The sequence below is a fragment of the Pseudonocardia sp. genome, assembly GCF_025965585.1.
In the GTDB taxonomy this organism is placed as follows: domain Bacteria; phylum Actinomycetota; class Actinomycetes; order Mycobacteriales; family Pseudonocardiaceae; genus Pseudonocardia.
This window is the reverse complement of the sequence record NZ_JAOPWR010000330.1, coordinates 1-45,391: the sequence shown is the minus strand read 5'-3', so window position 1 is coordinate 45,391 and position 45,391 is coordinate 1. Positions and strand designations below refer to the sequence as shown.

The following is a 45,391-nucleotide window of genomic DNA, read 5'->3' as shown; positions in this document are numbered from 1 at the left end:
GGCCGGGGACCGGCGCCGGCTCCTCCTGCTCGTTGTCCTTGGCCGTGGCGGCCCAGGCCGTGACGAACAGGATGAAGCGGGAGGTGAAGAACGCGAACACCATCAGGCCGATGAACGGCCCGATGATCTGGCCGGTGGGCGACTCCGTGACCGACGTCAGGTAGACCGTCATGATCTGCTTGAGCACCTCGAAGCCGATGGCGCCGAGCACGGCGGCCTTCGCCGCACTCCGCAAGGTGGCGTGTTGGCGGGGCAGCCGGGCGATCACCCAGACGAAGATGAACCAGTTCGCCACGAGCCCGAGCACGACACCCAGCACGCCGAGCAGGAACACCGCCCAGCCCTGCTCGGACAGCCCGACGAGCTCCAGGATCGTCCCGGCGAACCCGGACGCGAGCCCGGTGATCGCGAACGAACCGACCATCGCGAGCCCGAGGCCGACGAGAGTGAGCAGGTCGAACAGAGTCTTCTTCAGGATCGGTGGGGCCGACGGCGGCTGCCCCCACTGCTCGGACAGCGCCTCGCGCAGGTTCGACATCCAGCCGATCCCGGTGTAGAGCGCGCCGACCAGGCCGATGATCCCTATCGAGTTGCGCGAGGCGATGGCGTTGTCGACGATCTGGATGATGAGGGGGGCGAGACCGCCCGGCGCGTTCTTGCCGATACCGGCCTTGAGCTGGTCGAGCAGGTCGGGTTGCAGGAACAGGACGTACCCCAGCGCAGCGACCGCCACGAGGATCAGCGGGAACAGTGCCAGGACGCTGAAGTACGTGATCGCGGCGGCGTAGTGGTCCCCGTGCCGCTCGGTGTAGCGCTGCCCGGCGCGGACGAGGTGGTCGAGCCACTCGTGGCGGTCGCGCAGCTGCTGGAACTTCGACGGCGCCGCGGGCTTCTGCGCCGCCTTCTCACGGACGGCGTCGGCGTCCCTGTCCACGGCGGTAGCAAGGGAAGCCACGCTCGTCACCTCATATCGTCGGCGGAAGGAACCCGATCTTGTCGTGGACGGCGGCCAAAGTCGCGCTGGAGACCTCACGCGCCCGGGTGGCGCCCTTGGCGAGCACCCGGTCGAGCTCGGCCGGGTCGTCCAGATAGGTCCGTACCCGTTCCGCGAGCGGAGTAGTGAACTCCGCGACCACCTCGGCGAGGTCCTTCTTGAGATCGCCGTAGCCCTTGCCCGCGTAGTCGGCCTCGAGCTCGGAGATCTTGCGGTCGGTCAGTGCGGCGTAGATCGTCAGCAGGTTGGAGATGCCCGGCTTGGTCTCGAGGTCGAAGCGGATCTCCCGCTCGGTGTCGGTGACGGCCGAGCGGATCTTCTTCGCGCTCACCTTGGGGTCGTCCAGCAGGTTGACGATGCCGCCCGGGCTGGAGCTGGACTTGCTCATCTTCGCCGTCGGGTCCTGCAGGTCCTGGATCTTCGCCGTGCCCGCGAGGATGTAGGGCTCCGGCACCGTCAACGTCCGCCCGAACCGGGAGTTGAAGCGCTGGGCCAGGTCGCGCGTCAGCTCGACGTGCTGGCGCTGGTCCTCGCCGACGGGGACGCGGTCGGCGTTGTAGAGCAGGATGTCGGCGGCCTGCAGGATCGGGTACGTGAACAGCCCGACGGTGGCGCGGTCGGCCGTCTGCTTGGCGGACTTGTCCTTGAACTGCGTCATCCGGCTGGCCTCGCCGAAGCCGGTGAGACACCCCAGCACCCACTCCAGCTGCGCGTGCTCGGGCACGTGCGACTGCACGAACACGGTGCAGCGGTCGGGGTCGAGGCCCAGGGCGAGCAGCTGCGCGACGCCGTTGCGGGTGCGGTCGGCGAGCGTCTTCGGGTCGTGCTCGACGGTGATCGCGTGCAGGTCGGGCACGAAGTAGAACGCGTCGTGGTCGTCCTGCAGAGCCACCCACTGCCGCACGGCACCGAGGTAGTTGCCGAGGTGGAACGAGTCCGCGGTCGGCTGGATGCCGGAGAGCACCCGGGGGCGGCGGTCGGTGGGTGGGGTGGCCATGTGTCGATTCTCCCAGCCGTGCCCAGGCGATTGTCGCCGGGCGGCCATAGGCTCACCCGTTGTGGAACCCCCCGAAGTGATCACGGTCGACGCCGGGCCGGTGGGCCTGGGCGCCCGGTCGTGGCAGGGCGGTGCCGGGCGACCGGTGCTGCTGGTGCACGGACTGTCGTCCAACGCGCGCCTCTGGGACGGCGTCGGCGCCCACCTCGCCGCCGCCGGGCACCCCGTGGTGGCCGTGGACCTGCGCGGGCACGGCACGTCCGCCCCCGTCTCCGACACCGACGACGAGGACGATCTCGACGCCCCCGCCGTCGACGCCACCCAGGCCGCGGCGCGTGACCTGGCCAACATCTGCGCGGGCCTCGGTTGGGACGCCCCGGTGGTGGCCGGCCAGTCGTGGGGCGGCAACGTCGTGCTTCAGCTGGCCGCCGACCGGACCGGGCTCGTGCACGGCCTCGCCCTGGTCGACGGCGGGTGGCTGCACCTGGGCGACCAGTTCCCCACCCTCGACGACGCCTGGACCGTGCTCGCCCCGCCGCGCTTCGACGGCATGACGGCCGACCGGCTGCGGGCGATGCTGACGTCCGGCCACCCCGGCTGGGAGCCCTGGGCCATCGACGCCACGCTGGCCAACCTCTACGAGGACCACGACGGCCTCGTCACCCCGTGGCTGAGCCGCGAGCGGCATCGCGCCATCGTCGGCAGCATGCTGCGCCACCGGCCGCGGACGCTGTACCCGCTGGTGCGCTGCCCGGTGCTGCTGCTGGCCGCGGTCTCGCCCGACGGGCCGGGGCGCAAGGGCGAGCTGCTCGCCGAGGCCGCCGCCGGGCTGGCCCACGCCGAGGTCGTCGAGTTCCGGGGCGGTGACCACGACCTGCACGCGCAGTACCCGCAGCGCGTGGCCGAGCTGATCGAAGGACTGGCGTGAACGGCCGTCTGGTGATCATGGGTTCGGGCGAGACCGCCCCGACGATGGTCGAGGTGCACCGGGCGACGCTGCGCGCGGCCGGTGACGGCCCGTCGTTGCTGCTGGACACGCCCTACGGCTTCCAGGAGAACGCCGACGACATCACCGAGAAGGCCCTCGCCTACTTCACCCGCAACGTCGGGCGGACCGTCACGCCGCTCCCCTGGCGCAGCCGCGTCGAGGGCACCGACCTCGACCGCGCGCTCGCGGCCGTCCGCGGTGCCCGGTCGGTGTTCGCCGGCCCGGGCAGCCCGACGTACGCGCTGCGCGTGTGGGCCGGCACCGGCTTCGACGACGCGGTGGCCGCGCTGGCGGCGGCGGGCGGCACTGTGACGTTCGCGAGCGCGGCCGCGCTGACGATCGGCGTCGCGACGGTGCCGGTGTACGAGATCTACAAGAGCGGTGCCGACCCCGTGTGGGCCGAGGGCACCGACCTGCTGGAACGCCTGACGGGCCTGCGGGCCGCGCTGATCCCGCACTACGACAACACCGAGGGCGGCACGCACTCCACGCGCTTCTGCTACCTCGGCGAGCGCCGGCTGCGCTTCCTGGAGGGGACGCTGCCCGAGGGCGCGCACGTCATCGGTGTGGACGAGCACACGGCGCTGGTGTTCGACCTGGAGGCCGGCACCGCCCAGGTGTTCGGCAACGGCACGGTGACGGTGCGCCACGACGGCGAGTCGCGCGTGCTGACGTCCGGCACGACGGTGCCGACCGCGTCCCTGGCCGCCCGCGACCCCGGGGCCACCAGCACGCCGGTCGCCCGGATCGAGGCCCCGGACGCGGCGATCGGGCAGGAGAGCCCGGCGTCGTCCCTGCGCGACGCCGCCGACCGCGCACGCGCCGCGTTCGTGAAGGCCCTCGACGACCGCGACGCCGACGCCGCGGCCGCCGCCGTCCTCGAGCTGGAGCAGGCCATCGCCGACTGGACGGCCGACACGCTGCAGTCCGACGACGGCGACCACGCCCGCCGCACCCTGCGCGGCATGGTGCTGGAGCTGGCCGCCGCGGCCGGCGAGGGCCTCGGCGACCCGGCCGAGAGGATCGCGCCGCTGGTGGAGGCGCTGATCGAGCGCCGCGCCGCCGCCCGCGCCGCCAAGGACTTCGCCACCTCCGACCTGCTGCGTGACAAGCTGGCCGCGGCGGGCGTCGAGGTGCGGGACGGCGCCGACGGGGCGGAGTGGTCGCTGAAGGCGGGCGCCTGATCGACGTTCGGGGGTAGCGGGCGCCCGAGGGCCCGTCGTAGCGTCGATCTCCTCATCGAGGAGGCCGCATGCCCGCCGACGTACCACTTCCCGCGGGGGCAAAATCATGACCGTCGACCAGCCGATCGCGCTCGCCGAGCAGATGGGGACCGAGGAGGAGAACCCCTACCTCCTGGGCATCTACGCCCCCGTGCGCGACGAGATCACGGCCGACGACCTCGAGGTGATCGGCGAGATCCCGCGCGACCTCAACGGCGTCTACCTGCGCAACGGCCCCAACCGCCGCTACGACGCGCCCGGGCGCTACCACTGGTTCGACGGCGACGGCATGGTCCACGCGATGTCGTTCGAGAACGGCACGGCCCGCTACCGCAACCGGTACGTCCGCACCCGCGCGTTCGGCCAGGAGGAAGCCGCGGGCGGGGCGCTCTGGACGGGCGTCATGGAGGCCCCGCGCGGCAACCTCACCGGCACCGCCCGTGGCCTGCCGTTCAAGGACAGCGCCAACACCGACCTGATCCACCACGACGGCAAGGTCCTCGCCACCTGGTACCTGTGCGGGCAGCCGATGGGGCTGGATCCGCTGTCGCTGGAGACACTCGGCGCCGAGACGTTCCTCGGCACGCTGCGCGGCGACGTCATGGCGCACCCGAAGGTCGACGAGCGCACCGGCGAGCTGATGTGGTTCGACTACGGCGCCCGCGACCCGCTGCTGCGCTACGGCGTGGTGGGCGCGTCGGGCGGCATCGAGCACGAGGTGGCGATCGACCTGCCCGGCCCGCGGCTGCCGCACGACATGGCGATCACCAGGAACCACTCGATCCTCATGGACCTGCCGCTGATCCAGGACCAGGCCGCGGCGCGCCAGGGCCGCTACAAGATCACGTTCGACCGGGAGACGCCGTCGCGGTTCGGGGTGATCCCGCGCCGCGGGCAGGCATCGGAGATCCGCTGGTTCACCGCGGAGCCGTGCTACATCTACCACGTCGTCAACGCTTGGGAGTCGGCCTCCTCCGATGGGCACGGCACGATCGTGCTGGACGTCTGCCGCGTCACGCGTCCGGAGCCGCAGCCCACCCGCCCCGGGGCGCTCGGCAAGCTGCTGGGCTACCTGCGCCTCGACGCGCGGCTGCACCGCTACGTCTTCGACCTGGACCGCGGCACCACCACCGAGGCGCAGCTCGACGACGTCAACACCGAGTTCCCGTCGATCGACTCCCGCGTCTGCGGAGCGCCGTCGCGGTACGCCTACAACGTGCACATCGCCGACGCCGAGACCGTCAAGTTCGACGGGCTGCTGCGCTACGACCGGGTCACCGGCGAGCGGCAGGACCACCGCTTCGGGCCGGGCCGGTTCGGCAGCGAGGCCCCGTTCGCCCCGCGCGACGGCAGCACCGGCGAGGAGGACGGCTACCTCGTGTCGTTCGTGACCGACGAGCGCGACGGGCGGAGCGAGGTCGAGATCCTCGACGCGTCGGACCTGACGGCAGGCCCGGTGGCGCGGGTGCTCCTGCCCCAGCGGGTGCCGGTCGGCTTCCACGCGACGTGGGTGCGCTCCGACCAGCTCCGGACCGGGTCGTGAGCGCCCGACCATCCGGCTGGGCGTCCCCCGGTCGAGGGTCGCGATCAGCTCGGCCGGGACCGTTCACGGTTGCGAACGGCTGATCTCCAGCCCGCGCAGGAACCGGGGTCCGCACCGACCGGGGCGGGCCCTCGGCCGTGCTCAGCCCTCGTCGTCCTCGACGGTCTCCGGCTCGGCCGCGGACCGGTGGACCTCGACCACGCCGTTCTCCAGGTCGATCGGGCCCAGGCGCCACTTCTGGCCGTCACCGGCCTCGCCGGCCTCGTCCTGGATCTTCCGTCCGGGGAACAGCTCTCCGAGTACTCCCATGACCGCCACGGTACGCGTCACCGTTCCCGTTCGAGATCGTTCACGACCGTTCGGGCCGGGGTCGCACGACACGCACGCGAACTCCGATCGGACGTATCAGGGGTGGCCGTCCACGTCTCATCAGGACGAGCAGGCCCCGGCCGGTACCGGCGGTATCGTCGATGCGGGACGGTTCTGCCGACCCCGAAAGTTGCATCGTCTCGTTCGCGTGCACGCGGCACTCACACCATTCGATCCACACTGGACCGTGTGGGGCCAGGGCGTTCCTACTGGCGTCGAAAGGATGACGGTCGATTTGTCGCGCAATTGTGGAAAGAACCCCGAGTGCGCCAGTCGAGTTAAGCCACGGTAAAGCTCTGGCGAACCGCCTATACCTCCCGTTAACCTTCCGTTCAGGTCTCATCCACGGGGATGCCGGGAGCGGGCAAATGAATCTCTGTTTCATCGTCGAGGACTGCTACCGGCTTGACACCATGCCCCTTGCTGTTGCGCGCCGACTGGCCGAATGGGGCCACGATGTCGATGTGTTCGAACCGGCGAATGCTCTCTCCCGGGTGTCGGAGTTGTTCCGGGAGAACCGCCATGATGCGTGGGTCCTCAAGTCGGTGTCGGACGGGCCCGGGCTGAGCCTGCTGGAGGCCGCAGCGGCCTCCGGGGTGAGAACCATCAACGACGCCCGTGCGGTACGTCCGGTGCGGGACAAGGCCATCGCGGCCGCCATCGCGCGACGCCACTCCCTGCCGTTTCCACTGACCTACTTCGCAGCCGTCCCGGAGCTGCTCCGGACCGTGCCGGCCGAGCACTATCCGCTGGTGGTCAAGCCGGCCAACGGCAGCTCCGGCCGAGGGGTGCGGCTGGTCAACAGCCCGGCCGAGCTGGCCGCGCGCCTGGGCGCGGGCGGGGAGGGTTGGCTGCTCGCCCAGTCCTACGTGGCGAATCCCGGGGTGGACATCAAGGTCTACGACACCGGTGGCGAGTTGCACGCCACCGTCCAACGCTCGCCGCTGCATCCCGACGTCCTGGTCGACACGCAGACCGTGGCCCTGCCCGACGAGCTGGCCGAGTTGGTCACCGACGTGGGGAAGGCCTTCAACCTCGATCTGTACGGGGTCGACGTGGTGGAGGGCCCGGAGGGCTGGGTCGTCGTGGACGTCAACGACTTCCCGAGCTTCACCAGCGTGCCCGATGCCGCGGCGCGGGTGGCCCGAACGGTGTTGCGACTGGCCGCCGAAGGACGGTCCGAGCCCGTCGGATCCCTGCTTGCCGGCGGTCCTGTGGACCTGTCGATTCCTGCGCCGCGCTGGGCGGAGACGGTCGCGGTCGACGTCTGCTCCGGGGCAGTGCGGCAATGAGGATCGGCCTGCTGACGGCGGAGCCGGATCATCCGCTGCTCCGCGGCTTCGCCGACGTGGTGGGTGTGCGGCACCGGGTCGAGGTCGTCCGCCCCGATGCGGGGCCGGACCTCGAGGATGCGATCCGACGCGGCCCGGCGGAGGTGTACCTGCTGAAAGGGCACTCCGCCGATGCCCTGCGGCTCGCCGGCGTCGCTGAGAGCGCCGGTGCGCAGGTGGTGAATTCGGCCACCGCCACACGCTTCTGCCAGGATCGTGTCCGAATGGCCGAACGGGCCCGGGATCGGGGGTTGCCATTTCCCCATTCCTACTCGTTCGCGCGGCTGTCCGGACTGCTCGCCTATCTGGAGAACGCCGCCGCACTACGATTCCCGTTGGTCGTCAAGAGCAGGCTCAGCAGTCGCGGGGACCTCGTGGCGAGAGTGGGCGGCCTCACGGAGTTGCGGGTTCTCGCCGAGCAATGGGCGCGAGAACCCGTCGTCGTGCAGAAAGTTGTGCCCAGTGACGGCTGGGACCACAAGGTCTGGGTTGTGGGCAGCGAGATCTTCGTGGGCCTGCGCCGTACGCCGCTCGAGCACGCGGCGACCCGGGCGACCCTCCGGCTCGATCCCGCCGATCTTCCGCCGGAATGGCTCGACCTCGTGCGCGATGTCGGCAAGCTCTACGACCTGCAGGTCTACGGGGTGGACATCGTGGCCACAGCACGTGGCCCGGTGATCGTCGACGTCAACGCGTTCCCGGGATGCCGGGGGGTGCGGGGGGCACCCGAAACGCTCGCGGCTCTCGTCGATGGGCTGGTTCCGTCCCCGGCGCCGGCGCTGGTCCCCGTTCCTGCCCGCCGCCGCGACCTTCCCGACCGGCGGCGAGAGCCGAGATCGCATCCACGGATCGGCCCCGCGCTGCTCCACCACGCGGTACGTCACGTGCTCGGCCGCATCGACGCGGGATCGTCGGGAGTGCAGACACCGCCGTCCGCTGACCCGCACCCGCGTGTGGTGCGGCTACGGCGCAAGCGCGGTGACGGCGTGGTCGCCGTCTACCGCACGTCCTCGGCGAGCGGGCCGGCGGGCGACCTGCTGACCGTCACGCTCGCCGAGCAGGACATGATCGGGCAGCGGCCGTGGGACCGCATGTCCGTGCGGACCTTCCCCGCCGACGCGAACCTGCCCGGGCTGGCCGCTGCGCTGGAACCCGCCGGTTCCGGGCTCGACGGGGAGCTCGCTGCGGCCGTCCGCGCGGTCCTCGGTGACACGGACGCCCGTCTGGTCTCGATCGACGCGACCGCTGTCCGCTACAAGCCGGGATCGCGCTGCGTCGTGCGGTACCGGGTGAGGACGTCGCCGGGCCCGGCCGCATCGGGTGACCGGGAGCTCGCGATGTTCGGGAAGCTCTACCGGCGGGGCGACGACGCCGCGGTGGCGCATCACCGCGCGATGCAGCTGTGGGACGCGGGCGCGCCGATCCCACGGCCGATCGCGCTGGTCGCGGTGCCGGCCATGGTGCTCAGCGAGGCCGCCGGCGGCGGCGGAGCCGTCACCGCGGTCGCTGGTACGGCCGCGCTGCGCCCCGGCCGGTGCGACGCCGACGTCACCGGATCAGCCGCGGCGCTGGCGGCGCTGCACACCTGCGGGTTCCGGGACGGGCTGCGGGAGCGATGCGGCTCCGACCACACCGCCCGGTCCCAGGCATGGGCTGCTGCGCTCGTCGAACACGTACCCGATCTGGCGGGCGAGGTGATGCCCCGGGCGCAAGCCGTGGCGACGGCGTTGGAGCACGCGGGCGGCCATCGCCCGATGCCGTCGCACGGAGCGTTCAAACCCAGCCAGCTCGTGTTCTGCGGCCGGGGCGTTCCCGTGATCACCGACCTCGACGGGCTCAGCCTCGCCGATCCGGCCTTCGACATCGGGTACTTCCTCGCCTACCTGCGTCCGTCCGGCTACTGGCGAGGTCGCCACGGGCGGCGGAGCTGGTACGAGCACAACCGGGAGGTGTTCCTCGACGCCTACGTCCGGGCCGCCGCGGGTGGTGGCGTCGGCGTAGGGTACGCGTTGCTCGCGCGGGCCGGCGTATACGAGGCGGCCGGCCTGCTCAAGATCGCGTCCCGGCGCGCGCGGAGGCTGCAGAGCCCGCGTCCTGCCGAGGTCGAGGCCGTGCTGGCCGACATCGACTCCTGCCTTCGCCGGTTCGCGCGCGGGGGGCCGACGGCACGATGATCCGATTTCTCTACCGCAACCTCGAGGGCCAACGGTGGCTGGTCGCCGTCGCGATCACGCTGACCTTCGTGTCCGTCGCCTGCGACGTCCTGATGGCCTTCCCGCTCAAGTTCGTCCTCGACAAGATCGTCGACCACCGCGATCCGGAGGGGTTCCTCGTCGGATCACTGGTCAGCGGCTTCGACCGGCTCACCGGCGCGGACCCGTCTGCGACCGGCGGCCCGAGCCAGCTGGGGGTCGTCCTGTTCGCGGGGGCGTTGGCACTGACACTGGGCGGGACGGGAGCCCTCGCGTCGTTCGTCGAGCTGCGCATCGCGACGCGGATCGGTCAGGAGACGGGGGCGCGGCTGCGCCGCCGGATCTTCCTGCACCTCGAGCACCTGACGCTGAGCTGGCACGGCCGCAAGCGCATCGGCGACCTCGTCCAGCGCATCACCGGGAACGTGACCGACATCGAGAAGCTGGTGACCGACGGCCTCGTCGACCTGCTCTCGGGCATCCTGCTGCTACTGGGGATCCTGGCCGTGATGCTGTCGATCAACTGGCAGTTCACGGTGCTGTCGATGTTCGTCGCCCCGCCGATGTTCGCAGTCGTCCTGCTGTACACGCGGTGGATCAAGAAGGCGTCCAAGGAGACCGCCCGCGCGGCCGGCCGGGTCGCCCAGGTGGGCACCGAGAGCATCAACGCCATGGCCGAGATCAAGGCGTACACGGTCGAGACCTGGATGGCCTTCCTGTTGCAGCGCCAGTCGGAGAACCAGCGCCGGGCGGGCCTGCGCGCCGGCCGCCGTCAGGCCGAGTTCAGCCCTCTCGTCCTCATCCTCGTGACGATCAGCAACGTCGTGATCATCACGGTCGGCGCCCTCGTCGCCGGCGGGCAGGGCGAGTCCTACTCGGTGCTGTTCCTGACCATCCCCACCGGCAGCCTCACGATCGGCTCGCTCACCGTCTTCCTGGCCTACTCGAAACTGCTCTACCAGCCGATGCGCGACCTGTCGAAGCTCATGCTGCTCGGCTCGACCGCGGCCAGCGCCGCCGAACGGATCCAGGAGATCCTCGACGAACCCCGGGAGACGGTGCACCCCCTGGTCACCGGCGGCCCGTCCCCCGAGCCCCGCGGGGACCTCGTCATCGAGCACGTCGTGTTCGGGCACGGCACCGAACCCGTGCTGCGCGGCGTCGACCTGGAGATCAAGGTCGGCACCCGCCTGGCGCTGGTCGGTCTGTCCGGTGCGGGGAAGACCACCCTCGCCCGGTTGCTGCCGCGCTTCTACGAGCCGTGGTCGGGCCGGATCACCCTCGGTGGCGCGGACATCCGCAGCCATCCACTCGACGAGCTGCGCCGCAACATCGCGCTGGTCCAGCAGGACTCCATCCTGCTCGAGGGCACGATCCGGGACAACATCGCGCTGGGCCGGTTGAACGCCACCGACGGCGAGGTCCGGGCGGCCGCCGAGCAGGCCTCGCTGCACGACACCATCGCCCGGCTCCCGGCCGGTTACTACACCAAGGTCTCCGAGCAGGGTCGCAACCTCTCCACCGGGCAACGCCAGCGGATCGCCATCGCGCGGGCCTTCCTGCGTGACGCCCCGATCCTCATCCTCGACGAGCCGACCGCGAGCCTCGACGCCGAGGCCGAGGCCGAGGTCATGAGCGCGATCGCACGGCTCACCGCCGGCCGTACGGTCATCCTCATCTCGCACCGGCTCAGCACCCTCGACGACGTCGACGCCATCGCCGTGCTCGGGCAGGGCCGGATCACCGAGTGCGGGACCTACGCGCAGCTCTCGAGCGCGGGGGGCCCGTTCGCGCGGCTCCTCGCCCGGCAGAACAGCCATCACGTCGCGCACGGCGCGGGCGCAGCCGGGGCTCCATCACGACGACTCCGGCCCGAAGATCACGTTCGAGTCGGATCAGCTCAAGGTTGAGGCCCGGCTGAGCTGCACGAACGGCATCCCCACGGCCGAGATCAAGCGGGAGCAGGACAACCAGGTCGTGGCTAGGCCGAGGTGAGCGGGAGCAGCCGTGGCACCGCACCCGCCACCGGCTCCAGACGCGAGACCGCTTCCTTGTAGGTGGTGCTGCGCTGCCGCACCGGCCGCCCGGCCTTGGCCGCGATCTCCGTCAGCTCGGTGACCGTGCGGGCCGAGCCGTTCTCCGAGCCCGCCATCCGGCTGATGGTCTCCTCCATCAGCGTGCCGCCCATGTCGTCTGCTCCGCCCTGCAGGATCCTCGCGGAGAGGTCGTCGCCGAGCTTCACCCACGAGCACTGGATGTGGTCGATGCGCCCGTGCAGCGCGAGCCGGGCGAACGCGTGCACGGCCCGGTTGTCGCGCTCCGTTGGACCCGGGCGGGCGATGCCGGCCAGGTAGATCGGCGCGTTGGTGTGCACGAACGGCAGCGGCACGAACTCGGTGAAGCCGCCCGTCTCGTCCTGCAGCGCGGCGAGGGTGCGCAGGTGGCCGACCCAGTGCCGCGGCTCGTCGACGTGCCCGTACATCATCGTCGACGACGACGGGATGCCCACGCGGTGCGCCGTGCCCACCACGTCCAGCCACTGCGACGCGGGCAGCTTGCCCTTCGTCAGCACCCAGCGGACCTCGTCGTCGAGGATCTCCGCGGCCGTGCCCGGGATCGAGCCCAGCCCGGCGTCGCGCAGTTCGACCAGCCACTCCTCGACCGACACGCCCGCCTTCGCCGCCGCGCTGACGATCTCCATCGGCGAGAACGCGTGCACGTGCATGCCGGGGACGGCGGCCTTCACCGCGCGGGCGAGGTCGGCGTAGAACGTGATCGGCAGCTGGGGGTCGATGCCGCCCTGCATGCAGACCTCGGTGGCGCCGTCCCGCGCGGCCTCGACGGCACGGGCCGCGACCTCGTCGAGCGAGAGCCGGAACGCGTCGGCGTCGCGCTCGCGCTGGGCGAACGCGCAGAACCGGCAGCCGACGTAGCAGACGTTGGAGAAGTTGATGTTGCGGTTGACGACGTAGGTGACCTCGTCGCCCACCACGTCGCGCCGGACGTCGTCGGCGAGGCGCGTCATCTGCTCGAGCGCCTCCCCGTCGGCGGTGATGAGGGCCAGTGCGGCGGCGTGGTTGGCCGGGTCGAGCAGCGCCGACGGGTCCGACGCGGCCAGCGACAGCCCGGCGCGGACGTCGGAGTCGAGCCGCTCGGGCGCCGCCTGCCGGTGGGACGCCAGCTCGGCCTTGAGCTCGTCCCAGTCGCCGTAGACCGACGCGAAGTCGCCGCGCCGGTCGGAGGTGCGGCCGTCGGTGTCGATGGAGGTGTTGAGGTCGATGCGGCCGGAGGACTCGAACCCGCCGTCGGGCTCCTGCCACGGACGCCCCTCGACCACCGCGGACTCGTTCGCCAACCCCGTCTCCGGGTCGGCCAGCGCCGCGACGTGGGCGTGCAGGCGGGTGTCGATCCACGGCGACCCGGCCAGCACGTACTTCGGGTAGGCGGTGAGCCGCTCGCGCAGCACGAACCCGGCCGCCGCCGACCGGGCGGCCAGCTCGTCGGTCGTGGGCCACGGGCGCTCGGGGTTGACGTGGTCGGCCGTGACGGGCGAGACGCCGCCCCAGTCGTCGATGCCGGCGCGCAGCATCAGCGCGAACTCCTCGCCCACGAGGTTGGGCGGGGCCTGCACGCGCATCTTCGGGCCGAGCACGATGCGCGCGACGGCGATGGTGGCGGCGAGGTCGTCGAGGTCGGCGTCGGGGTCGTTCGCCATCGCCGTGTCGGGCTTGGCCCGGAAGTTCTGGACGATCATTTCCTGGATGTGCCCGCTCGCCCGCGCGGCACTCCGGATGGCGAAGATCGCCTCGGCGCGTTCGGTGCGGTTCTCCCCGATCCCGATGAGGATCCCGGTGGTGAACGGCACGCCGACGCGGCCGGCGTCGGTGAGCGTGCGCAGCCGGACGGCGGGCTCCTTGTCGGGGCTGCCGTAGTGCGGGCCGCCGGGCTCGCTCCACAGCCGCGTGGCCGTGGTCTCCAGCATCATCCCCATGCTCGGGGCGACGGGCTTGAGCCGCGTCAGCTCCTCCCACGACAGGACGCCGGGGTTGAGGTGCGCCAGCAGGCCGGTCTCCTCCAGCACCGCGATGGCGCAGGCGCGGACGTAGTCGAGCGTGGAGTCGTAGCCGCGGGCGTCGAGCCACTCGCGGGCCGCGGGCCAGCGGGCCTCGGGACGGTCGCCGAGGGTGAACAGCGCCTCCTTGCACCCGGCCGCGGCGCCCTGGCGCGCGATCTCCAGCACCTCCTCGCGCTCGAGGAACGCGGCGGGCAGCCGGTGCGGCACCGTGGCGAACGTGCAGTAGTGGCAGCGGTCCTGGCACAGCCGCGTGAGCGGGATGAACACCTTGCGCGAGTACGTGACGACGCCGGGGCGGCCCTCGGCCACCAGCCCGGCGTCCCGCACGCGCGACGCGGCCTCGAGCAGCTCGTCGAGCTGTTCACCCCGGGCCGCGAGGAGGACGGCGGCCTCGGCCACGTCGAGCACGGCGCCGTCGCGCGCCCGTCGCAACGCCCGTCGCACGGCGGACGGGGCGGGAGGCGTCTCGGGGGTGGGGAGCAGATCGGGCATGAGATGAAGACTAGGTCGCGCCACGCAGGAGTTCGACAACTCTCGGGAGATCGTCTGACTCCTCACTCCCCCGGCTCACGCCACGTCCGCGGTCTCGCCGCCCGTGACGGCCACCAGTTCGGCGAACGTCGTGGGGTAGACGGCGTGCGGGATGCCCGCTCCGGCCCACACCTCGTCGTAGGACTCCAGCGCCCTGTCCACGAGCGTGCGCACCGGAACGGGATGCCCGACGGGCGCCACACCACCGATGGCCTGGCCGGTGGCCGCCCGCACGAACTCCGCCGTCGCCCGGCGCACCCGCTCGGCTCCGACCAGCGCCGCGACCTTCCCGGTGTCGACACGGTGTGCCCCGGACGTGAGCACGAGGAGCGGCTCCCCGTCGGCGTCGAAGATCAACGAGTTGGCGATCTGCGCGACCTCGATGCCGAGCGCCGCCGCCGCGGCGGCGGCCGTGGAGACCGCATCGGGCAGCACCGTGAGGCGGGCGGTGCGGGCGGGGTCGGCGCCGCCCGCGGTCAGGGCGGCGAGCACGAGTTCGACGTTGCGGTGCACGGACAGCACCTTCCCACGAGGGGTCAGCCCGGGTCGGCCGAGATCCGCGTGCCGGTCAGCCGGCTGCCGTCGGCCGCGCGCAGCACGCAGATCACGTTCCGGCCGGTGAAGCTCGACGTCGAGCCGGACCGGGCCTCGAACGACGTCTGCGACGGGACGAGCCCCACCACCTGGAGCCTCGCCTTGTCCGGGCCTGCGACGAGACCCGAGTCGAACACGAGCGTGCAGGCCGACCGAGCGTAGGTGCTGAGGTCCTCCAGCCCCGGGTAGGGCAGCGCCCGCTGGGTGTCGAACGGGCGCAGGACGTCGAAGACCTCGAGGTCGTGCGGGTAGTCGCAGCTCACGTAGGTCCCCGGCGGGAACGACCGGCCCGGCGCGAGCCGGCCGGGCAGGCAGTGGTCGGAGGTGACGCCGAAGACGGGGAGGTCCCCTCCCTGCCCGTAGGTCATCACGGCCACCACCGCGGTCGACGGGCGCAGCAGCACCGTCCCGAGCACGCCGGCGGCGAGGCCCACGACGAGCGCGACGGCGGGCCAGAGCCATCGGCGCCACCGGGGCACGGCCACCGCGATCGGGGACGTGACGGGCTCACCGCCGTACTGCGGCATCGGCGTGGTCGGCTGGGAGGCGAGCAGCGCCGCGGCCTGCATCCCGCCCAGCCGGGCCTGCGGCGAGCGCTGCAGCAGCCCGGCGATCACGGTGCCGATCGGGCCGCGGGCGCGCACCACCGGGATCTCGGCGTTCAGCACCGCCGCCGTCGTCGCCGCGCTGGTGTCGCGGGCGAAGGGGCCCTCGCCGTAGATCGCGTAGAACAGCGTGGCGCCCAGCGCCCACAGGTCCGACGCCGGTGCCGCCGCCTCGCCCTCCAGCCGCTCGGGCGCCATGTAGCCGGGTGAGCCGGCCACCGAGCCGGTGGTGCTGAGCCGCGGGTCGTCGGCCGCCTGGGCGATGCCGAAGTCGGTGAGCGTGACCCGCCCGCCGGACCCGAGCATGACGTTGCTCGGCTTGACGTCCCGGTGCAGGACGCCGGCCGTGTGGGCGGTGTTGAGCGCGGCGAGCAACTGCTGGGCGACGGCGGTGACCGACCGCTCGTCCAGCGGCCCGTCCTCGGACACCACCTCGGTGAGCGTGCGGGCCTCGATCAGCTCCATGACGATGTGGTCGACGCCGTCGTCGGTGACCACGTCGTGCACGGTGACGATGCCGGGGTCGTCGAGCCGCCCGGCGTTGCGGGCCTCCCGCAGCAGCCGCTCGCGGAACTGCAGGCGGTCCTCGGTGCTCAGCCCCTGCGGCAGGTGCAGCTCCTTGACCGCCACCTGGCGGCCCATCACCCGGTCCTGCGCCCGCCAGACGACGCCCATCCCGCCGCGGCCCAGCTCGCTCAGCACGACATAGCGGCCACCGATGACCCGGGTGGGGCTGACTCGGTTCACGGCCCGTAGACCACGGTCACCGGGGCGTGGTCGGACCAGCGTTCGCCGTGGCTCGGCGCCCGCTCCACCACCGCCGCGTCCGCGCGGGCGGCCAGGCCGGGCGTGGCGACGTGCAGGTCGATGCGCCAGCCGGCGTCGTTGTCGAACGCCCGGCCGCGGTAGGACCACCACGAGTACGGCCCGTCGACTCCCGGGTGCTGCTCGCGCACGACGTCCACCCAGCCGGCAGCGAACAGCTCCGCCATCCACGCGCGCTCGTGCGGCAGGAACCCGGAGCTCTTGACGTTGCCCCGCCAGTTCTTGATGTCGGCCTCGGCGGGGGCGATGTTCCAGTCCCCGCAGACGAGCACCTCACGGTCCTCCGCAGCCGCCTTCGCCCGGCGTTCGTGCAGGTAGGGGGCGAAGAGCGCGAGGAAGCGGTCCTTCTCGTCCTGCTTGGGCGTGCCGACGGTGCCGTTGGGCAGGTAGAGCGACGCGACGGTCAGACCGGGTAGGTCGACCTCGATGTAGCGGCCCGACCCCTCGAACTCCGCCTCGCCGATGCCGACGCGCACGGCCTCGGGCTCCGCCCGGGTCAGGACGGCCACGCCGTTGCGGCCCCGGCCCGTGCCGCAGGGCGTGTAGCTCACGTGCCAGCCGTCGAGGAGGCCCGCGGGGATCTCCTCGGGCAGCGCGCGTGTCTCCTGCAGGCAGACGATGTCGGCGGCCGTCCCGGCCAGCCACGCGGCGAGGCCCTTCCCGGCGGCCGCGCGGATCCCGTTGACGTTGACCGAGCTGACGGAGGTCACCCGCCAAGGGTTCCTCAGCCGCAGGTGGAGCCCGGCATCGGGGTCACGTACTGATCGAACACCCAGTGGCCGTCCGCGAGCTGACGGAACCCGCCGGTGACGACGCGCGTGCCGTCGACGGTGGCGCCCTGGGCCAGCGTCTGCACCTGCGGCGCCGTCTGGCTCGGGCTCGACCGCACGTTCAGCTCCGCGACGGTGACGCGCAGGGCGCACCCGGTGGACCCCGACGACGGCGTGACCGCCGAGAGTCCGCCGCGGTCGATCACCGCGACCAGCGCGAGGAGCAGGCCGAAGATGACCACCCCGGTCCAGCCCTTGAACAGCGCGACACCGAGCGACGGGGTCGGGATGCCGAACTTGGCCATCGGGCGTTCTCCTGCGGGGCGTGGGTGCTCCAGGGTAGCGGAGCGGACCCGTCCGCCGTGGTGATCACCGGACACCGGGCGCGGCGCGCCGACCACACGGGATAGCGTGACCAGCAGGAGAACCGGACCACGAGTCGACAGGCAGGGCCGAAGCAACGATGAAGGTCATCTACACCTACACCGACGAGGCGCCCGCGCTCGCGACGCACTCGTTCCTCCCCGTCATCGAGGCCTACGCCGGCAAGGCGGGCGTCGATGTCGAGACGCGCGACATCTCGCTCGCCGCGCGCATCCTCGCGCAGTTCGGCCTCGTGCCCGACGCGCTCGCCGAGCTGGGCGACCTCGCGAAGACGCCCGAGGCCAACATCATCAAGCTGCCCAACGTCAGCGCGTCGATCCCGCAGCTGAAGGTCGCGATCGTCGAGCTGCAGAAGGCCGGCTTCGACATCCCGGACTACCCGGAGGACGCAGCCACCGACCCCGAGGCCCGCGCCAAGTACGACGCGGTCAAGGGCAGCGCCGTCAACCCGGTGCTGCGCGAGGGCAACTCCGACCGCCGCGCCCCCGCCTCGGTCAAGGGCTTCGCCCGCAAGCACCCGCACTCGATGGGCGCGTGGTCGGCCGACTCGGCCTCGCACGTCGTCACGATGGACGACGGCGACTTCCGCCACTCCGAGACCTCGGTCACCCTCGCCGACGCCGCCGAGCTCCGGATCGAGCACGTCGCGGCCGACGGCACCGTCACCGTCCTGAAGCCGTCGCTGCCGGTGCTGGCCGGCGAGATCGTCGACGGCTCGGTGATGCGCAAGGCCGCGCTCGACGCGTTCCTCGCCGAGCAGATCGCCGACGCCAAGGCCAAGGGCGTGCTGTTCTCGGTACACCTCAAGGCCACGATGATGAAGGTCTCCGACCCGATCATCTTCGGCCACGTGGTGAAGCAGTTCTTCCCCACCGTGTTCGCCGACCACGGCGCCGACCTCGCCTCCGTCGGCGCCGACCCCAACGACGGCCTCGCCAGCGTGCTCTCCGCGCTCTCGAAGCTGCCCGCCGACAAGCGCGAGGCCATCGAGAAGGCCATCACCACCGGCTACGAGACCGGCCCGGCGCTCGCGATGGTCGACTCGAGCAAGGGCATCACGAACCTGCACGTGCCCAGCGACGTGATCATCGACGCGTCGATGCCGGCTGCGATCCGCTCGTCGGGCCAGATGTGGAACGCCGACGACGCCCAGCAGGACACCAAGTTCGTCATCCCGGACTCGTCCTACGCCGCGCTCTACGCCGAGACCGTCGACTTCTGCCGCGAGAACGGCGCCTTCGACCCCACCACCATGGGCACCACCCCGAACGTCGGGCTCATGGCGCAGAAGGCCGAGGAGTACGGCAGCCACGACAAGACGTTCGAGATCAGCACCCCCGGCAAGGTGCAGGTCGTGAACGCGGCCGACGACACCGTGCTCCTCTCGCACGACGTCGAGGCCGGCGACGTCTGGCGCGCCTGCCAGACCAAGGACGCCCCGATCCGCAACTGGGTCGAGCTCGCCGTCTCCCGCGCCCGCGCCACCGGCGCCCCGGCCGTCTTCTGGCTGGACGAGACCCGCGGCCACGACGCCGAGGTGCTCAAGAAGGTGCGGGCCCAGCTCGCGGAGCTCGACACCGACGGCCTGACGATCGAGATCATGGACGTCGCCGCCGCCACCCGGTACACGCTGGCCCGCGCCAAGGCCGGCGAGGACACCATCTCGGTCACCGGCAACGTGCTGCGCGACTACCTCACCGACCTGTTCCCCATCCTCGAGCTGGGCACCAGCGCGAAGATGCTCTCGATCGTGCCGCTGATGAACGGCGGTGGGCTGTTCGAGACCGGGGCCGGCGGCTCGGCGCCCAAGCACGTGCAGCAGCTCGTCCGGGAGAACCACCTGCGGTGGGACTCCCTCGGCGAGTTCCTCGCGCTGGCCGTCTCGCTGGAGTTCCTGGCCGACAAGACCGACAACCCGCGCGCGGGCCTGCTCGGCAAGGCCCTGGACGACGCCACCGGCAAGCTGCTGGAGAACGGCAGGTCGCCCTCGCGCAAGGTCGGCGAGATCGACAACCGCGGCAGCCACTTCTACCTGGCGCTCTACTGGGCCCAGGCGCTGGCCGCGCAGACCGACGACGCCGAGCTGGCGAAGATGTTCACCGCGCTGGCGGAGCGGCTGGCAGCCGACGAGGACACCATCGTCGGCGAGCTGAACGGCGTGCAGGGCGAGCCCGTGGATCTGGGCGGCTACTACCACGTCGACAAGGCGATGACCGACGAGGTCATGCGCCCGAGCGCCACTTTCACCGCGGCGCTCGCCGAGTTCTGATCGAGTGGGGTTCTGACCCACAGCTGATCGTCCAGCAGCTATCGGCGCCTCCGAGGACCGAGTACCTGCTGGACGATCAGCTCGACGGGGTGGAACCCGTTGCGGGCCGCCGTGGCGTGGCCAGCGTGCTCTCGCCCTGTCCCCAGCCGGTCAGGGCCGGGTTCCGGCGCTACGCCACCTACCGGGCCACCTACCGGCAGCGGCACTCACCGGGCTCGTCACCGACATCGTCTTCGGGCTGCTGCGGGCGGCCGTGCTCGTCGCCGTGCCGGACGAGCGCGGCACGGTGGGCGGCTACGACGTGGCCGTCGCCGTCACCTGCGTCCGGCTCGGGCAGGGCCCGCTCGCCGTCGTGATGCTGCATCACAGCGGCCGACCTGATCACCGAGGTGGGCAAGTGCGTGCCGGTGCGCGACGTCGGCGTCGACGAGCCGTCGATCGAGGACCTGGTGCGGACGCTCTACGCGTCCTGGCTAGCCCGCCGAGAGCGACCCTCGGGTGATCGTGACCGCCAGCACGACCATGACCACGCCGAACCCGCTGTAGCAGAGCACGTCGACCGCGCGGCTGCGGATGGCCAGCAGGCCGACGCGGTCGACCGGGATGAGCATCCGCAGCACGGCCGCCACCAGCAGAGCCGCGCCGAGCAGCACCGCGCCCTTGCGCCAGTGCTGGGTGAGGACCAGCCCCATCCCCGCCAGCGCGACGGCGGCGACGAACGCCGCGGGCAGCGCCGACGGGATGCGGGTGCGGAGGTCGGCCACGCTGCTCAGCTACCGGCGACCGCTCGCTCGGCTGCCTCCACCACATTCGTCAGCAGCATCGCCCGCGTCATCGGGCCGACGCCGCCGGGCATCGGCGCGAGCTTGCCGGCCACCTCGGCCACCTCGGGGGTGACGTCACCGACGAGCCCCAGGTCGGTGCGCGTGACGCCGACGTCGAGGACAGCGGCGCCGGGCCGCACCATGTCCGCGGTGATGAGGCCCTGCACGCCCGCCGCCGCGACGACGACGTCGGCGCGGCGCACCTCCTCGGCGAGGTCGCGCGTGCCGGTGTGGCACAGCGTCACGGTGGCGTTCTCGGAGCGCCGGGTGAGCAGCAGGCCCAGCGGGCGCCCGACCGTCACGCCGCGGCCGACCACGGTGACCCGCGCACCCGCCAGCTCCACGCCGTACCGCCTGCACAGCTCGACGATGCCGCGCGGCGTGCACGGCAGCGGGCCCGGCTCGCCGAGCACCAGCCGTCCGAGGCTCACCGGGTGCAGGCCGTCGGCGTCCTTGGCGGGGTCGATGCGCTCGAGCGCCGCGCCCGCGTCGAGGCCCTTCGGCAGGGGGAGCTGCACGATGAACCCGGTGCAGGCGGGGTCGGCGTTGAGCTCGTCGATGGCCGCCTCGACCTGCGCCTGCGTGGCGTCGGCCGGCAGCTCCTTCTGAATGGAGGTGATGCCGACCTTGGCGCAGTCTCGGTGCTTGCCGCGCACGTAGGAGTGGGAGCCCGGGTCGTCGCCGACGAGGAGCGTGCCCAGGCCCGGCGTGACGCCCGCTGCCTTCAGCTTCTCCACCCGGCCCGTGAGCTCGACCAGGATTTCGTTGAGCGTCGCCTTGCCGTCCATCACCGTCGCGGTCACGACCCCCATCCTCTCAGCCCGCGGCCCGCGGGCGTCAGCCGGTGACGCGGAGGCCGTGGGCGGCGGCGAAGGCCAGCGCCTGCTCGGCGTCGACCGTCGCGCCGGCCAGCCGGGCCTGGACCAGCCCGTCCGGGTCGATGCGGGCACCCCGCAGGTCGGCCCCCTCCAGACGGGCGCCCCTCAGCCGGGCCCCGAGCAGGTCAGCGCCGCGGAGGTCGGTCTCGCGCAGGTCGGCGTCGACGAGGTTCGCCTCGCGCAGGCGCAGGCCGGAGAGGTCGGTCTTGCGGAGGTCGGCGCGTCCCAGGGCGACGAGCGTCAGATCGCAGTCGGTGAGCGTCAGCGGGCGGAGCCTGCAGTCGACGAGGGCGGTCCCGAGCAGCGAGCATCCGCGGAACTGCGCCCCGCCCAGCGTGGCCCTGCGCACCGTGCACGTGCGGAATGCCGAGCCGCGGTGCACGGAGTCCCCGAGATCCGCGCCGCTGAAGTCACACTCGTCGAAAGAGCACGATTCGGTAACGAGGTCACGGAGGTCCGAATCGATAAAGCGACATCGGACGAAACGCCTACGCTGCCACGGATTCTCACCGGTCGGGACATCGGACAGGTCCAGATCGGCGTACTCGGCGTCGTCGTCCATACGGGCAGGGTGCCATCCCTGGTAGAGAACTCACCCGTCCGATGAAACAGGTTCCCCCCGGCTGTGATCGCGCGCACAATGTGCCTCCAACCGGTGTAACCGCCGGCCCTTCCGACCGTCTCGACGAGGAGCCTGTCAATGAGCGTGGAGAGCGACGTCCAGTCCGGGGCGCATGCCGCGGCCGCTGCCGCCCCCGCGGCACCCGCCGCCAATCCTGCCCTTCTCGGGCTTGCGACCTTCCTTCCCGGCGCCATCAGCCTCGGCCTGTGGCTCGTCGGCTACCTGCCGGCGGCCCAGGTGGGTGCCATCGTCCCGGCCGTGGTGTTCTCGTCCGGCCTGTTCCTGCTGGTCTCCACGGTCTGGGCATCGCGGACGCCGGGCATGAGCGCCGTCGCCGCGATCTTCGGCACCTTCTCGGCGTTCTGGCTCAGCCTCGGGGTGGCGATCGCGGCGATCACCAACGGCTGGCTGGGCCTCACGCCCACCAACGCCCTGCTGCCGACCTTCCTCATCTCCTGGCTGATCGTGTTCGTCGCGCTGACGCTGGCGACGCTGCGCCTGCCGCTGGCGTTCACCGCGGGCTTCCTGTTCGTCGACATCGCCGTGGCGCTGGTGCTCGCCAACGTCCTCTCCGCCTCCGCGATCTTCGCAACGCTGGGCGGTATCGCGGTGTTCGTCTTCTGCGCGATCTTCGCCTACATCTGGTTCGACGCGATGGGCCAGGAGCTCGGCGGCAGGGCAATGGCGATGGGCAACCCCGTCCAACGCTGAGCCCGCCCGCCCCACCTCACCCGGAACGCCCCGTCGCCCCCGCGACGGGGCGTTCCGTCGTCGCGTCCCTGATCGCTGTTCCCCGTCAGCGGAAGTCCCGCGAGGCCACCGCGACGGCGAGCCGGAGGCGCTGCAAGCGGTCGGCCACCAGGTTGAGCACCCCCTCCGGGCTGCGCTCCAACCGGCCGCGGACGAGCAGCGCGGAGCTGCCGATCGCGACGGTGCGGTAGCGCGCCCACAGCCCCTCCGAGCAGGTGACGTTGAGCATCCCGCTCTCGTCCTCGAGGTTGATGAACGTGACGCCCTTCGCGGTGGCGGGCCGCTGCCGATGCGTGACGAGGCCCGCCACCAGCACGCGGGGCGGCCGCAGCTCCGGGTCGCTGGGCGCGTCCAGCGCGGCGAGCCGGTCGATCGGGATCGCACCGAGGCCGTCCATCCGCTCGCGCAGGTGCTGCATCGGGTGGCTGTCGGGCGAGACGCCGGTGGCCCACACGTCGGCGACGGTGAGCTCGGCGGCGGTCATGCCGGGCAGCGCCGGCGCGTCCAGGCCGACGGCGGTGCCGGGCAGCTGCTCGGGCCGCACCGACGCCACCACCCCCGCCGCCCACAATGCCGACCGGCGGTCCACCCCGAAGCACCCGAACGCGCCCGCCGTGGCCAGCGCCTCGGCCTGCGGCACGGTGAGCCGGACGCGGCGGGCCAGGTCGGCGAGGTCGCGGAAGGGGCCGTGCCCGTCGCGCTCGGCGTCGATCGCCTCGGCGAGGTCGAGCCCGATGCCGCGCACCTCGGCCGTGCCCAGCCGGATCGCCTGCCCGCCCTCGCTGAGCGGGTCGGGCTGCAGGACCGCCTCGGCGCGGCCGAGGTTGACGTCCGGGCCGCGGGCCAGCACCCCGTGCCGCCGGGCGTCGGCCACCAGCGACTGCGGCGAGTAGAAGCCCATGGGCTGGGAGTTGAGCAGCGCCACGCAGAACGCCGCCGGGTGGTAGAGCTTGAACCACGCGCTGTAGTAGACGAGCGCGGCGAAGCTGATGGAGTGGCTCTCGGGGAAGCCGAAGTTGGCGAACGCCAGCATCTTGGCGAAGATCTTCTCGGCCAGCTCGCCGGTGATGCCGTTGGCCGCCATACCGGTGAAGAGCCGCTCGCGCAGGTTCTCCATCTTCTCCGTGGACCGCTTGGAGCCCATCGCGCGGCGCAGCTCGTCGGCGTCGGCGGGGCTGAACCCGCCCACGTCCACCGCGATCTGCATGAGCTGCTCCTGGAACAGGGGCACGCCGTAGGTCTTGTCCAGCGCGTTCTTCATCAGCGGGTGGTCGTGCTCCCAGTCGGCGCCGTTGCGGCGCTGGATGTAGGGGTGCACCGAGCCACCCTGGATCGGGCCGGGCCGGATCAGCGCGACCTCCACCACGAGGTCGTAGAACTTGCGGGGCTTCAGGCGGGGCAGCGTGGCCATCTGCGCGCGGGACTCCACCTGGAACACGCCCACCGAGTCGGCGCGACAGAGCATGTCGTAGACGCCGTCGTCGCTCTCGCCCAGCTCGTGCAGCTCCACGTGCCGGTCGTGGTGCTCGGCGACCAGGTCGATCATCTGGTGCAGCGCCGTCAGCATCCCGAGCCCGAGCAGGTCGAACTTGACCAGCCCGGCGTAGGCGCAGTCGTCCTTGTCCCACTGCACGACGGTGCGGTTCTCCATCCGCGCCCACTCGACGGGCACCACCTCCGAGACGGGACGGTCGCAGATGACCATGCCGCCGGAGTGGATGCCGAGATGGCGGGGGAAGCCGAGCAGGTCGTCGGCCAGCTCCACGACCTGCGCCGGCATGCCCTCGGGCAGCGGGGCGTCGGCGAGGCCCGACCAGCGCTCGATGCGCTTGCTCCACGCGTCCTGCTGCCCCGGGGAGAAGCCCAGCGCCTTGGCCATGTCGCGCACCGCCGAGCGCGGCCGGTAGGTGATCACGTTGGCCACCTGCGCCGCGCAGCCCCGCCCGTAGCGGCCGTAGACGTACTGGATGACCTCCTCTCGACGGCCGGACTCGATGTCCAGGTCGATGTCGGGGTAGCCGTCGCGCTCCGGGGAGAGGAACCGCTCGAACAGCAGGCCGTGCCGCACGGCGTCGACGTTGGTGATGCCCAGCGCGTAGCAGACGGCGGAGTTCGCGGCGGAGCCCCGGCCCTGGCAGAGGATGTTCTGCTTCCGGCAGAACTCGACGATGTCGTGGACGATCAGGAAGTAGCCGGGGAAGTTCTTCGCCTCGATGATCCCCAGCTCGTGCTCCACCATCGCGACGGCGTCGGGACGCTCGCTCTCGCTGCCGTAGCGCCGGACCACCCCGCAGCGGACGAGCTCGCGCAACCGCTCCCGCTCGGGCTTGCCCGGCTCGTCGAACGAGGGCAGCTCGGGCGCCACCAGCCGCAGCGGGAAGGCCAGCTCCCGGCCGAACGCCGCCGCCCGCGCCACCGCGCCCGGGTGGCGGTGGTCGAACCGGGCCGCCATCTCCGCCCCGGAGCGCAGGCGGGCGGTGCCCGCCGCGGGCAGCCAGCCGTCCGCGTCGTCGAGGCTGCGCCGGGCCCGCACCGCCGCCAGCGCCGTGGCCAGCGGGAACCGGCGCGGGGTGGCGTAGTGCGCGGCGGTGGTGGCCACCGTCGGCAGGCAGGCGTCGCGGGCGAGGGCGGCGAGGACGTCGTTGTGCTCGGTGTCGGTGGGCAGCCCGGCGTGGGTGAGCTCGACGGCCACGTGGTCGGCGCCGAACCGCTCGACCAGCGCCCGCAGCTCGCGGGCCGCGGCGTCGCGCCCCCCGGTGCGCAGGGCCTGCCGGACCGCCCCCTTGCGACAGCCGGTGAGGACCAGCACCTGCCCGGCCGTGTCGGCGACGACCTCCTCCAGGTCGTAGACCGGCCGCCCCTTCTCCTCCCCCCGCAGCTGCGCGGTGCTGATGGTGCGGCACAGCGCCCCGTAGCCCTCGGGACCGCGCGCGAGCAGCAGCAGGTGGCTGCCCTCGGGATCGGCCACGCCGTTCTGTGGGGCGGTGAGCCCGAGGGAGAGCTCGGCGCCGAGGACGGTGCGCACGTTCAGCTCGGCGGCCGCCTCCGCGAACCGGGCGACCCCGTACATGCCGTCGTGGTCGGTGAGGGCGATGGCCTCCAGCCCCAGCCGCGCGGCCTGCTCCACCAGCTCCTCGGGGTGGCTCGCGCCGTCGAGGAAGCTGAAGTTGGAGTGGCAGTGCAGCTCGGCGTAGGGCACCCGGTCCTCGGGCGCGGGCATCTCGGGCGGGACGTAGGGCCCGCGCTTGCGCGACCAGGCGGGGCTGTCGCCACCGTCGGCCTCGGGGCCTCCGGTGAGGCTCGAGCCGTCGCGCGGGCGCCCGGACAGCGCCGCCTCCAGCTCACTCCACGGTACGTCCGGGTTGTTCCATCCCATCCGGACAGTCGAACACACGTTCGATCATGACTCAACCGCCGACCTGGTCACGGTCAGGATCCGCGTCAGCACGACGCCGTTCTCCGAGGTGGTGGTGCAGCCACCGACCTCACCTGGACCCGCGACCCCTTCGACCGCCTCATCTGCGCCAAGGCCGTGGCCGGGCGCCGGCGGCTGCTGACCGAGAACCGCACCATCCGGAAGCACCTCGCGCCGGCGCGCTGGGACCGGCAGGGCTCAGTGCACCTGGACCTGGTCGCCGACCTGCAGGGTGTTGTAGAAGTTCAGCGAGTCGGCCTGCGACAGGTGCACGCAGCCCGCGGAGTACCTGTTCAGGCTGCCCTCGTGGAAGGCCACCCCTCCGTCGGCGAAGAACACCGAGTTGGGCATCGGGGCGTTGTCGTACTCCTTGCTCACGTGGTTCTTGTCCTTCCACTGCACGGTGAACGTGCCGACCGGGGTCGGTTCGCTGGGCGCACCGGGCATGATCGGCACCGGGCCCCCGACGACCTGGCCGTCGTTGATCAGCCACGCCTCCCGGCTCGCGAGGTCGACGCACGCCTTGGCCGTCACCGTGCACGGCGTCCCGTCCACCAGCTGCGGATCCGCGGGGTCCCCCGCCGGCGCGGTGCCGTTCGCCGGCGCCGTGCCGTTCGCCGGCGCCGTGCTCGGGCCCGGTGCCGCCATCGCGGACGGCCCCCCCAGCAGCAACGAGCCCACGCCCATCGCCGCCGCAGCAGTCGCCACGCCCGCCGTCCGACGCAGGTGCGACTGCTTGCTGTGCTTGCCCATACCGATCCTCACGCCGTCGAACGTCTTTCCTCCAACGACGCACCCGGACCGGGGAGGTTGCGCCGTTCGGCTCACCTTGCTGGGCCGGGTCGCTTCACCTGACGGCGCTACCTGCAGGTCTGTCGGCTTTGCGCGTTCCGCACCAGCGGCGATGCAGGATCCGGTGCAAACGTGTTGTGTGTCACACGGAGACCGCGCGGGCGGGCAGGTGCTCCTCGATCGCCCGCATCAGGGCCGCCTTCGGCTTGGCTCCTACGACCTGGGTTCATGTCGGCTCCTCGATGGGGCGGTCGAAGGCGCAGCGGGGCTCGGTCTGCGCGGTGATCTCCTCGCGGACGGCCGGCAGGCGGCCGATCCAGCCGTCCACCTCGGCGAGCTCGCGCTGGTGGACCGCCTGCGCGGCGGGGCATTTGCCCCGTCGGGCGCCCGCCCGCAGGCACTCGACGAACGGACGGACTCCTCCAGCGCGAACCCGAGGCCCACCAGCGACCGGGGATCTCCGCGACCACGCGGACGTGCTCGTCGAAGTCGCGGTAGCCGTCGGCGCGCCCGCGCACGGCCAGCAGGCCCCGTTGCTCGTAGTGGCGCAGCGCCCGGGTGCTCACCCCGGGCGCCCGGCCAGCTCACCGATCCGCACGCGGGCGACGCTGAACGCTGTCGCCGGCCCGAGATCGTCCTCAGGCCGGCGCGGGCTCCAACTTCTTCGCGCCGGTCATGATCGCGACCGCTTGCTCCATCGTGTGCGACTTCGGCGTGATCACACCGGCGCTCCCGCCGAGCCGCTGGATGTGGATGCGATCGGCCACCTCGAACACGTTGGGCATGTTGTGGCTGATGAGGATGACGCCCAGCCCCTGCTCCCGCAGGTCGCGCACCAGGTTCAGCACCTGGCCGGTCTCCCGGACACCGAGCGCCGCGGTCGGCTCGTCGAGGATCACGACCTTGCTGCCGAAGGCACCGGCGCGGGCCACCGCAACGGCCTGGCGCTGGCCACCGGAGAGCGTCTCCACGGCCTGGTTGATGTTCTGCAGCGTGCTGATGCCCAGGCGGTTGATGTAGTCGCTCGCCTGCTTCTTCATCGCGCCGGTGTCGAGCATCCGCAGCACCGAGCCGAGCGGGCCCTTGCGGCGGACCTCCCGAGCCAGGAAGAGGTTGCTGGCGATGTCGAGGGCGGGCGCGACGGCGAGCGTCTGGTAGACGGTCTCGATCCCGGCCGCGCGGGCGTCCTGGGGACGCTTGAACTGCACCTCCTTGCCGTCGACGGAGATGACGCCCTGGTCGGGGACCATCGCTCCCGACAGGCACTTGATCAGCGTCGACTTGCCGGCGCCGTTGTCCCCGATGACGGCGAGCACCTCGCCTGGGTAGAGCTGCAGGTCGACGCCCGAGAGTCCGACGACCATGCCGAACAGCTTGACGAGGCCTGTGGCCTCGAGTACGGGGGTGGTCATGCCTTCACGCTCCTGATCCACTGGTCGACCGAGACGGCGAGGATCACCAGGATGCCCACGGCGAGCACCTGGTAGTTGGGGTCGAAGCCGGCGAGCGCCAGACCGTTGTCGAAGACCTGCACGATCAGTGCCCCGATGAGCGAGCCGATGACCACGCCGCGCCCGCCGAACAGGCTGGTACCGCCGATGACCACGGCGGTGATGGACTCCAGGTTGGCGTTGGTGCCGCTGTTGGGGTCACCGCCGCCGACACGGCCGCAGACGATCCAGGCCGCGACCGCGACCGCGATGCCCGCCACCATGTACGCGCTGAGCAGGACGCGGTTGACCTGGATGCCCGCGAGGCGCGAGGCCTCCGCGTCGTCGCCGACCGCGTAGAGGTGCCGCCCCCACGCCGTGTAGCGCAGGGCGAACCCGATCGCCGCGTACAGCACGATCATCAGCACCACGCCGGTGGTGAGGTTCAGCGACCCGATCTTGATCGGCTGCGCGGTCCACAGGATGAAGGAGTCCTGCGGCAGCGCGATCGTCTGTCCCTTGGCGTAGATCAGCGTGATCGCGGTGAAGATGCTCAGCGTGCCCAGGGTGACGATGAACGGGGGCAGCTTGACCCGCGTGACCAGGAAGCCGTTGACCCCCTGGGCCAGCACGGCCAGCACCGCGCCGATGAGCAGCGCCAGCGCGCCCGGCACGCCGGAGTCGAACACCAGCTTCGCCATGACCAGCGACGACAGCACCATGATCGCACCGATCGACAGGTCGATGCCCGCGGTGAGGATGATCAGCGTCTGCCCCACGGCCAGCGACCCGACCACGGAGACCTGCTGGGCCACCAGCGAGAGGTTCTGCAGGGAGTAGAAGCGGGGGTTGAGCAGCGAGAACACCACGCCCGCGAGCACGAGCACGATGGCCGGGCTCAGCGCGGGCTGGCGGTGCAGCACCGCGTGGACCCGCTGCCCCAGCGTGGTGGGGCGGCCCCGGAGCTCGTCCAGGGGTGCGGGGGGTGCAGGAGGAGGGGCGTCTCGGGTGGTGTCGGTGGTCACGGGGACCCCTTTCGGTACGTCCATGGCCCGGAGGCACGACTGCGGGCCGTCGACGAGGAGATGTCTACTGCGGGCCGGCCAGTGTGGTCCGGCAACTCCGGCAGCGATAGGGCTCGGTCGGTCAGGCGCACCGCGCCGCGACCGGGCGCGGTGGGCGGACGTGCCGGCGAGGTCATGTGAGGCTCGCCGGCACGTCCGGCCCTATCGGGATGAGGGCCCAGCCCGGTGGGTCAGCCGCCCCAGCACGTGGCGGCGGCGGCGGTCGGGGACTGCATGGTGATGCCGCCGAACGGCTGGGTGGCGACCAGCGCGGTGCCGGTGTCGAAGAAGGACTTGCCGGCGGTGTCAGTGGGCTTGGGGCCGCCCTTGGCGAGCTGGGCGATGGAGTCGACGCCGAGGCTGGCCATCTTGCCCGGGTACTGGGTGGCGTCCGAGGCGAACTCGCCGCTCGTGACGAGCTTCAGACCGGCGCAGCTGCCGTCGATCGCATAGATCTTGGCCTGGGCGTTCTTGCCCCCGGCCTGCAGGGCGTTGAAGGCACCCTCACCGGCAGGCTCGTTGATCGCGTAGACGACGTTGATGTTCGGGTTGGCCGAGAGGCAGTTCTCCATGGCGGTGCGGCCACCGTCGACCGCGCCCTGGGTGGGCTGGTGGCACGCGATCGTGTAGCTGCCGCCGGAGTAGTTGCCCGTCGGAGCCTCCTTGCCGTTCTCGGTCGTGCTGCCGGGGTTGATGCCCATGCCCTCGAGGAAGCCGTGGTCGCGATCGATGTCGACGGAGACGACCTGGTTGTTGTAGAGGTCGAGCATCGCGATGATCGCGGGCTTGCCGCCGAGCGCCGCCGCCGCGTACTGGCCGTCGAGCTTGCCCGCCGCTTCGTTGTCGGTGGCGTAGGTGATGTCGGCGGTGGAGGCCGGGTTGGTAGCCGTGTCGAGCGCGATGACGAACAGCCCGGCCTGCTTGGCCTGGTTCAGCGCCGCGTTCACCGCATCACCGTTCGTGGTGATCATAATGCCCTTGTCACCGCGGGAGATGGCGTTGTCGATCGCGTTGATCTGCGTCTGGGTGTCGCCGTCCTTGGTGCCGGCGGCGACCGTGAGGTTGACGCCGTCCTTGGCCGCTGCGGTCTTGGCGTCGTTCTCCATCGAGACGAAGTACGGGTTCGTCAGCGTCTTGAGGATCAGCGAGACGCCGACCGGACCGCCGGCGGCCTGATTCGAGGAACCGGCCGTGCTCGACGAGCCACAGGCCGCGAGGGAGACCGCGGCGACCGCCGCGACCCCGGCGACGGCGATCCTCGTCCCGGTGCGCGACGGGCGTCGCTTCCCCGAAATCGGTGATGCCATGTCCATGGTGAGCCCTTCTGTCGTGTGGTCCCTCCGCCGGCCGGTGATGACCCCTGCATCCCGCCGTTGGGATAACGTTGTCTCGCCGATATTTGCCTGTGACCCCGATCACGTCAATACGCCGTGAAGGCGGCTGCTCACAACAGGTCGGTAACGAAGGACCCAGGATCGGACAACGATGCCTATACAGGACTCCGACGCACCGCAGGTGCGTCATCGCCCAACGATGCGGGACGTCGCGGCACTGGCCGGGGTGTCGCTCAAGACGGTGTCGCGGGTGGTGAACGGCGTCAGCAGCGTCGACCCCGGGCTCACCGCGCGGGTGCAGGACGCCGCCGGCAAGCTGGGTTACCGGCCGAACCTGACGGCCAGCAGCCTCCGGCGCAGCGACCGACGCACCTCCACCATCGGCATGCTCGTGGGAGACGTCGCCAACCCGTTCTCCGCGGCCCTGATGCGCACGGTGGAGGACGTCGCCCGCGAGCGGAAGACCGTGGTGCTCATCGGGAGCCTCGACGACGACCCCGCCCGCGAACCGGAGCTCGCCTCCGCGCTCATCGACCGCCGCGTCGACGGGCTCGTGATCATGCCGTCGAGCCACGACCACAGCTATCTGAGCACCGAGCGGAGCGCCGGCACCTGCCTCGTCTTCGTCGATCGCCCCCCGACCCACCTCGACGCCGACGCCGTCGTCGTGGACAACCACAACGGTGCGGTGACCGGCGTGCAGCAACTGCTCGACCACGGACACCGGCGCATCGCCTACCTCGGCGACCGCGCCTCCGTGGCCACCGCCTCGGCGCGCTTCGACGGCTACACGTGCGCCCTGGAGCTCGCACGCGTGCCCGTCGAGGAGCACCTCCTGCGACAGGACGTCACCGACGTCGACACGGCGATCGCGGTGACCACCGCGCTGCTGACCGGACCGAATCCGCCCACCGCCCTGTTCACCAGCCAGAACCTGGTGACCATCGGGGCCAGCCGGGCGCTGCGGACGCTCGGGCTGGAGAGCTCCGTGGCGATGGTCGGCTTCGACGACTTCCCGCTGGCGGACATGCTGCGGCCCGGGATCACCGTCGTGGCCCAGGACGTCGAGGCGATCGGCCGGCTGGCCGCGACGGTCCTGTTCCGGCGGCTGGACGGCGACACCGCCCCCTCGCACACCTACGTGGTGCCCACCCGGCTGATCCAGCGCGGATCGGGGGAGATCGCGGGGCCCGCGCCCGGTCAGTCGTAGATCCCCGTCACCCACCACCGCCCCTCCCGGACGACGAGCAGGAACGCCGCGCCGTCCTCCCCCACCACCTGCACCCTGCTGCTCGCGACGGCACTCGGCGCCCACCACCGCTGCTGCACCGGCCACGGCCCCGCCCAGCCCTGCACGACCCTGCTCCCGCCCCCGTCGACGACGAGGCGGTGCGGGGGCGCCGTCAGCAGGTCGGGAGCGGCGAGCCGCACCGGCCCGTCCTCGGCGTCGAGCAGCTCGGCGGGCAGCGGCTGCAGCGGCACGGTGGCCGGCGACGGCGCGGGCAGCCGCCCCGGCCACGACGGCGGCGTCTCCCGTACCGCGGCCCCTCCGGTGGACCGGCGGGTGGGCACGCGGCGGCGGTTCGTGGAGCGGGGGTGTCGGGGGGCGCCCGCCCCGCCGGCGGCAGGTCGCTTCCCGACACCGGCAGCCGACGGGCTCGACGCGCCTCGGGGCCGGTCGGTGGGGTCGTCCGAGGCGGGCAGCGCCCCCGTGGACCTCCGCCCCGGGCCGCCACCGGTGATCACCGGGTCGGGACCGTGGGCCGCGTCAGAGACGGCCGCCGGTCCCCGATCGGTGATCACCGCACGGGGACGCCCGTTCCCGGCCTCCTCCGCGGCCGCCGCCCCGCTCCCCGCGTGCCGCCCGCGCGTGATCATCGGGTCGGGACGCACGACCGCTCCCCGTGCTGTGGCACGTCGCGAACCGTCGATCACCGGTACCGGCGCTCCGGCCCGGACCTCCGCGGCCCCGGCCCGCGCACTCGCCCCTCCCGTGATCACCGGTTCGGGACGCGTGACCGCACCACGTGCGGCGCCAGGTCCCGAACCCTCGATCACCGGACCGGGATCGGGCCGGCCCGCGACCTCCGACGCGGGGCGCTCGTCGCCCCAGGGCACCAGCCGCACCTGCTCGGCGGGATCGCGCCCGCCGACGAGCACCGCGGTGACCACGGCCTCGGGCCCCAGCAGGGCCTGGACCCGCACCAGCGCGCGGCCGGCCCGCTCGTCGGACTCGCCGACATCGCCCCACAACCCCATCTGCAGCGCACCCGCGGCGACCGTCTCCTCCGGCACGAGCCACAGCCGGGACACCGCGCCGGGGCCACCGGGCACCTCCTCCGGCGCCGGGTCCCCGGCCGGGCCGGCGGCTCCGCCGGAAACCGGACGCTGCCGGGCCGAGCGGGTGAGCCAGGCGTCGAGCTGCCAGCGGACGCGGTCGACGGTGCCGGACGGGGTGAGCGGCTCGGCGCAGCGCCAGACGCGGTGCAACTCCTCCCCCGACACCGTCCGCGCCGCCACCCCGAGCCGCGTGCACGACAGCCCGTGGCCGGCCAGCGTGTGGTGCAGCCGCTCGGCCAGCCCGCGGGCAGCGAACGCGGCGGCGTCGACCCGGTCGACGGGAGGGTCCAGCTCGACCTCGACCGTCAGCTCCTCGGGCGGGCGACGGCGCACCGGTGGGCGGGGGTCCAGGCCGCGGGCGAGGCGGTGACACAGCACGGCGTCGGCCCCGAAGCGGGACGCGACGTCGTCGGCGTCGAGGGTGGCGAACGCGCCCAGGCTGCGCAGCCCGAGCCTGCCCAGCAGCCCGACCAGCTCGGAGCGGTCGACGTCAGGTTCGCGGTCGAGCTCCTCGACCCCGAGCGCGGCGAGGAATGCGGGCGTGTCGCCCGGGGCGACCGACAACCCCCGCCGGGCGGCGAGGACGGCGGCGAACAGCCCGTCGGCGAACCCCACCTGGCACTCCACGCCGGTGCGCGCCGCGACCTGGTCCACCAGCCGTTCGGCTGCGGGCAGCTCGCCACCGAAGAACCCGACAGGCCCCTTGGCCGCGAGCGCCACGAGCCCCGGCCGCACCACCTCCACCCCCGGCGCCAGCTCCTCGACGGCGACCACGACGGGCTCGAACGCGCGGGCGTCCCGGTCGGGGTCGGGGGCGAGGACGGCGAGATCGGGGCAGCGGGCCTGGGCCTCCCGGCGGCGCAGGCCGCGCCGGATCCCTTGCGCCCTGGCCACCGCCGAGCAGGCCAGCACCCGGTTGGCCACGAACACCGCCGCGGGCCGGTGCGGGGGCACGTGCGCGGCGCGGGCGGCTGCGGTGACCGGCCAGTCGGGGCACCACAGCGCCAGCACCTGCACCGGGGCAGCGCTCACGACGCCCCACCGACCGTGATCGGCACCTGCGGGACATGAGCTGCGCCGGTGCAGCTCATGTCCCGCGAACGCTGATCATCACCCCGACCGACGTGCCTCCGGGGAGCGGTGGCGGAACGTGATCGGCGTCCGCGGTGCAGGAGCTGCACCGGTGCACGTCCCGCACCGCACGCGGCGGTCATGCCGGCCTCCACGGCCCGGGCGCGGGGCGGCGGAGCGGGCCGGGGTTCAGGCGGCCGGTGACGGTCGCGGGCCGCACCCGGACCCGACCCGCGCGCACCCCGACCCCGACCCGCGGAGGGTGGTCGTGGCCACCCCGCTGATCCCGGGCGAAGGGCGCCCCGACGATCTCCGCCGGCCGCCTTCTGCCCGTGAACAGCGGGAGGGAGGCGGTGTGCCCACTGGCGTCCACCAGGGCAGGAGGGGAACGCCACCCGCCCGGGATCGCCGGGCCACCGGTGGTCGGGAGCCCTCCCCCCGCGATCGCCCGGCCGCGGGACAGCGGCCCTCCGCTGGTCAACAGCCCTCCGTCCATGATCGCCCCGCCGCCGGGCAGCGGCCCTCCGGCCGCGGAGGTCGGGAGCCACCCGCCCGTGATCGGTGGGAGGGGGCGCGGGCGTCGCCTGCCGGGGCGGCCCATCACCCCGCCACCCGGACCGGGCTCGGCACCGGATGCTCCTGCTCGCCGCCCACCGCCCCACCGGAGGCGGGCAGCAGCAGCCGTGCGGTGCGCCCGGCCGAGGCGATGCCGCGTCCGCGCAGCCACACGCGGGCCCGACGCGCACACAGCCGTCCGCTTCCGCCGTCGGCCCCGGTCCCGACGCCCCTCCACTGCACGTCGGTGCAGCTCAGCTCGACGTCGGCCCCGGGCCAGGGACCCAGAGCCAGCAGCACCGCACCGCGCTGCCGGGCCCGGGCGGCGAGCCGCCGGCGGTCGGCCGCACGCACCCCGGCCCGCTCGGTGCCCGCGACGGCGACGATGTCCATGCCGTCGAGCAGGGCGGTGGAGACCGCCAGCAGGTCGGTGCCGGGGTGCGGCACCAGCGCCAGCCGGTCGAGCCGCACACCCGCCTCGGCGGCGGCCACCAGCCCCAGCTCCGGGCGCCCGACCACCCCGATCCACGCCCCGCCTCCGGACGCCCCGGCGAGCAGGGCCAGCAGCAGCGACGTGGCCCCCGGCCCGCCCGGGACGGCGACGGTGGACCCGCGGCGCAGTCCCCCGGCGGGCAGCAGCCGGGCCAGCGGCGCCACCACCGGCAGCACCCGGCCACCGGCCGCCGGACCGAGGGACACGTCGTCGTCGGGCGTCGCCACGGGCCGCACGCCCGCTGTGCGGTCCTCCAGTCCGCGCAGCAGTCCCCGCGCCACTTCCAGCCGGCTGGCGGCATCGGGCCGCACCCCGCCCGCTCCGCTTCTTCCGAGCACGCTGCGCACAGCGGCGTCACCCACGGCATACCTCCCGGCAGTCACGCCGCGGGGAAGTCGGCGAGATCGAACGTCTGTTCGAACTCTAACCCGGCCGAAAGGGTCCTCTCAAGCCCTGCCCGGGTGACACCCGCGACGACCCGGCGTACACATCCCGGCGACGACCGCGCTCACGGCCGGACGGCGCAGCGCGAGCCGACTGCCGTGTCACGCGCGGGGCCGCAGCCGCAGCCCCTGCATCCCGCCGTCCACGGCCAGCGAGGTACCGGTGGTCGAGCCGGCACCGGGCCCGGCCAGGTACGCGACGGCGTGCGCCACCTCGGCCGCCGACACCAGCCTGCCGTGCGGCTGGCGCGCCTCGAGCGCGGCCCGCTCGCCGTCCGGGTCGGAGGCCTGGTCGAGCAGCCTTCCGATCCACGGGGTGTCAGCGGTGCCCGGGTTGACGGCGTTCACGCGGATGCCGTCGCCCAGCAGGTCCGCGGCCATCGCCAGCGACAGCGACAGCACGGCGCCCTTGCTCGCCGAGTACAGCACCCGCGACGGCAGCCCTGCGGTCGCGGCGATCGAGCAGGTGTTCACGATCGCCGCCCGCCCCGGCTCCCGGGCCCCGGCCTCGCGCAGCGCAGGCAGCGCCGCGCGGGTGACGCGCGCCAGGCCGACGACGTTGACGTCGAGCACGTGGTGCCACTCCGCGTCGTCGTTGTCGGCCACTCCGCCGACCGCACCGATCCCGGCGTTGTTGACGAGCACGTCCAGGCCACCCAGCGCCGTGACCGCCTCGGCGACGGCGGCGCGCACGGACGCGTCGTCGGTGACGTCGGCCTGCACGGCGACGCCACCGGCGGGGGCCTCGGCGCGATCGCGGTCCAGCACGGCCACGCGCGCGCCCCGGGCCGTCAGCTCCGCGGCGATCGCCGCCCCGATGCCCGACGCACCGCCCGTGACCAGCGCGGTCATCCCCTCGAAGTCACCCATCTCAGGCCCTCCCGAGGTGGCCGGGCCGGACGGCGGTCGGGTGTTCGCGTCCTGGAACTGCGTGGCAGGGCAGGTGCATGGACCATCTCCTTCGTCGGAATCGAACGTCAGTTCGACTTGTGCACATCTCCGCCCACAGCTGTGGACAACTCGGGCGGCCTGTGGATGACGGCCACGGCGAGGTCGGCCACCACGTCACCGGGCACGTCCCGGTCCGTGCGCCACACCGCGTCCGTGGTGAGCCGGAGGTCGGTGCCGTCCACCGGCAGGACCAGCACCGGCTCGCCCACGAACGCCTTGTGGGTGGCCCCCGTCTCCAGGCCGACGATCGTGAACGCCTGCCCGGCCGCGACGATGTGCGCGAGGTCGGCCGGATGGTGACTGTCGAGCTCGATGCGCCGCACCACCCCGTGCCGGACGAGCAAGTCGTCGGTGGGCTTGTAGACCGACGGAGCGGCGTCCTGGCTGATCGAGGCGTAGGGCAGCCAGGCCAGCTCGCCGAGGCGCACCGACGTCCGGCCGTCGAACCCGGTGCCGGACCCGACCGCGACCCCGGCGGGCTGCTCGTCGACCCGCACGGTGGTGAGATCGGCACCGGTGACGCGGCCGTGCACGAAGGCGATGTCGATCTCCCGGGCCCGCACGGCGCGCACCAACGGCGCGGTGTTGTCGGGATGCAACCGGACGTCCAGGCCCGGCAGCCGCGCGAGGCCGTGCAGCCGAGCGAGGAAGGTGTCACGGACCTCGGGGGCGACGTCCGGCGCCACCCCCACGACGACGGAGCGGCGCTGCGGGCCGGTCGTGCGCACGACGGCGGCGAGCGCGTCGAACCGGCCAACGACGTCGCGCGCGTGCGGCAGCAGCGCCTCGCCCGCGGCCGTGAGCGCGACCCGGTGGTGGGTGCGCACGAAGAGGTCGGCGCCGAGCTCGCGCTCGAGGTCGCGGATCCGCCTGCTCAACGGGGACGCGGCCATCCGCAGTCGCTCGGCGGCACGGGTGAAGTGCAGCTCGTCGGCGACGGCGAGGAAGTAGCGCAGGTGGAACATCTCCACGGTGTGACCGTAGCGGTCCTGTGGACAAGTCGGGATCGGTCGTGGCCCGGTGACGGTGGGCCGAACTACGGTCGGATCATGACCAGGCGATCGGTGCGGATCGGCAACTTCTCGGGCTACCTCGGTGATCGGTACACCGCGATCGACGAGGTGATGGCAGGCGACCAGGTCGACGTCCTGATGGGCGACTACCTGGCGGAGGTCACCCTCGCGGCGCTCGCGGCCGGGTACCGCCGCGACGCCGGCGGTGGGTACGTCGCCTACTTCCTGCAGCAGGTGAGGCCGCATCTCGCCGCCATCGCGGAACGCGGCGTCAAGGTCGTCACCAACGCCGGCGGCTTCGACCCGGCCGGGCTGGCGGAGGCCCTGCGCGGCCTGATCGCCGAGGCCGGGGTGAGCCTGCGGGTCGCGCACGTCGAGGGTGACAACGTGCTGGACGAGCTCGCGACGTACCACGCCGAAGGCCACGGCATGGAGCACCTCGACACCGGTGCCCCGCTCAAGGACTGGGGCGTCGAGCCGATCGCGGCCAACGCCTACCTCGGCGGCTTCGGCATCGCCGCGGCGCTGGGGGCGGGCGCCGACATCGTCGTCACCGGACGGGTCACCGACGCCTCGCTCACGGCGGGCCCGGCCGCGTGGTGGCACGGCTGGACGCCGGACGACTACGGGCCGCTCGCCGGCGCCGTCACCGCGGGCCACATCATCGAGTGCGGCGCCCACGCCACGGGCGGCAACTTCTCCGGCTTCCGCGACGTGCCCGGCATGCTCAAGCCCGGCTTCCCCATCGCGGAGGTCGCGGCCGACGGCAGCAGCGTGATCACCAAGCACGCCCGCGACGGCGGCATGGTCACGGTCGACACGGTCACGGCCCAGCTCGTCTACGAGATCCAGGGCCCCCGCTACCTCAACCCCGACGCCACGGTGCACCTCGAGACGGTGCAGCTGAGCCAGGTGGGGACGGACCGCGTGGCGATCGCGCCGGTCGCGGGCTCGGCACCGCCGCCCACGGCCAAGGTCGCGGTGTTCGCGCCGATCGGCTACGAGATCTCGCAGATGCTGTTCTGCACCGGCCCGGACGTCGCGGTGAAGGTGGCGCTGCTGCGCGCCCAGCTCCGCGCGCAGCTCGAGGGGTACGTCGACGAGCTGGACGTCACCGCGCTGGGCACGGCGGCCGAGGATCCGGCCACGCAGTGGGAGGCCACCGTCGGAATCCGGGTCATGGCCACGGCACGGGATCCCGAGCCGCTGCGGCGGTTCGCCCCCGCCGTCGGCAGCCTCTACCTGCAGGGCTTCCCCGGCTTCCACCACGACGGGCACGCCCAGCGGGTGAGCGAGCCGTGGTCGCGCATCGACTACTGGCCCGCGCTGCTGCCTGCCGAGCTGGTGCCCCACCGCGCCGTGCTCGACGACGGCACGGTGCTGGAGGCGCCGGTGCCGTCCACGTCGTCGGTGGAGCCGCAGCCCGTGCAGCCGGAGCCACCGGCGCCGGTCACCGGGGGACGCCGGGTGCCGCTCGGCACGCTCGCCCACGCCCGCAGCGGCGACAAGGGCGGCAACGCCAACGTCGGCATCTGGGTGCCCGCCCCCGACGCGTGGGAGTGGCTGCGCACCACGCTCTCCACCGAGGGCATCCGCGCGCTGCTCCCCGAGGCGAAGGACCTGGAGATCGTCCGCCACGAGTTCCCGCATCTGCGCGCGGTGCACGTCGTGCTCAAGGGGCTGCTCGGCACCGGCGGCTCGTCGAACCTGCGGGTGGACCAGATCGGCAAGTCGGTCGGCGAGTACCTCCGGTCCAAGCACGTCACCGTTCCCGAGGCACTCCTGGAGACCGCACGTGGCTGACTCCCTGACCGACCGGATCGCGGCCACCGTCGCGCACCCCGCCACCGACGACTTCTTCAACGTCCACGGCGCACTCGACGAGGTGCTCGCGGGCCTCGGGCTCTCCGCCGAGGACACCGGAGGTTCCATCACCTTCGAAGGTGCCGACCCCGTGGTGCCCAGCCCGCTGCGGCTCGGGGCGGCGTCGGCGCTGGCGCTGGTGGCCAAGTCGGTCGCGGTCGCGGCGCTGCACCGCGCCCGCGGCGGGCCCGGCCAGGACATCGCGATGGACCTGCGCGTGGCGCCGCACCGGCTCTGCCCGTTCTACGACCGGCGCTGGGAGCTGCTCAACGGCTATCCGGCCGCCACGCCGTCCAACCCCACGCAGGCGCTGGGCTTCATGTTCCACCGCACCCGCGACGACCGCTGGGTGATGCCGCTCAACCCGTACCCGAAGATCAAGGTCGCGGCGCAGAAGCTGCTGGGCACCCCGGACGACCCCGAGGCGGTCGCGGCGGCCATCGCCCGCTGGGACGGCCACGAGCTGGAGGAGGCCGGTGCCGCCACCGGCGTCGTCATGCCGCTGGTGCGCACGCCCACGGAGTTCCTCGCCGAGGCCCAGTACCGCGATCACCTCGCGCACGCGCCGATCGTCGAGATCCGGAAGATCGGCGAGAGCGCCTCGGAGCCGCTGAGGCCGGGTGCGGAGCAGCCGCTCGACGGCATCCGGGCGCTGGGCATGGGCCACGTCATCGCCGGGGCCGGGGTGGGCCGCACGCTCGCCCTGCACGGCGCCGACGCGCTCAACCTGTGGCGCCCCACCGAGCTGGAGCACGACACCACCTACGTCACGGCCAACGTCGGCGTCCGGTCCGCCACGCTGAGCCCCCACCGCGACCGCGAGCGCATCCGCGCGCTGCTTGCCGGCGCCGACGTGTTCTACGCCAACCGCCGCCCCGGCTACCTCGCCTCGATCGGGCTGTCGGCCGAGGAGGCCGCCGAGATCCGTCCGGGGATCATCCACGCCACCAACTCGCTCAACGGCACGTCCGGGCCGTGGGCCGACCGCGTCGGGTTCGACCAGACGGCCGGCGCGCTCACCGGCATGGCCGATCTCGAAGGCGGCGGCGGGGCACCACGGCTCTCGCCGATACTCGTGGTCAACGACTACATCGTGTCCTGGCTCACGGCGGCCGGTGTCGCCGCCGCGCTGGGCCGACGGGCGCGCGAGGGCGGCAGCTGGGCGGTGCACGTCTCACTCAGCCGGGTGGCGTCGTGGATCCTCGGGCTGGGGGTGTTCGACCTCGGCTACGCCCAGGAGATCGCCGACACCGGCGGCGAACACGCCTATCTCGACCCCGAGACGTTCACCGCCGACACCCCGATGGGCCGCTACCAGGGCGTCACCGACCAGGTCCGGATGTCGGCCACGCCGGGCCGCTACCGACACGTGCTGGTGCCGCGCGGATCGTCACGACCCGAGTGGGTGAGCTAGCCCAACAGCGCTCCCAGATCAAGACTGGGACTACTCCGTTCGGCCGTACACACTGAGCCACATGCTCGTGGTGCTGGTCCCCGCCCACAACGAGGAGAACACCCTTCCGGAGGCTCTGGGGTCACTGTCCGCGCAAAGCGTCGTACCCGACCAGGTGGTCGTGGTCGCCGACGACTGCAGTGACGGCACCGTCGCCGTGGCCACCCGGCTCGGTGCCGACGTCGTGGAGACAGCGGGCAACACCGCGCGCAAGGCCGGCGCGCTCAACCAGGCCCTCGACACGCTGCTGCCCACCCTCGCCGACGGCGACCTCGTGCTGGTCATGGACGCCGACTCGGCGATCGTGCCCGGCTTCCTCGCCGCCGCGTGCACATGGTTGCGCGGGCGCCCGGGCACCGGCGCCGTGGGCGGGGTCTTCACCGGACGACCCGGTTGCGGGCTCCTCGGAGCGCTGCAGCGCAACGAGTACGCCCGCTACGCCCGCGAGGTCGGGCGCCGTCGGGGCCGGGCGACGGTGCTCACGGGCACCGCGACGCTGTTCCGCGCGCGGGTGCTGCGGGAGATCGCCGACGCCCGCGGCGATGTCCTGCCCGGCCGTCACGGGTCGGTGTACGACACGCGGGCGCTCACCGAGGACAACGAGATCACCCTCGCCGCGAAGACCCTCGGATACGCGGCCGCATCACCCTCGGAGTGCGGGGTGGTCACCGAGTTGATGACCACCTGGGCCGACCTGTGGCACCAGCGGCTGCGGTGGCAACGCGGGGCGCTGGAGAACCTGCGTGCCTATGGCCTGACCCGGGTCACGCTGCCGTACGCCGCGAAGCAGGCCGCCATGTACGCCGGGATCGTGGCCGTCACGCTGTTCCTGCTGGCCACGACACTGTTCGCAGCGCACGGGGAGCTCGGCGCTCCGCGCGGGTTCTGGCTCGGCGTCGCCGCGCTGTTCGTCGTCGAGCGGGTCTGGACCGTGCGCGGCCAGGGACGGCGCGGGATGGCGCTGGCCGCGCCGATCGTCGTCGAGTTCGGCTACGACCTGTTCCAGCAGGCGGTGTTCCTACGCGCCGCCGCGGACGCGCTCGTCCGTCGCGCGGCCTACTGGCACCACCCGGCGGTCCCGCTGGTCACCCGGGAGGTCTGAGGAACGTGTACGGCAAGTTCGGCAGTACCGCGCTGACCGCGATGCCGGTCGGCGTCGTGGTGGTCGGCGGGCTGGAGGTGCTCTGGTACGTGGTGGCCGGGTGCACGCTGCTGGCCGCGGCGTTCGCCCTGGGCCGGCTGCTCCCCCGCCGCCGGCGGTGACCGGCATGATCACCCGTCGCGCAACCTGATGCAGGTGACGACCTGCTCCAGGTTGCGCGAGCCGTGATCACCGTCGCGGCGCCGCCACCGCGGGCCGACCGGCGCACCCGGACGTGCCGACTCGCGGGCCGGCGGCTTCGCCCGTGATCAGTGGGCGAAGTGGCGGGTGCCCGTGTGGTACATCGTGATGCCGGCCTTGGCCGCGGCCTCGGTCGACTCCGCGTCGCGCACGGAGCCACCCGGCTGCACCACGGCGCGCACCCCGGCGTCGAGCAGCACCTGCAGGCCGTCGGCGAACGGGAAGAACGCGTCCGACGCCGCCACGGACCCCGCGGCCCGCTCACCTGCGCGGGAGACGGCGAGCTGCGCAGCGTCCACACGGTTGACCTGCCCCATCCCGACGCCGACGGCCGCGAGGCCCGACGCCAGCAGGATCGCGTTGGACTTCACCGCACGGCAGGCCCGCCAGGCGAACGCGAGGTCGGCGAGCACCTCGTCGGACGCCTGCTCGCCGGTGGCGAGCGTCCAGTTGGCGGGGTCGTCGCCGGGAGCGTCGATGGCGTCGCGCTCCTGCAGCAGCACCCCGCCGGAGATCGGGCGCATCTCGACGCCGCCCTGCTGCGCGGGCGTGGCGAGGCGCAGCACGCGCACGTTCTTCTTCCGTGCGAGCACCTCCAGCGCGCCGTCGGCGTAGGACGGGGCCAGCACGACCTCGGTGAAGATCTCGGCGACCTGTTCGGCCATCGCGACGCTGACCTCGGTGTTCGTGGCGATCACGCCGCCGAACGCGCTGACCGGGTCGGTGGCGTGCGCCTTGCGGTGGGCGTCGGCGACGTCGGTGCCGATCGCGATGCCGCACGGGTTGGCGTGCTTGATGATCGCGACGGTCGGGGCGTCGCCGTGGTCGTGCGCGGCGCGCCATGCGGCGTCGGAGTCGACGTAGTTGTTGTACGACATCGCCTTGCCGTGCAGCTGCTCGGCGTCGGCCAGCCCGCCCGCGCCCGAGACGTACAGCGCGGCGGCCTGGTGCGGGTTCTCGCCGTAGCGCAGGGTGGCGCAGCGCTCCCAGCTGCCGCCGACCCAGCTCGGGAAGATCCCGCCTTCGGGGTCGGGGGCGAGCACGTTGTCCATCCAGGTCGCGACGGCGACGTCGTAGGTGGCGGTGTGGCGGAACGCGTCGGCCGCGAGCAGCCGCCGGTCCTCCAGCGCGAACCCGCCGTTCTTGACCTGCTCGAGCACCCACTCGTAGCGCTCGGGATCGACGACGACGGCCACGCTGTCGTGGTTCTTCGCCGAGGCCCGCACCATCGCGGGGCCCCCGATGTCGATCTGCTCGACACACTCGGCGGGCGCCGCGCCGGACGCGACCGTCTCGGTGAACGGGTAGAGGTTGCTCACCAGCAGGTCGAACGGGGCGATGTTCAGCTGCTTGAGCTGCGCGAGGTGCTCAGGCTTGCGGGTGTCGGCCAGCAGGCCGGCGTGCACGCGGGGGTGCAGCGTCTTCACGCGGCCGTCGAGGCACTCGGGGAAGCCGGTGAGCTCCTCGACGGGCGTGACGGGCACGCCTGCGTCGGCGATGCGCTGCGCCGTGGAACCGGTGGAGACGATCTCGACGCCCAGCGCGTGCAGCCCGGTGGCCAGCCCCAGCAGCCCGGCCTTGTCGTAGACGCTGATCAGCGCCCGCTTGACGGGACGTCGTTCACCGGCACGCTGCGCGGATGGTTCGCTCGCGAGCTCGCTCACGGGATGGTCACCTCTCGTCCGTTCACGGTGGCCCCCTGCCGGGCCAGCGCGGCGACGGTGCCCACGAGCAACCGCCGCTCCTCGATCTTGATGCGTTCGTGCAGTGCCTCGACGGTGTCGCCCGGCTCCACCGCGACGGCCGCCTGCGCCAGCACGGGGCCGGTGTCCATGCCCTCGTCGACGATGTGCACCGTGGCCCCCGTGAGCTTGACGCCGTAGGCCAGGGCGTCGGCCACCCCGTGGGTGCCGGGGAACGACGGCAGCAGCGCGGGATGCGTGTTGATCATCGGGGCGCCCACGCCCGCCAGGAACCCCGGGCCGAGGATCTTCATGAAGCCCGCGCTCACGACGAGGTCGGGGCGGTGCTCGGCGACGGCCTTGGCCAGCGCGGCGTCCCAGGCGGCCCGGTCGGCGTGGTCCTTGACGCGCACCGTGAACGTCGGGATGCCGGCGCGCTCGGCGCGGGCGAGCCCCTCGATGTCGCCGCGGTCGGCCCCGACGGCGACGACCTGCGCGGGGAGGTCGGGGGCGTCGAGCAGCGACTGCAGCAGCGTGCCCGACCCGGACACCAGGACCACGACCCGTGCCGGGACGGGGATCTGGACCCGGTAGGGCGGACGCGACGGCGCGGACACGCGGGCTCCTCGGCGGACGGGGGATGCAGGAAGACCCCTCCAGCCTAGGCCGCGGCGCAGGTCACACCCCGGTCGGCGTCGCGGGAGGCCCCGTTGCGGTGGCGCCGGCGGTGTCCGCCCGCCACCCCGGGCGCAGCTCGGTCCCTAGCGGACCGGACGGATCAGTCGCATAGCCGTCGAAACACCCACGGCAGTCCCGTCGGGGAGTGGGCCCGGTGTGGGCTGAATCGTCCTGGTGATCGTGCCTACTTCTGCTCCGCCGCCGCGGCCGCCTGCCGGGCGCGCAGCGCGACGAGCTCGGCGACGGTGCGGGGCGCGGGCTCGTCCTCGTCCTCGTCCTCGTCCGCGGGCCGGTTCCGCGTTGCGGAGGGGTGCGAGTCGATGCCGGACCGGTCCCGATCACGGCTCTCCCCGACCGCCCGGTCCTCGTCGAGCCCCTCGCCGAGCCCGTCGTCGGCGGGCTCGTTGCCGGGGCGCCGATCGGATCGGTCGTGGTCCGCGCTGTCCGCGCGTTCACCGTCCTCGTCCTCGTCAGCACGGTCCTCGTCAGCACGGCCGTCAGCGCGGCCGTCGTCAGCACGGTCCTCGTCAGCACGGCCGTCAGCGCGGCCGTCGTCAGCGCGGTCCTCGTCAGCGCGGTCCTCGTCAGCACGGCCGTCGCTGCGGCCGCGCGCGTCCCCGCCGTGGTCCTCCGCGCCGCCGTCCCCGTCGCTCGTGCCGGCCTGCCCCCCCTCGGCCGCCTCCGCCTCCGCCTCCGCCCGCGCCCGGC

The 45,391-nt window shown here is 72.9% G+C and carries 36 protein-coding genes and 1 pseudogene; 13 read left to right on the top strand and 24 right to left on the bottom strand.

Features of this window, described 5'->3' with window-relative positions; all coding sequences use genetic code 11:
• Together yhjD and trpS are read right to left on the bottom strand one after the other, a co-directional pair.
• Positions 1–955, bottom strand: a 955-nt coding sequence (gene yhjD / locus JWR81_RS20255) for an inner membrane protein YhjD (protein ID WP_297655090.1), incomplete at its 3' end; no start/stop codon positions are given.
• Between the two features lie 10 nt (positions 956–965).
• Positions 966–1,991, bottom strand: a complete 1,026-nt coding sequence (gene trpS / locus JWR81_RS20250) for a tryptophan--tRNA ligase (RefSeq protein ID WP_297655088.1) — start codon at positions 1,989–1,991, stop codon at positions 966–968.
• Between the two features lie 61 nt (positions 1,992–2,052).
• Between trpS and JWR81_RS20245 the strand changes: the two genes are divergently transcribed.
• The 3 genes from JWR81_RS20245 to JWR81_RS20235 all read left to right on the top strand — a co-directional run bounded on the left by JWR81_RS20245 (position 2,053) and on the right by JWR81_RS20235 (position 5,745).
• The gene (locus JWR81_RS20245) at positions 2,053–2,919 is read left to right on the top strand and encodes an alpha/beta fold hydrolase (RefSeq protein WP_297655085.1); all 867 of its coding nucleotides are present in this window, start codon (positions 2,053–2,055) and stop codon (positions 2,917–2,919) included.
• Positions 2,916–4,163, top strand: coding sequence for a hypothetical protein (locus JWR81_RS20240; protein WP_297655082.1), 1,248 nt, complete (start codon positions 2,916–2,918; stop codon positions 4,161–4,163). The genes JWR81_RS20245 and JWR81_RS20240 overlap by 4 nt, the downstream gene beginning before the upstream one ends.
• 106 nt (positions 4,164–4,269) lie before the next feature.
• Complete coding sequence (locus JWR81_RS20235) at positions 4,270–5,745, top strand: carotenoid oxygenase family protein (protein ID WP_297655079.1); 1,476 nt, start codon at positions 4,270–4,272, stop codon at positions 5,743–5,745.
• 141 nt (positions 5,746–5,886) lie between these two features.
• On the opposite strand, the gene JWR81_RS20230 is transcribed toward JWR81_RS20235, so the two are convergent.
• Entirely contained in the window at positions 5,887–6,054 is a 168-nt protein-coding gene (locus JWR81_RS20230) for a hypothetical protein (RefSeq protein ID WP_297655076.1), read from the bottom strand.
• Between the two features lie 428 nt (positions 6,055–6,482).
• Here JWR81_RS20230 and JWR81_RS20225 point away from each other — a divergent pair, with 428 nt between their 5' ends.
• From JWR81_RS20225 to JWR81_RS20215, 3 genes are read left to right on the top strand one after another with little or no spacing between them, the layout of a single operon-like run.
• Positions 6,483–7,406 (top strand): hypothetical protein, encoded by a 924-nt coding sequence (locus JWR81_RS20225; protein WP_297655074.1) that lies wholly within the window; start codon positions 6,483–6,485, stop codon positions 7,404–7,406.
• The gene (locus JWR81_RS20220; RefSeq protein WP_297655071.1) at positions 7,403–9,619 is read left to right on the top strand and encodes a phosphotransferase; all 2,217 of its coding nucleotides are present in this window, start codon (positions 7,403–7,405) and stop codon (positions 9,617–9,619) included. Before JWR81_RS20225 ends, JWR81_RS20220 begins: the two co-directional genes overlap by 4 nt.
• A complete protein-coding gene (locus JWR81_RS20215) occupies positions 9,616–11,547 on the top strand; it encodes an ABC transporter ATP-binding protein (RefSeq protein WP_297655068.1) in 1,932 nt (643 codons plus the stop codon). Before JWR81_RS20220 ends, JWR81_RS20215 begins: the two co-directional genes overlap by 4 nt.
• 71 nt (positions 11,548–11,618) lie before the next feature.
• Here the strand turns inward: JWR81_RS20215 and JWR81_RS20210 are convergent, their stop codons facing one another.
• The 5 genes from JWR81_RS20210 to JWR81_RS20190 all read right to left on the bottom strand — a co-directional run bounded on the left by JWR81_RS20210 (position 11,619) and on the right by JWR81_RS20190 (position 17,342).
• Entirely contained in the window at positions 11,619–14,204 is a 2,586-nt protein-coding gene (locus JWR81_RS20210) for a bifunctional FO biosynthesis protein CofGH (RefSeq protein WP_297655065.1), read from the bottom strand.
• Between the two features lie 75 nt (positions 14,205–14,279).
• Entirely contained in the window at positions 14,280–14,723 is a 444-nt protein-coding gene (locus JWR81_RS20205) for a YbaK/EbsC family protein (RefSeq protein WP_297655107.1), read from the bottom strand.
• A 56-nt stretch (positions 14,724–14,779) separates the two neighbouring features.
• Entirely contained in the window at positions 14,780–16,189 is a 1,410-nt protein-coding gene (locus JWR81_RS20200; protein ID WP_297655051.1) for a serine/threonine-protein kinase, read from the bottom strand.
• Positions 16,186–16,977 (bottom strand): exodeoxyribonuclease III, encoded by a 792-nt coding sequence (locus tag JWR81_RS20195; protein WP_297655048.1) that lies wholly within the window; start codon positions 16,975–16,977, stop codon positions 16,186–16,188. The genes JWR81_RS20200 and JWR81_RS20195 overlap by 4 nt, the downstream gene beginning before the upstream one ends.
• 14 nt (positions 16,978–16,991) lie before the next feature.
• Positions 16,992–17,342, bottom strand: coding sequence for a hypothetical protein (locus tag JWR81_RS20190; protein WP_297655045.1), 351 nt, complete (start codon positions 17,340–17,342; stop codon positions 16,992–16,994).
• Between the two features lie 158 nt (positions 17,343–17,500).
• On the opposite strand from JWR81_RS20190, the gene JWR81_RS20185 reads away from it, so the two are divergent.
• Positions 17,501–19,690: an NADP-dependent isocitrate dehydrogenase gene (locus JWR81_RS20185; protein WP_297655042.1), complete on the top strand. Its 2,190-nt coding sequence runs from the start codon at positions 17,501–17,503 to the stop codon at positions 19,688–19,690.
• A 190-nt stretch (positions 19,691–19,880) separates the two neighbouring features.
• Here the strand turns inward: JWR81_RS20185 and JWR81_RS20180 are convergent, their stop codons facing one another.
• From JWR81_RS20180 to JWR81_RS20165, 4 genes are all read right to left on the bottom strand, one after another.
• A complete protein-coding gene (locus tag JWR81_RS20180) occupies positions 19,881–20,057 on the bottom strand; it encodes a hypothetical protein (RefSeq protein WP_297655039.1) in 177 nt (58 codons plus the stop codon).
• A 106-nt stretch (positions 20,058–20,163) separates the two neighbouring features.
• Positions 20,164–20,454 carry a DUF3017 domain-containing protein gene (locus tag JWR81_RS20175; RefSeq protein ID WP_297655036.1) on the bottom strand — a complete coding sequence of 97 codons (291 nt, stop codon included), beginning with the start codon at positions 20,452–20,454 and terminating at the stop codon, positions 20,164–20,166.
• Between the two features lie 5 nt (positions 20,455–20,459).
• Entirely contained in the window at positions 20,460–21,317 is an 858-nt protein-coding gene (locus tag JWR81_RS20170) for a bifunctional methylenetetrahydrofolate dehydrogenase/methenyltetrahydrofolate cyclohydrolase (protein WP_297655033.1), read from the bottom strand.
• 34 nt (positions 21,318–21,351) lie between these two features.
• Positions 21,352–21,954: a pentapeptide repeat-containing protein gene (locus JWR81_RS20165; RefSeq protein WP_297655030.1), complete on the bottom strand. Its 603-nt coding sequence runs from the start codon at positions 21,952–21,954 to the stop codon at positions 21,352–21,354.
• A gap of 138 nt (positions 21,955–22,092) precedes the next feature.
• Here JWR81_RS20165 and JWR81_RS20160 point away from each other — a divergent pair, with 138 nt between their 5' ends.
• Complete coding sequence (locus tag JWR81_RS20160) at positions 22,093–22,725, top strand: GPR1/FUN34/YaaH family transporter (protein WP_297655027.1); 633 nt, start codon at positions 22,093–22,095, stop codon at positions 22,723–22,725.
• An 85-nt stretch (positions 22,726–22,810) separates the two neighbouring features.
• Here the strand turns inward: JWR81_RS20160 and JWR81_RS20155 are convergent, their stop codons facing one another.
• The 5 genes from JWR81_RS20155 to JWR81_RS20135 all read right to left on the bottom strand — a co-directional run bounded on the left by JWR81_RS20155 (position 22,811) and on the right by JWR81_RS20135 (position 30,772).
• The gene (locus JWR81_RS20155; RefSeq protein WP_297655023.1) at positions 22,811–26,140 is read right to left on the bottom strand and encodes an error-prone DNA polymerase; all 3,330 of its coding nucleotides are present in this window, start codon (positions 26,138–26,140) and stop codon (positions 22,811–22,813) included.
• Between the two features lie 237 nt (positions 26,141–26,377).
• Entirely contained in the window at positions 26,378–26,932 is a 555-nt protein-coding gene (locus JWR81_RS20150; protein WP_297655020.1) for a L,D-transpeptidase, read from the bottom strand.
• A 677-nt stretch (positions 26,933–27,609) separates the two neighbouring features.
• On the bottom strand, positions 27,610–28,383 hold the full coding sequence (locus tag JWR81_RS20145) for an ATP-binding cassette domain-containing protein (RefSeq protein ID WP_297655017.1): 774 nt from the start codon (positions 28,381–28,383) through the stop codon (positions 27,610–27,612).
• On the bottom strand, positions 28,380–29,426 hold the full coding sequence (locus JWR81_RS20140; RefSeq protein WP_297655014.1) for an ABC transporter permease: 1,047 nt from the start codon (positions 29,424–29,426) through the stop codon (positions 28,380–28,382). Before JWR81_RS20140 ends, JWR81_RS20145 begins: the two co-directional genes overlap by 4 nt.
• A 230-nt stretch (positions 29,427–29,656) precedes the next feature.
• A complete protein-coding gene (locus tag JWR81_RS20135) occupies positions 29,657–30,772 on the bottom strand; it encodes a substrate-binding domain-containing protein (protein ID WP_297655011.1) in 1,116 nt (371 codons plus the stop codon).
• A 226-nt stretch (positions 30,773–30,998) separates the two neighbouring features.
• On the opposite strand from JWR81_RS20135, the gene JWR81_RS20130 reads away from it, so the two are divergent.
• Complete coding sequence (locus JWR81_RS20130) at positions 30,999–32,009, top strand: LacI family DNA-binding transcriptional regulator (RefSeq protein ID WP_297655008.1); 1,011 nt, start codon at positions 30,999–31,001, stop codon at positions 32,007–32,009.
• A gap of 887 nt (positions 32,010–32,896) precedes the next feature.
• Here the strand turns inward: JWR81_RS20130 and JWR81_RS20125 are convergent.
• The 4 genes and pseudogenes from JWR81_RS20125 to JWR81_RS20110 all read right to left on the bottom strand — a co-directional run.
• A pseudogene (locus tag JWR81_RS20125) lies at positions 32,897–34,150 on the bottom strand (DNA polymerase Y family protein); the annotation flags it as partial.
• A gap of 660 nt (positions 34,151–34,810) precedes the next feature.
• Positions 34,811–35,494, bottom strand: a complete 684-nt coding sequence (locus tag JWR81_RS20120) for a hypothetical protein (RefSeq protein WP_297655104.1) — start codon at positions 35,492–35,494, stop codon at positions 34,811–34,813.
• Positions 35,495–35,803: 309 nt separating this feature from the next.
• The gene (locus JWR81_RS20115; RefSeq protein WP_297655005.1) at positions 35,804–36,571 is read right to left on the bottom strand and encodes an SDR family NAD(P)-dependent oxidoreductase; all 768 of its coding nucleotides are present in this window, start codon (positions 36,569–36,571) and stop codon (positions 35,804–35,806) included.
• 107 nt (positions 36,572–36,678) lie between these two features.
• The gene (locus tag JWR81_RS20110; RefSeq protein WP_297655093.1) at positions 36,679–37,617 is read right to left on the bottom strand and encodes a LysR family transcriptional regulator; all 939 of its coding nucleotides are present in this window, start codon (positions 37,615–37,617) and stop codon (positions 36,679–36,681) included.
• An 84-nt stretch (positions 37,618–37,701) separates the two neighbouring features.
• On the opposite strand from JWR81_RS20110, the gene JWR81_RS20105 reads away from it, so the two are divergent.
• The 4 genes from JWR81_RS20105 (at position 37,702) to JWR81_RS20090 (ending at position 42,244) form a co-directional block, all read left to right on the top strand.
• Positions 37,702–39,468 (top strand): acyclic terpene utilization AtuA family protein, encoded by a 1,767-nt coding sequence (locus JWR81_RS20105; RefSeq protein ID WP_297655002.1) that lies wholly within the window; start codon positions 37,702–37,704, stop codon positions 39,466–39,468.
• Positions 39,461–40,942 (top strand): CoA transferase, encoded by a 1,482-nt coding sequence (locus JWR81_RS20100; protein ID WP_297654999.1) that lies wholly within the window; start codon positions 39,461–39,463, stop codon positions 40,940–40,942. Before JWR81_RS20105 ends, JWR81_RS20100 begins: the two co-directional genes overlap by 8 nt.
• Positions 40,943–41,003: 61 nt before the next feature.
• Positions 41,004–42,083 (top strand): glycosyltransferase family 2 protein, encoded by a 1,080-nt coding sequence (locus tag JWR81_RS20095; protein WP_297654996.1) that lies wholly within the window; start codon positions 41,004–41,006, stop codon positions 42,081–42,083.
• A gap of 5 nt (positions 42,084–42,088) precedes the next feature.
• Positions 42,089–42,244: a hypothetical protein gene (locus tag JWR81_RS20090; RefSeq protein ID WP_297654993.1), complete on the top strand. Its 156-nt coding sequence runs from the start codon at positions 42,089–42,091 to the stop codon at positions 42,242–42,244.
• Between the two features lie 147 nt (positions 42,245–42,391).
• On the opposite strand, the gene purH is transcribed toward JWR81_RS20090, so the two are convergent.
• From purH to JWR81_RS20075, 3 genes are all read right to left on the bottom strand, one after another.
• On the bottom strand, positions 42,392–43,987 hold the full coding sequence (gene purH, locus JWR81_RS20085; RefSeq protein ID WP_297654990.1) for a bifunctional phosphoribosylaminoimidazolecarboxamide formyltransferase/IMP cyclohydrolase: 1,596 nt from the start codon (positions 43,985–43,987) through the stop codon (positions 42,392–42,394).
• Positions 43,984–44,622, bottom strand: a complete 639-nt coding sequence (gene purN, locus JWR81_RS20080) for a phosphoribosylglycinamide formyltransferase (protein ID WP_297654987.1) — start codon at positions 44,620–44,622, stop codon at positions 43,984–43,986. Before purN ends, purH begins: the two co-directional genes overlap by 4 nt.
• A 245-nt stretch (positions 44,623–44,867) precedes the next feature.
• On the bottom strand, positions 44,868–45,391 hold a 524-nt coding region (locus JWR81_RS20075), incomplete at its 5' end, for a hypothetical protein (protein WP_297654984.1).

Bases quoted from the DNA above. Each gene is read 5' to 3' on its own strand.
- JWR81_RS20220 (WP_297655071.1), top strand. From the start codon at position 7,403: ATGAGGATCGGCCTGCTGACGGCGGAGCCGGATCATCCGCTGCTCCGC.
- JWR81_RS20165 (WP_297655030.1), bottom strand. From the start codon at position 21,954: ATGGACGACGACGCCGAGTACGCCGATCTGGACCTGTCCGATGTCCCG.
- JWR81_RS20150 (WP_297655020.1), bottom strand. From the start codon at position 26,932: ATGGGCAAGCACAGCAAGCAGTCGCACCTGCGTCGGACGGCGGGCGTG.
- JWR81_RS20235 (WP_297655079.1), top strand. From the start codon at position 4,270: ATGACCGTCGACCAGCCGATCGCGCTCGCCGAGCAGATGGGGACCGAG.
- JWR81_RS20115 (WP_297655005.1), bottom strand. From the start codon at position 36,571: ATGGGTGACTTCGAGGGGATGACCGCGCTGGTCACGGGCGGTGCGTCG.
- JWR81_RS20185 (WP_297655042.1), top strand. From the start codon at position 17,501: ATGAAGGTCATCTACACCTACACCGACGAGGCGCCCGCGCTCGCGACG.
- JWR81_RS20190 (WP_297655045.1), bottom strand. From the start codon at position 17,342: ATGGCCAAGTTCGGCATCCCGACCCCGTCGCTCGGTGTCGCGCTGTTC.
- JWR81_RS20210 (WP_297655065.1), bottom strand. From the start codon at position 14,204: ATGCCCGATCTGCTCCCCACCCCCGAGACGCCTCCCGCCCCGTCCGCC.
- JWR81_RS20095 (WP_297654996.1), top strand. From the start codon at position 41,004: ATGCTCGTGGTGCTGGTCCCCGCCCACAACGAGGAGAACACCCTTCCG.
- JWR81_RS20160 (WP_297655027.1), top strand. From the start codon at position 22,093: ATGAGCGTGGAGAGCGACGTCCAGTCCGGGGCGCATGCCGCGGCCGCT.
- JWR81_RS20110 (WP_297655093.1), bottom strand. From the start codon at position 37,617: ATGTTCCACCTGCGCTACTTCCTCGCCGTCGCCGACGAGCTGCACTTC.
- JWR81_RS20230 (WP_297655076.1), bottom strand. From the start codon at position 6,054: ATGGGAGTACTCGGAGAGCTGTTCCCCGGACGGAAGATCCAGGACGAG.
- JWR81_RS20215 (WP_297655068.1), top strand. From the start codon at position 9,616: ATGATCCGATTTCTCTACCGCAACCTCGAGGGCCAACGGTGGCTGGTC.
- JWR81_RS20145 (WP_297655017.1), bottom strand. From the start codon at position 28,383: ATGACCACCCCCGTACTCGAGGCCACAGGCCTCGTCAAGCTGTTCGGC.
- JWR81_RS20155 (WP_297655023.1), bottom strand. From the start codon at position 26,140: ATGGGATGGAACAACCCGGACGTACCGTGGAGTGAGCTGGAGGCGGCG.
- JWR81_RS20105 (WP_297655002.1), top strand. From the start codon at position 37,702: ATGACCAGGCGATCGGTGCGGATCGGCAACTTCTCGGGCTACCTCGGT.
- trpS (WP_297655088.1), bottom strand. From the start codon at position 1,991: ATGGCCACCCCACCCACCGACCGCCGCCCCCGGGTGCTCTCCGGCATC.
- JWR81_RS20135 (WP_297655011.1), bottom strand. From the start codon at position 30,772: ATGGCATCACCGATTTCGGGGAAGCGACGCCCGTCGCGCACCGGGACG.
- JWR81_RS20225 (WP_297655074.1), top strand. From the start codon at position 6,483: ATGAATCTCTGTTTCATCGTCGAGGACTGCTACCGGCTTGACACCATG.
- JWR81_RS20130 (WP_297655008.1), top strand. From the start codon at position 30,999: ATGCGGGACGTCGCGGCACTGGCCGGGGTGTCGCTCAAGACGGTGTCG.